Raw genomic sequence first — 57,671 nt, forward strand, 5'->3', positions numbered from 1 at the left:
TTGTTGGCACTAGAGCTAGGGTTTGTACAATTATTAATTGCCATAAAAATCTTTGCAAAATTGAGTATATACTGCCACCACAAATTAAGTGAATTGATATTTCCCTCATCTTTTTTGTGATTATAGTTGTTAGGTTCAGTGCCATACTAGTAGATGCGAATAACAGAACCATAATTGCGATAGAGATTTGATATATCATTTTCTTTCTAAAATATCCAAGAAATTCATCTATACGTTCCTGAATTGGTCTATAGTTCATAGAGAATAATCCTAATTCAACAGATTTCTGCTCAATAGCAGTTACTTCACTTTCGTTATTAGTGAAAACTACTGTTGAACTTATTGCCATATCTATACTTCCGAAATCATTTAAGATTTGCATGTTTAAGGGCTGGAAAAAAGTATAATTTAAATCTAATTCTTGTCCAATATCAACAAGTGAGGGGTAAGAAGAATTATGTTCTAACACACCAATAACTTCATAAGTAACTTTATTATTTGTAGCAGGATCAATCTCAAAATAAGTTTCTCCAAGTTTGTACACATCTTTTAAATCATACCCTACAACTATGGGAATTACCTTTAAATCGTTTGTAAAATCTGAATTATTAAACATACGCCCTTCAATGACTTTAATATCATAGATGTCAAAAAACATTTTATTAGCAGTTGATTGAATAATAGGATTATCATTAATGCTTTTCAAAGTAGTATATTCCCACTTCGAATATTTATCAAATTTACTATTATTTATAATATATTGATATAATTCTTTTAGTTTTGGGATGGAGTTATCTTGATCAGCAATCAATGCATCTACTTTACCATTAGATGTGGCATCCCTATTAATATAGGCTTTATTGTTTTTTAAGTTTTCAAGTCTAGTTATACCATTATTTACTCTGATAATGTCATTAATTGAAGAATTAATGAGTAAAAATACAATTATCATTTGAAGGAAGAAAATTATATTAATTCTCTTTGAAAGTTTTATATCTAACAATGCATATTTAAATTGTCTAAACATTTTAATCATCCCCTAATTTGTGATATGCTGTTCTTATGATAGGTTATCATCATTAATCCTGCTGAAATTAACCCTACTAGAAGGGTTGTTGTATAAGATATAAAAATAGTTTCTGGTGAAAATTTAAAGTTTAACAATATTACCAAGTCTATCTTGTGAATCATCATTGATATTAGTAAAACAATAATGTAACTCATAGAAATAACTATGAAAAAATCCCTTAAAAGCATTATAGATACTTTTCGGTCAGTAGCCCCCACTAGTCTTCTAACGAAAATTTCTTTTCTTCTATTTTCTATCCAATTTGAAGAAAGGTTAACTGAATTTAAAAGAATTAAAATGATAGTTAATATAATTGGAAATAATGTAAGCCCTTGGGATGATATTGTTTTTTGCAATCTCTCGAGAAAATTGTTATCTGTGCTGGATCTTGATACTTTCACAGTACAATAGTTATTTAATTGATTTATAATTTCTAATGTCTTATCACCTGCATCTATTTGATAGCGACCAAAAATATAATTATCATAAATGATATTTTTACTTTTGAGCTGTGAGGAAGATAAATTATAATATGCTATAGCATCCTTATTTATAAGATTATCACTGGGTTTAAAAATTCCGATTACTTCGAAGTAATTAGCGTCAAATTCATAAAACCTTTTACCATCTATTTCGATACATTTATCTTGCATACTTTCACTAACTATGATTGTATTAGTTTTTTTTTCAAAATCATCTTTTGTAAAAGTTCTACCAGATAAAATGTTTGGTGAAAAAGTATAGCCTAATGAATATACTCCGAAAACTTTCGAATCTGACTCCTTTAATAGTATAAGCTTAGACTTTTGAGTCTCTAAAAAGGTTAACATATCAGACAAAATTATTTTATCTTTAGTAATTTTATCTTTATATTCTCCAATAGAAAAAGTATAATAGCTATTTGTTAATCCGTTTGCTGGAATATTAGCCATTTTAAATGATTCGATAAAGTTTGATAGACATAATGTAATTAATAATCCGATAATTATCATTGATATAATAAGCTGAAGTGATCTAGATAATATATACCTCATACTTATAACCTCCTTAATATAATAAAAGTGGCTCTTGGAGCCACTTTTATTATAGAACCTTTAAAAATATATCCATCCATAATTGAATAGTGTCTTAGAAGCCCATGGATTTAAACTATCCCACGCATGTGCTGTAGCTGAATATTGAGTTGTTTGGCTGGTTGAACTTGCAGTTCCAGTATAAAGTCGTCCGCCATTTGTGGTTACACTTTCATTATCTCTAGTATAGTTTACATATGCCTGTTTTACATTCTTACCTTCGGTTAAATAATATCCTGCATCAGCTGGAACTACGAATGAGGGAACAAATTGAATTGTTCCAGTGTAATATAGCTGTACAGTTTCTGTAGACCAAGCTTTATTAGTGTCTTGAGCAAATGCAGTAGTTTCAAATAGAAGCCCCATGCATAGGCCAGCTATTAGAACTAATGAAGTTAATTTTCTTTTTTTCATTTTACATCCCCCTTGAGTTATAATTTATGGATTTATCCATTCATGTAAATTAGGTACCTAATATGGTATAATTATACAAGGTGGTAAAAAATATGTCAACTAAAATATTACATATATTGTTTACAAAATAAACTTAATAAATATAAAACTTGTAACTTAAACGTGAGATGTGATTACTCATATATATTTATAAGGTTATGAGAGTAACATAATAAAATAAAAAATATATTCCTATTTAAGATTTATGTAATTAATTTCAAGAATAAGTAAGTTTTGTTTGGTGAGATAAAAATAAGTAATAATGTTACATATTGATGAATAGATTGTGTAAATCATGTTACTTTCATAAAATAGTGCTAGTATAATTTTATAGACATAAAAAAACGTGTCCCAAATATTGATCTAGGTCTAACAATAAAACAATATAAGAAAATATAGTATTTATGCGGGGTTCAGCTTATTTATAAATTTTCTACATAGGATAGTGGTTAAGTTATAGCTTATTTGGTAAAATACTAAGGTATGACAATGAAGCAATGTATTTTAAAAGGAGAAATTATGAATAAGGAAATGAATAATCTAATTAATATAGAAAAAAATAGAGATTACATAGTAACAATAGAAAATTATGGACACGAAGGTGAAGGCGTAGCAAAGGTTGAAGGCTTCACTGTATTTATTGCAGGGGCACTGAAAGGTGAAGTAGTTAAAGTAAAGATAATTAAAGTAAATAAAAATTATGGGGTTGGAAAGCTTTTAGAAGTAATTGAGGCTTCAGAAAAAAGAGTTGAGCCTGTATGCGGTACTTATAAAAGATGTGGAGGCTGTAACCTTCAGCATTACTCCTATGAGGAGCAGTTAAACTTTAAAACAGAAAGAGTTAAGAATGTAATAAGCAGAATTGGTAAATTGGAAGATGTAATTATACATAACACCTTAGGTATGGAGACCCCCTATAATTATAGAAATAAGGTGCAACTTCCAGTAGGAGCTACAGGCGAAGAAATTTTAGTTGGGTTCTATGCTCAAAGATCTCATGACATTATTAATATGGATAAATGCTACATTCAAGATGAAGTTGGAGACCAGGTTATAGCACTTACAAAACAATGGATGAAAAAGTTTAAAATATCACCATATGATGAAAAATCTCATAGTGGAATAGTAAGACATATAATGGTGAGAAAAGGCTTTAAAACTGGTGAAATTATGGTGGTATTAGTAACTCGCAGCGAAGAGCTTCCTCATAAACAGGAGTTTATAGATTTAATAAAAGAAAATATTACCGGAGTAGTTTCTATAATTCAAAACATGAATAAGGAAAAAACTAATGTAATTTTAGGACTTAAATCTCTAACTTTATGGGGACAGGACCATATAAGTGATTACATCGGAGAGTTTAAGTTTAATATATCGCCACTTTCCTTCTTCCAAGTTAACCCCGTGCAAACTGAAATGTTGTATGGCAAAGCACTAGAATATGCAGGATTAACTGGAGAGGAAACGGTATTCGATGCTTACTGTGGAACTGGAACCATATCATTATTCTTATCTAAAAAAGCTAAGAAGGTATACGGGGTGGAAATAATTCCAGAGGCAATTGAAAACGCTAAAGAAAATGCAAGAGCTAATGGAGTTACAAATGCTAAATTCATAGTGGGAAAATCTGAAGAGGAAATTCCAAGATTAATTGCCCAAGGAATAAAAGCAGATGTGGTAGTGGTAGACCCTCCAAGAAAAGGCTGTGAAGAATCCTTATTAAAGGCTTTATCAGAAATAGAGCCAAGAAGAATAGTTTATGTATCCTGTGATCCAGCAACTTTAGCTAGGGATTTAGGAGTGCTAGATGTTCTTGGATATAAGACCCTAGAAATTCAACCAGTGGATATGTTTCCACAGACGGCACATGTGGAGTGTGTGGCTAAAATAGTTAGGAAAATCAATGGGTAGAAGATAATTAAAATATAATTTTTATAGTTTTACTACGAATTTGCTACCAATGAAATGAATTGGTAGCAAATTATTTTTTTGCTACTAGACTTTCAAATATATCTACAGTATCTAGTTTCATTTTCTTAGTTACATGAGAATATGTGTCCATAGTTGTAGCAAGTCTACTGTGTCCAAGTCGTTCTTGGATATCCTTTATATTGGCTCCTGCTTCTACAAGCATAGTAGCATGGGTATGCCTTAATGAGTGAAAATTAAAGCTGATGCCAAGCTCATAATTAATAACTCTGCTTAGATATTTCAATGTATCAGTAGTAATGTTTTCGCCATTTTCTTTAGTACAAACAAAAGTAGAATTTGTGTAATGTTTTCCGTACTTTAATTTGTTTTCAGATTGATAAATCTTATGTCTTTTTAGAATTGTGGCAAGAGTACTTCCGATAGTAATTGTTCTTATAGAGCTTTTGGTCTTAGGTGTACCAAATTCAAATATGCCTTTGCCTTTACTGATAAGTATTTTTTCTACCTTCAATGTTTTATTATCTAAATCAATACATTCCCAAGTAAGTCCGCATACCTCTGCAGCTCTTAAACCAGTATGAAAGGCAATTTGTAAAGGTATATAAAAGGAACTACCTTGAGGAAATCTATCAATAATTTTATTGAAATCCCCAATAGATATAACCTTAAGATCTTCTTCATTTTCTTTTAATGTATTTTCCTTAGGCAATTTAACATATTGCATAGGATTTTCCTTGATATATTGATATGGGTATACTGCTGATTTTAGGGCTCCAGAAAGAACACCATAGAAATTGCTTATGCTGGCTCTGGAAAAGCCATCCCTATATTTTTTATTAATAAAATCCTGTAGCATGAGTGGAGTTATATTTTTTAATTTATTTATACCAAAGCTAGGCTTGATATGATTTTCAATAACTACCTTATATGCTTGCTGCGTATTATACTTACAGTTTATTAGTACATAGTTATTGTACCAATAATCAAAGTAATCGCTAATACTAATATTGTTATCAGCTTTAGAGTTACCAGTATTCTCAAACTCTTCTAGAGCCTTTCTGAGAGCCTTTTCAGCTTCAACTTTAGTCTTACCTCCTTTACGGCATATCTTTTTATAAATACCATCTACCTTGCCTGCATTAAAGTAATAGTACCATTGGTCGCCACGTTTATATGTTCCAGGCATATTATCACTTCTCCTTTAGATTTTTAAAAGGGTTCAACATAAAGAAGAACCCTTATATTAACATTAAGCAACTTGTTTTATTTATCAATTTTATTAGTTATCATTAGGTTTAATTCTCTCCAATTTGTATAACTCATATTTAATAAGTTCTGATACCTTATTAATTATGTCATTAACTTGTTCTGGAGTTAAATATGATATAGTTTCATCTTCTGGGCTTTTAGGTAATTCATCAGAAGAAAGATTTACTAGTAATGAAGAATAGTAATTTTGGGTATTTTCAATATAGTTTAATATTGAATTTAATAAATATTCAGGTACATTTTCAATTCTAAATACTGCATCGCGCCAAGAATCACCATATTTTTTATAGTTTTCTAAAACATCTAGGGTTTCTTCAGTAACTTTTAAAGTTTTTTCAGTAAGATTATTGCTATTGCTATTTACTTCCCCAAAATTATGAAGATAGTAATTCTCATAATCAGAACCTAGAAGAGTTTCAGCTGAAATATTTAGTATGTTACAAATATCATATAAAGTTGAAGGGGGGATATTAAGCTTTCCACTTTCATACTTTCTTATTGATATTTCAGACTTGTATATTTTTTCTCCAAGTTCTTTTTGAGTCAATTTTGCCATTTTCCTAAACTCTCTTATATTTTTACCCAGTTCTTCGTACTTCAATATTATCACCTCAATAATTAATATACCACATCAGATAAAAAATATCTATAAAAACATAATTTATCTATTGACACAGATAAAAATTACCTATAATATTAAATAAACAGATAAAAATTATCTAAAATGAGGTGAATGTAATGAAAGTAAAAATAGCGAGAATAAAGAGAGGCTTAACACAAAAACAATTAAGACAGAAGTTGGTAGAAGAGTATTCTTTAGGAATTTCTCCTAACACTTTGGTTCAAATAGAAAAGGGTAACTATGATAACGTGACTTTTGGATTAATGAAAAAAATAGCTAATACGCTTAGTGAAGATGTCAAAGACTTATTCTTTGAAGATTAAAATTATTAAAAAATTAATTTAATTAATTCATGTCAAAAACATAAGGCAAGTAATATTATTTTCCTGATTAAATAGGAAAAACCTGCTTAAAATTCATATCTATAAACTTTCGCCATATCTTGCGAAAATAAAAATTGCTCAGAATAGGAAAAGCAACCATTAGACCATTACTGGTCAAAATAAAAAAGCTGTAGTTACTATAGTAATGAAAATAGTAACTACACAAAACTTTACTAAAAAGATAGATACAAAGAGTATTAATAGATGGGGTGGGATTATTAAATGAGTAAAGCAACTAAAGATCTAGTGCAGGTTCAATGTACTATTGAAGAAGTAGTTAAGTCTACACTACAAACATTATCTAGTGCAGAAACTATAAACTTTACCAAGAATAAAACGTCAAAGGATCTTCCAGATTTATTATTCACTGTAGAAGAAACGGCGAAAATATTAAAAAGTAATGCTAATACAACCTATAAGTTAATTAGAGAAGGTAAGTTGCAAGCCTTGAAGTTAGGAAGATTTAAAATACCTTACTTTGAGCTTGAAAGATTTTTAAGAGATAACTTAGGTCAAGACCTATCTGATTATATATGTTAAGCAGGTGATAGTGTGGCAAAGAGAAGAATGTTTAGCTTAGATGTAGTAGACACTGATAAGTTTTTAGAATTACCTGCTTCATCACAATCTCTATATTTTCATTTAGGGATGAGGGCTGATGATGATGGTTTTGTATCATCACCCAAGAAGATAACTAGCATGGTAAATTGCAGTAACGATGATTTGAAACTGTTATTAGCAAAAGGTTTTTTAATTCCATTTGAAAGTGGCATAGTTGTCATAACAGACTGGAAAGTAAATAATTATCTTCGAGGTGATAGGTATAACGAAACTCAATATAAAGACGAAAAGGAGTTTTTAAGTATTACAAATAGTGGTAAGTATATCATGAAAAATGATATGGATACCACTGGTGTACCAAATGACTGCCAAATGGTATCCAAATTGGATACACAGGTTAGGTTAGGTAAGGATAGGGTAGATAAGGATAGATTAGATAATACAACTAGTTGTGAAAAGAATACTAAGAGAGATGAACTTAATGAAATAATTAATTCATATACCATGAATGAACAGATTAAAGAAGCACTTAGAGATTTTATTAAGATGAGAGATGCTATTAAAAAGCCATTAACAGATAGATCACTAACTCTAATCGTAAATAAACTAGATAAACTATCAAAAAGTGATGCCGAGAAAGTAGAAATATTAAATCAAAGTATAGTAAACAACTGGAGAGGAGTGTTTGAACTAAAAGGCAGGAAGGAAGTTAGCGCTAATGATTGGTTAAAGAATTAAAGGGGGAAATTTTATGTTAAATGAAAATGTATTTAAAAGTGGACTTAAATCACTAGTAACAGAGTTTGAAAATAGAGGATTTGTAATAACTCAAGAGAGAGCTGCACAATGGTATGAACATATGAAAAATATGAGTGAAAAAGAATTTAATCAAAGAATAGAGTATGTTTTAATGAATTGTAGCTTTTCACCTTCAATGTCAGATATTTTAAAAATTGATATAGGTACAAGTAAAAATCTTACCTATGCTACAGAAAAAGAAGCCATGGAATTATATGAATAGGAGGTGTATTTATGAGTGATTATTTAAAATTAAATCTAAGTAGAGAAAGTACTGAGATAGAAACAGGTTTAATTGCTGCTCTAATTGCAGATACATCATTAATAAATGATTTAAAAGTTAATGAAAGTTACTTTGAAAATGAAAAATGTAGAGCTATTTTAAAGGCTATTAAGCAGCTTATAGCCAAGGAGCAGAAGGTAGACATAATATCACTTAATGATATCTTAAAGGGTCATATAAAAGTGTCAGAGCTATCTGAGCTCTATTCGAATGGTAACTTAACAAAGAATTCTTTTAATACACTGCAGAATAAGGTTATTAGCAATTCAAACAAAAGAAAATGTTTTGAAATATCAAGAGAAATTGATAAGAGGCTATCCAAAGGTGAGGATCCATCACAGATATATAGCTATATATCAAGCAGTATGGAAAGTAATGATATACTAAGCAATCCTATAAGTAATATTAGTGATGTGCTAATGTGTACACTTGATGGGATTGAACGTAATTATAAAAATGGTGGTCAGGTTACTGGCATGGCTACAGGATATAAAAAGCTTGATACATATCTAAATGGTATTGAGAAGAAAAAATATATAGTAATTGGTGCAAGGCCTGCAGTTGGTAAAACTGCCTTTTCGTTGGAATTAGCAAAGAGATTATCAATAAAAAATAGTGTTTTATACTTTTCTTTAGAAATGGCTAAAGAAGAATTGGGGCAAAGAGTAGTATCAAATAGTGGCTCTATAAAGAATTACAAAGTTAGAACTGGAAAATTGAACTCAAGTGAACTTACAACAATTATGGATCACATGGGGAAGTTAACTAATTTAAAGCTAGGAATCAATGATACTGAGAATTTAACTGTTGAGGAATTAACTAGACAAGCTACAAGTTATAAAAATAAATATGGGCTTGATGTTGTTATAGTAGATTACTTAACTCTATTAGATACAGAAGAAAAATGTAGAGATGAGAGGGTAAAAGTTAATACGATATCAAGCAAATTAAGGAAGTTGGCTAAAAAGTTAGATGTAGCAGTAATTTGCTTAGCACAGTTAAATAGAGCAGTTGAATCAAGACATGACAAAACACCAGTAATTGCAGATTTAAAGGAAACTGGAAATATAGAGCAGGATGCAAACATTATATTATTACTTAATGCACGAGAGAAAGAGGATGGGCAAGGCCCAGAGGAGTTGGATGTTATCATAGGTAAAAATAGAGCTGGCATATCAAACAAAGTAGTCACATTCAACTACTATAAAGAAACACAAGTTATTGATGAAAAATATGTGTAATTAGGGGGAGTAGGCATGGAAAGTACCAAGCTAAGTTTAACAATTAGCTCTATTAAGGAAAATTACCTAAAATGCAAGGAGATTGAACTTAAGAAACTTGTCGGGAAGGTACTGGCCGGAGATATAAAACAACTTTCAAAAATAAAATATTTAGGGAGGAAGTACAATGAATAAGACTTTAGAAAATATTATTAACAATACGATAGAGAGGGAATATAGACATATAAATGAACATTTTGGAGAGCCAATGAGAAAAAATCCGGAATTGCAAAGAGAGTTAGATGAAAGTGTAAAACTAAGAGAAGAGCTAAAACAAAAATTATTGCAATTGTTATCTAAGGAATATGAGTACTTATTGGAAGAGTTTGAAACTACTTGTGGCATTTCAGCATCAGTAGAAGCAAGAATTATGTTTAAAGAGGGTTTAATACTAGGGTTAACAGATTTAAGTTATTTAAGCGAAGTTGGTCAAGAAATAGTACTTATATAATGGGGAGTGGAAGTGATGAAAGCATATAAAAAAAGTACTCTAAAGTATAAAGGTCAAATATTTGTAATTATTGAGTCTGAAATGAAGGGTAAGCTTCCTGGTATAAGAGGTGTAAAAAATGGTGTAGTTAGAATATTACTTAACACAAATCTTCCAAAGAGAAAGAAGCAACTTGAATTTCATGGATTGCTTACTGGTAGAGGTTTAAGATATATCAAGAATGGAAGGAAGGTAGGAAAGTTTGCTTAAACTGAAAGTATCATATTCACATGAAGCTGACAAAGATAAGCTTATTGAAGAGCTTAATCAAAGCTTTCATATAATAAAAATATCTAAAGAATATAAAAAAGAAGGACTACATAGAAAAATCTATATAGACCTTAAAAATAGATAAAAAATAGACTTACCAAAGAAAGTAAGCCATAACATCGCAAGTATAGTTTACTTCTTCTGGTGATAGATTTCAAGGGTTAGGAGTGACTTTTCATGAATAAAGAATATACAAAAGCCTTGTCTATAGTAGAAAATACCTTAAAGGATATAAATAGAGTTTATAATAAGGCAGAATATAAAGAATTTGAAGATATAAAAGCATATTAAGCTATGGAAAACCTTATAGAGCACTTAGAAAGCTTTATAGGAGAAATAAAGCACTATTCAAAGGTTGTTATGGAAGGGTGTTTAAGCTTAAATATTAATAAGAGGTATAGTATTAATAACATTGAATTAACTTGTGGACAACCTATAGAAGCTTATAATCCACAATATGGCCAATGGGAAGCTGGAAGGGTAGAACATAGCAACAAGTACGACGGTTATTATTTCTATAACTATGATGATAGACACAAAGCTTTATTTAATGGTATGAAGGTTAGAATAAGAATTTAAGTTATCTAAATTTCTAAGAGTTTGGATAGTGTTAAAATTTAAGAGTTAAGGGTGAGAAAATGGCGATACCAATATTTTTAGCTTATATTGATTTTTGTAATCGTAGAAATAGAGTACCGGAGCTAAAAGAATTATTAATATGGAAGTTGATATATAACAATAGATAATTTCAAAGTGGTTACTAAGCAAGTATTTGTGATAACCACAAGGGAAGTGATGAAATGTATTGTGTTATACAGAAAATAAAAAATAAAAAGGTTAATTCCCATGGAGCTGCTAAAGGAATAAAGGTTACAGAAACTAAAATTAGCCTCAACAATGGTCCCGTAAAGATTCTTTATGGGTACTCATATACCGAAGAGAGGTTTGAAAGACCTTTAAAGTATTCATATAAGATAAGTATTCATAAGAGCTATAGGGAGAATGGAAAGGTCAAAAAGAAACAGTGGGTTATATGCACAATGGATTACTATAGCATAGCTGAGGACTGGACATGGGTAGGTGACCATGCCTTAGGATTAAGTGATAAACTTCAAGATATAGGCATAACAGAGGATGAATTATGTGATATGGTATATGTTAAGCTTCAACCTATAATAGATACAATTATGGCTGAGTTTGAAGCTACAGAAGAATTTAAAGTTAGTGAAGAGTATAGAGCTAAAATTAAAGAGTATTTTAGAGTTAAAGCTGACTTTGAGAAAAAGTATGGAGACAGCACTTATGACTATTGCTATGATGTTTTTGGAGTTCTAAGGAATGAGGAATACTTAAAGAAATTAAAGGCTAGTTATGAGAGTTATAGTAGTTATCATGACAAAAGTTACAGTAACTACAACTACGATAATAATTATAATTTTAGTGGTTACTCTAAATCAAGTGAAAGTACCTACACAGAAGAAGAAAAAGAGTATTTAAAAGCAATATATAAAGCTGCAGCTCTTAAACTTCATCCAGATATTAAAAAAGATAACGGAGAGGGCATGAAGTTTTTAAATAAGCTTAAAGAAGAATGGGGAGTGTAGTAGTTACTAAATAAAGTCACCTAGTAACTACAGTAAAGCATTGAAAACACTAGCTTTAAGAGTAGTTTTATAGTAAAATAAATATAAAGATAAATAATAAATTTAATATTTAAGTACTGCACTATAATAAGTGTAAGGCATTAGAGATAATAGCCACAGGAAATATAGCTTAACTCAAAGTAGAGTTAGTTATTTTCTTGTGGCTTTTTATTTTAAGAGAGGTGTAATTAATGGATCAGCAAATTAAAGATGCAAGAAATAAGTACATGAGAGAATGGAGGGCAAAGAACAAAGATAAGGTAAAAGCAGCACAAGAAAGATACTGGAAGAGAAAGGCAAAGCTAGAGTTAAATAATTAGAGATAAGGAAGGTAGTAAGATATGATAAATGCACAAAACTATAAAAATGGAGTAATTAAATTATGGGAAGTATATAAGGAGTTTGTCCTAAAAGCTAAAAAACAAATGAAAGATGTTAATGCTGATTTGAACTATACGGAAGAAGGTAAACGTAATAAGAAAAATGAGTTAATACAACAAATACAAGTTGCAAATGAAAGGCAAGGTAAAGAATTACTTAACTATATTCAAGAGGGTATTGAGTACTTAAATAGAAAATTAACACCAAGTACGGATCCAAAGAAACTGCTAGATACAATTAATCTTCTTAAAGAGATTGGGAGTACATTAAATGCTGAGGAAATACTTAAAATTACTGAGGAGTTCCATCAGAATCCAATAGCAATTAAATCAATTAATAATGTTATAGAGGATAGAGTGAAGCATATTCCATTTCCACCACTGTACCAAATAATAAAGATGCTTGAAGTTACAAGATTATATATAGAGCAGGCTATAGCAGCAGCTGGAAGTAACGAATTGTACCAAGATACATTTGAAGGATGGGAATTTAAGACTAAAATCGTTGAAATAAATATAAAAGATATTCCAGATAAACTATAGATTTAATTGGAGCTTAGGGCTGAATATTGCTCTTTAGCTCCTTAATTTATATGAAAATGATAACAATTGATAACATGTATTTTGTTAACAATTGTTAACGTGATAAGAAATGCTAAGGTCACAAGAGTGTTAGTAAATGTTAGTATTCGTGCGTATATAGAAAAATATAAAACTTGTCAAAACTTAGCTTTAATAATTATATATTGAACTTTTTGAACGCCCTAAAAAGGAGCTATCCGTCCTTTTCGACTACCTTAAAAAGAAGTATCTTGAGTTTTTTGAGTCCTTAAAAAGGATTTATTCGACACTTTTGGCACCCATAAAAAGGGCTATAGGGAGATTGTGGAGTCCATAAAAATAACTATCTGCAGTTTTTGCAGTCCATAAAAAGAAGCATTGCGAGGTTTGCGAGGCCTTAAAAAGAGGAAAAGAAGTAGTTCTTTGTACGAAATTCGTATGAAGCTGAAAATGTCTATACGGAGATTACGGAGTCCATAAAAAGGAGCAATTTAAAATGGTTAATAAAATAAAGTACTATTTTCAGTGCTTAGATAAAATGAAAGAGTTGCAAGGCAAGAGAGCAGTATCTACGAATAAGATTGAACAGATAAATTTGAATATAGAGATAAGAAGATTAGAAAATATTTTGGTGGATTATGACTTTATAATAGATAATATTCTTAATGATGAAGAGAGAAAGTATTTATTACTCAGATATAGAAAAAACATTTCTATAAAAAAGCTAGAAGCAATATTAAATAAGTCAGCTACTAGCTTACATAGGCTTGAAAATAGCATTATAACTAAGTTTAATTGAGGAAAGTAATAAAGCAAAATTAAGGAGAGATATTATGACTATTTTAATACATAGAAGCACTATGAGATTTAGAAAGAATATTATTAAAGAAGGATTAACATGGAGATATAGAAGTGGAATAGCTTCTCTTAATGATATAAAAAGTGAAAATGATGTATCTACAAATGAAATAAATTTTATCTTAAATCAATACAAGCCATACAATAAATATCCTTCAAATCAGATAGATAGGCATAAGTGCATCTTTATGACATTAAAAGATGATAATATTCCAACTGATAACTATAGAGATTTACTTATAAGTATTGACTCTAACTTTTTAGATTACAAGAAGTTATTTGTTGCCCCCTTTATATTAGTAAATCAAATAGTGTATGGATTAATTGAGAAATATTCAGTAGATAAGCTAGACTTAATAGCAAAGCATTATTGGAATAATTGTTTTTCTTTTTCCGATTATATAAATAACCAAAAAATAATAAATAATGTATTTGAAAGAGTATATAACATTAAATATATTCCAGAGGTATTGTATATGAGTGAAATAGATCCCAATTGTTTTGAGGTGATATAGTATGACCAATGAGGAATTAGTGCAATTATATCAAAATGGAGATAAACAAGCACTAGATAAGCTTATAGAACAAAATAGAGGTATTGTAAATAAACTAGTAAATAAGTTCTATACAGAGGGTACAAACTCAATAGATAGAGAGGACTTAGAGCAAGAAGGATATATAGGTCTTATTACTGCAGCTAGTAAGTATAAATCTGATATAGAGAATCCAGCTAAGTTTATAACCTATGCAATCTATTGGATATATCAGAGGATTAGTAGATTTGTTAAATATAGAAGCACTAATGAAGAAACAAGCCTTAATACTCCTGTTGGGGAAAATGGAGATACAGAGCTAATGGATTGCATAGAGGGTGTAGATTATAGCTTTGAGAATGTGGAAGAGCAGATATATAGGCAAGAGTTACGCATGGAGCTTGAGGAAGTCATGAGCAAATATAACACATTGCAAGCAAGAAATATATTAAAGCTTCACTATGGATGGGAGAATAATAGTTGCATGACATTAAATGAGATAGGGGAAATACTAGGGGTATCTGGAGAGAGAGCAAGACAATTAAAGAGTCAAGCCTTAAGAAAGATTAGGAGCTCTCCATGGGGAAGAGAATTAGCTAGGAAGTTTTATTGTGATGAAAAAGCAATTTATAGGGATAGTATTCCAGGTACTGTAGAAAGCATTAGTTTTGCACAAAGATATTTATATAATGAGGTGGTATAGTGAAACGTGAGGAAGTTATTAAATTAACTGATGAATGGCTTAAAAGTGTTCCTGATATTAAAGCTCGCATAAGGCTTATACACATAGCTATAGAGAAGGAGAACAATAGTATAGAGAACATAGACAAGCTTCAAAATGAACGCAACAGGCTTAATAAAAGGCTATCTAACATAATAGGTGCTATAGGTGGATTAAAGGAAGACAACCAAAGGATCTTATGCTATAAATACTTTGATAAGCTCACATATAAAGTTATAGGGTTAAGGACAGGACATACTTATGATACTATTAAAAGAAGGATTGATAAGAGCTTACTTGACATTGGAAGGGTATTGTTTGGATTTGAAGATGAGTTTTGGAATGAAATATGTATTGAATGAGACTAGGTAAAATTCCTAGTCTTTTTTCGGTTTAGAAGGATTTTTTTTAATTGTGAAGAATATGTATTAGAAGAAATAAAAAAATATGGTTCAGTGGAGGATTTATGTTAGATATACAGGTAAGGAGAATAGATAAATATTATTGTGATTTAACAGTTAATGGCATAACCGATTATAGGTGCTTTCAAAATGATAGATATTACAATGTAGATAATGATAAAGTGATACCAGAATTAATGAAAGCCAGTTTTTCAGAAATAAAAAGTTATTTTGATGATATCATATTTAAAATTGGATGTGATAACTATGATGAATTTTATGAAATAGAAGTTAGGCTTAAATTAAATGGTGGATACAAAAGTAAGAATAAGTGCCCATACATAAGCTTTTGTTTAAGGATGGACTGGGAGCTATGGAATAAACCATGGAGTATTGCTGATTTTGCTGAATCTTTCAAGAGATATACTAAGGATTTAAATTGTAAAGAGCTTGAATACTATCAAGATGATGAAGCAGTATGTAATGGATTTGGAGTGTTATTTTATTTAGAAGAACATGAAAATCTATTTAAAAATGAGTTTACCAAGTGTAATGAGACTTTCAAAAAAGTTTTAGATGAAGTATATTCTAAAGTTATATTAGAAGTAAATAAAAGCTCCCATACTGAAATTTTTCAATTTCCAAGTGAAATTGAGCCTATATGTAAGCAATATCTTGTATATTTTACTCAATTTCTAAAAGATATAGGAATCGAGGCTGATTCAGAATTAAAAAATGAAAGTGGAAAGCTATTATTTTCGGTTACACCAACTGATAAAAGTGAGGGTTTAGAAAGAATAAAAGAAGCATTGAATTGTTATTTAAACCTTCCAACTTCTAAGGAATTTGAGTTATATGGAAGTAATGAAATTGCTGTTCAGCAACTACAAGCTAATATTATGCATTTAAAATCTCAGTTAATGCTTGCAAGGAGTGCTATTCAATATAAGGATATGACTATAGAATCATTACAGTTATTAAACTATAAATATAATGCCTTAATTGAATGTGAAAATAATAGTGAGGATGAAACAAGAATTTTAAATGACATAATTACAGTTAAACCATATGAGTTTAATGGTGGAAGCATTAATTTGCCAAAATTACTTAAGATTTTAAAAAGAAATAGATAAGTACTAACATATAAATCAATCTTTCTAGTTTTCAACAATTACATTTTAACACAAAAAAGTATCTGTTAAATGCAGATACTTTTTTATTTAAAGGATTTTGAGACTTAATGCAGAAATATACGTTGGAGGGGGATGTGGAACATATGAAAATAAAAAATGGTAACAAATTTAAAATAAATATAAGTGAAATCCTTTTTTTTATATCATTTACTGTATTAGTAGGAGCAACAATTTACTTTATAAGTAAAGGGTTGAATTCAACAGATATTAAAATGGAGGTTACAAATACATATTCTGTAGATCAAGCAAATGCAATTAAAGCGATGGCGGATAGTACTGTGGGAAGAATTAATAATACTGTTGCTGTAAGTGCAATATTTTTTACAATAGTTGTGACTTCGATTTCTGTGTTTCAATATATGAAAACAAAAGATATAGATAAAATAAAAGAGGAACTAATAAAAGAAATGGATAAAAATCACAGGCTAATTAGATTAAAAACAAATAAAAGTAGTAAAAAGCTTGATGAAATTGAAACAGAGTATAGTGAAAAATTTAAGATACTACAAAAGGACTATACAAGGAAAAATAATGAAATTAACAATATGATGCGAGAACTAGAAGGGAAAATAAGGACGCTCGATTTGAAAAGTATTGAGTTAGATATAGATACAACTTATATAAAAATACGAGAGCTTAAAGGAAGAAACCAAATTCCTGTTACTGATGTAATTAATAGTTATGAAAAAATTAAAAGTTTGTGTGAGGAGCATACGAATATAAAATCTGAGGAGTTTCTATCAGAGATTTACAGGGGCTATGCTGAATATCGTTTACTTAGTATTGGTAATCTTTGCGATTACGATTATGTTAAAAATATGCTAGAAAAGTCCATAGAATTAACTGATAGTCCGATAAATGAAGATTTCTCGTATAGAATTTTGTTAATGTTAGAGAAAACTTTTCATAATAATTTAGAAAATGAGATTTATTATCTTAAGAAGATAGTAGAAGATAGTTACTATGATTTAGATATTTGTTTAGAACTGGCTGTAGCGTTAGATAGAAGAAACAACGAAGGCGACTTAGATGAATGTATTGAGTTATTAAAAACAAATATTAGAATCCATGGCATAAAAGCTAAGGTGGAAATAGTTAAAAAAGCAAATGATAATCAGTTTAGAAATTTAAAAAACTCAAATTTAGCAGAAGAAGCACATAAAATACTAAATATTGATAATGAATAGCTAATCAGTAGTAGTAATACTACTAATCTGCTACCAATGATTAAAGCTAGTATATACTTAATAATGGTTTAAGATAACTTGCTTTAATAAAAAAGTTTCTTCTAACCATTGAAAATAAAGAGTTACAATGCTTTGTTATGATAGGACAAGTCATAACATACCTTCTATCAGAAACAAACGGCACATGTTGAATGTGTGGCATTGATAGAGAAAAAATAGACTGATATTAATGTTTTCACGGTTTTAAGTGAATATTGAAGTGTATTTCCCTCAGACTAGGCGGTTTGAGGGAATTTTGATTTTGGACTATCCTTTGTACAGAACTAAGGATATTTACGTTAAAATTTGAGTTTTACAGGTTTGTTTAAATGAAAGTTGCTAAAACATTAATTGTAATGGTAATTATCTAATTCATTAAAAATAATGGAGAATTTGGTGAATTTAAGTGGGTGGTACGTAATCCAAAAGAATCACATCTATATTGGCCAAGCATATAATATATTAAACAATAACAATCAAATAATAATTCACATTCAATAAAAGCGAGGTTACAAGGTATGTTTGCACCATTTTTAATTTGCTTTAGGGAAGGTATAGAAATATTCTTAGTTATAATTCCCCTTGTGGTGTATTTTAATAAAAATAAACTATATAATATGACGAAAAGTGTGTTTGTAGGAGGGGCCTTGGGTGCATTCTTTGCAGCTGTAATTGCCAGTGTAATATTCTCACAGGTTGCTCTATTAAATGGTCCTGCAGGGGAGTTATTTGACGGTTTACTTGGAATTGTACTAGCTGCATTGGTATTGTACAGTGTGGTGCTTTTAAGAAAAAGTAAGACTTTTAATACCAATCCTGACGAAAAATTTATATCTTTAAGCCGCAAAGGAGTATCTATCATCGCAGGAATTACGATTTTTAGAGAGATGCTTGAAGCTACGTTATTCATTTTAACAAGCTCTAGCACTTCACCTATTATAGTAGCAGGTATGTCTATATTAGGTTTGATCACTGCAGCGTTATTTGTATATTTAGTATCGAAAGGAATATCTAATTTAAATATAGGAGTTGTATTTTATATTCTCAATTTATTTCTAGTTGGACTTGGCGCATACTATTTTGGTGATGGACTAGAGGTTTTGTTTAGTAGTTATATCCCTGGAATTTTCACAATCGGTATACTTGTATATGCTATACCTAGCTATATAATTATAGTGAAAAAAGATTTAAAAAAGCTTATGAATCGTATCAAGTAGAAATGTATCAGTTGTGTAAAATGAATATAAATCTATCATATTACTGGACAAGCAGTTTCTGACACTGTTTGTCTTTTTTTGTGTAACGAATACCACGGCCTAGGCCCGTGGTTCTAAAAAGCTTTTAGTTATGAGCAGAAAAAATAAACCTCCTTTGCTAAAATAGATACAGGTTCGCCAACCGCATCAATAACGAAGGAGCTTATCCAGTATGGATAGTCAAAGTTTAGTCCATTACTTTTTTGGAATTATATAATAACACTATTTGTGTTTAATAATGTTGACAAAAATAATAAACAAATATAGAATATGTTTATGTTAAATATAAACAAAAGGAGTCATGAGTATGGAGATTGATAACCTTTCAGTAGAAGAACTTAAGAAGGGGTATAGATTTGATATAGAAGATAATTCCTATATTTGCAACACTTGTGGAGAGGTATTTGAAGTAGGAGAAATTTTTTCTTTTAATGGTAGATTTTTTGAAGCATCTCGCGCTGTTAAAATACATATTGATATGGAACATGGAGATAATTTAAGGAATTTGCTTTATACAGAGTCAAAATACAATACCCTTACAAGTAATCAGAAAGAACTATTAGCTTTGATGTATTCGGAAGTATCAGATAAAGAAATTGCAAAACTGTTAGGCAACTCTCCTTCAACAGTAAGACATCAAAGGTTTATGTTTCGTGAAAAGGCGAAACAGGCAAAGCTATATTTAGCTATCTATGAAAAAGTAATGGAAAAAGGAGCATGGACCGATGAGGTAATCATACCTATTCATAGTAATGCAACTATGGTTGATCATCGTTATGTTATTACTGAAAAAGAAAAACAGGAAATATTAAAAACTTCATTTGAAAATTTATCCCCTTTAAGATTAAAAATATTTCCTAAAAAAGAAAAGAAAAAGGTTGTTGTTTTGACAAAAATATCTCAGCAGTTGGAGCGTGGAAAACGCTATACTGAAAAAGAGTTAAATGAAATATTAAATGAGATTTATGACGATTATGCGGTGATTAGACGGTACTTGGTTGATTATGGATATGTACAAAGAACTAAGGATTGCAAAGAATACTGGTTGAGATAAAAAAGTATATTAAAAGTTGAAGGAAAAGAGGTATCATTTATGGAGAGAAAAAAAGAACTTAAGGAATTGTACAAAAACATGAAGGCAGATATGGGATTATTTATTATTAAATCTAACTTCAATAATAAGTGCTACATAGAAGGAACTGAAGACTTGAAAGGTACCATAAACAGTACAAAATTTAAATTAAACTTCGGTAATCACCCTAACAAGGAGCTCCAACAACAATGGAAGGACAAGGGTGAATCAGATTTTACAATTGAGATATTGGATAAGCTTGAATATGATAAAGATGAATTAAAAGTTGATTATACTGAGGAACTAAATATATTAACGATGATATGGGAAGAAAAATTATCTAAAAAAGGCATGGAATTTTACAGAAAATAAGATAAATATGAGTTATTTTCATTGAGGTTAGGTAAGTATCGTTATTAGGATTAAGCTATAATATTATTGCATTTGGAGGAAAAATAAAAAAATCACATAATAAAATAAAATCTAAATGGGGTTATAATGGTGAATCATTTATTTAATTTTGAGATTAAAGATTGGGAAACCTGGGGAAAGGTGTATTGCTCTAAAGAAGAGTTTACACCACTGATAAAAAAGATATTTCATAATGAGGGTTTGAATTTCAAGCCACTTGAGAATTGTAAGCCAGGTGCCAATGGTGTTTTTAGAGTAGGAAAATATATTGCAAAGGTATTTGTTCCATTAGAATCTGGTTATAACAGTTTACCTGACTATAAAGCTGAAGTCTTTGCCCTGGAAAGGGCAAATGCAATTGGAGTTTCTGTACCGAAATTAGTTGCAAAAGGACAGATACAGGACAAATATCTTTTCCGATATCTTATTATGGATTTTGTAGAAGGGGAAACCTTAGGGGATATAAAAAGTACCCTGAGCAGATTAGAAAAAATTCATATTGCTAAGAATCTACGTAGTATTGTACAGCGATGGGCAACAAGGTGTGATAATTTCAATGGAATTAATGTTATGGAGCGAACCATGAACAGTAAGTGGTGGCAGGATGCGCCTGAAGAAATAAAGGAAAAGCAGAAAAAATACCTGGAAAACTTGAAAGTTGAGCCATTGGTATATGTACATGGGGATTTGACTGAAGATAATCTGATTATTGGTAGTAATGGAAAAATTACAGTTATTGATTTTGCAGATTCCTTATGTGCTCCGGCAATCTATGAGGAAATGACAGTGATTTGTGATGCTTTTAGCTTTGATAAGGATTTTTTAGAAGGATATTATGGGAATAGTAGTTCCGAAGAACTATTAGAAATTTGTATAAATTCTATACTATGTCATGAATATGGTTATCATGTTGTTAAAAAAGTTTTTGGTTCAGTGAACAGTTTTAATGAGTTAAGGGATAAAATAAAAGGAAAATTAGCAACTTAAAATTAATATATTTATCCTGTTACTACGCCTGTGAATTTATCACATGATTTTTGGATACTCAGGGCATGTGAAAGTTGGCAGGAAGCTTTTCAAAATGGAAGATGATACGAAGTTATGTTTACTCTATTAATATGGAGAAAGTTACTTTAATGTTAAGAAAGCAGGGAATGCGATAATGATAGGAACGAAGAGGGAAAATATAAAGCCAGGTACAAGAGTGAGAGTCGTACAAAAACAAGACCAGCCCACAGGGAGATTAACGGAAGGTGTTGTTCTTAAAATCCTTACAAATTCACAGACTCACCCACATGGCATTAAGGTTATGCTTGAAGGTGGTATTGTAGGGAGAGTTAAGTATATTATAGATTAAAAAAAATGGTAGCCATATAAGTTATAATTTATTTAAAAGGGACACTTCTAACTTGATGTTTTTACAATGTTGAGAAGTGTCCCTTTTGTGTTGCAAATAAGTATGATGATGGAATCATAATTTATAGATTTATTTCCGCCAGTGTCCAAACCTACGAAACTGTGATTGACCTATTTCTACGATGGAGCATATGTAAAAAGGTTAAGTGCTTAACGATTGGCAGTGAATATACTGAAACTCTCCACTATAGCACCAGAGTTTTAGTTCTATGCTATAATGAAAAATGCAATTTGGATAACTAAAGGATAAGAAGCATATGACTTGGCTTAGGGGCTATTATATTCCTTCATTTAGGTGAAAGTGATAGAAAGAAATAATTAGTTATGTATGAGATTTCATAAGTAAATAATAGAAAATTAAAAATGAAAGGGTGAATGTTATGAATAGAGAAAAACAAAACTGGAAGAAAGTATTTGCGTTGATTTATACAGGACAAGCATTTTCAATTATTGGTTCAGCTGCAGTACAGTTTGCTATTATCTGGTGGCTAACTGTAAAGACGGGCTCTGCAATAACCTTGACCAGTGCATCAATTGTTGGCTTCTTGCCACAGGCACTTATAGGGCCCTTTGCAGGGGTATGGGTAGACAGATACAACAGAAAAACGGTAATGATTCTGGCAGATTCTCTGGTTGCCCTATCCAGTGTAGTACTTGGAGTAGCCTTCCTTCTTAAAGAGCCGTCAGTTTCATTCATATACGGAATATTATTTATAAGAGCCCTAGGAAGTACCTTCCACGCACCAGCCCTCCAAGCTTCTATTCCAATGCTAGTGCCACCTGAAGATTTAGTAAAGGCTGGAGGTTTTGGGCAGATGATTAATTCAGGAACAAGCATGGCTGGACCAGTGATTGGAGCAGCATTAATGTCAGTAGCCAGTATTCAAAGTATCATGCTAGTAGATATTATTGGAGCAGCACTGGCAATAATAACACTTTTATTTGTTAAAATACCTGATATCAAAGGGATTAAAAGAGAATTAAACTTTATTGAAGATATGAAACAGGGGATAAAGGCAATAGGGAGTAATAGACCACTAAGGGCACTTACCTTGCCGATAATTTTGACCACAATAGCGTATGTACCACTTAGTTCTCTCTTTCCGCTTTTAATACGTGTTCATTTCAATGGAACTGCATGGCACAATGGAGTAACTCAGTTCTTTTTTGCAACAGGCTTATTGGTATCCTCACTGGTCATTGGTGTTTGGGGAGGCCTTAAAAAACAATTTCTTATGATCTCACTTTCACTTATGTTCCTTGGAATTGTTGCTAGTATTGGTGGTGTTCTACCCTCAAACCTTTTCATTGGTTTCGTAGGTATTTCATTTCTTATAGGCTTTATAGGAACCTTCTTTTCAATTCCATATATGGCCTATATGCAAAGATCTGTTGAGCAAGAAAAGCTTGGAAAGGTAATGTCCCTAATGATGAGCATAATGAGCTTGGCAACTCCTGTTGGTCTTGCCATATCTGGTCCTATCTCAGAACTCATTGGGGTTAATATATGGTTTGAAGTATCAGGAGTTGCAATATTTTTCTCAGGTGTTCTATGTTATTTTATGACTAGAAAATATGAGTAAATTCCATAGTAGAAGGAGGAAGAAACATGGAGGAACAATTTATTGTACTAAAGGGATGTAGGGAGAATAACTTGAAAAATGTATCCTTAAGGATACCTAAAAGAAAGATAACTATTTTCACAGGGGTTTCCGGTTCAGGAAAATCATCTATTGTTTTTGAGACCATTGGCAGGGAAGCACAGCGACAATTAAATGAAAATTTTAGTGCCTTCGTTAGAACTTTTTTACCAAAATGTGGAGAGGTGAAGGCAGACCGCATAGAAAATCTTTCTACTCCAATAATTATTGATCAAAAGAGAATAGGTTCTAACTCAAGATCAACCTTGGGAACAATCACAGACATTAATTCCTTTATCAGAGTATTGTTCTCAAGAATAGGAGAGCCATATATTGGACTTGCAAACAAATTTTCCTTTAATGATATAAGCGGTATGTGCCCTGAGTGCGAAGGCCTTGGGAAGAAATTAACTGTGGATTTGGATAGGATACTTGATAGGGGCAAGTCCTTAAATGAAGGTGCTATTTTGCTATCAGGTTTTGGAGTTGGCTCCTGGCATTGGAAAATCTTCACTGATTCGGAGTTCTTTGATAACGATAAAAAGATATGTGACTATACAAAGGAAGAGTTAGATAAATTTCTACATGGCGCCCCTGAAAAAATAAAGTTGGTAGAGGGTGGAAATATGAATATAACTTATGAAGGGCTCATTGTAAAGTTTAATAGGTTGTATTTAAAGAAGGATGGAGATATGTCCGAGGCTTCCATGAAAAAGTTAAGTAGCTTATTATTTGAAGGAAAGTGCCCACTTTGTGGTGGTAAAAGGCTCAATAAGGAAGCCTTAAAGCCTTTAATTAAAGGGTATAATATATGGGATTTTTTATCCATGCAAATCGATGAACTCGTAAAAGTAATTAATGATATTGACGTTAAGAAAGCTCAGCCAGTAATTGAAAGTATAAAGGAAAAGCTCAATAATATCATAGATATAGGCCTTGGGTATTTAACTTTAGACAGGGAGACATCCACGCTTTCAGGTGGCGAGTCTCAACGTATAAAAATGGTTAAGCATTTAAATAGCAGTCTATCAGATTTGATGTATATCTTTGATGAACCTAGCATTGGGCTCCATCCTAGGGATGTCCACAGGTTAAATGAACTTTTAGTTAAACTCAGGGATAAGGGAAACACAGTGCTTGTAGTTGAGCATGACCCCGATGTTATTCAGATTGCAGATTATATTGTCGATGTTGGACCCTTAGCAGGTACAAAAGGAGGGAGTATAGTTTATGAGGGCAACTATGATGAACTATTGACCTCAGGCACACTAACAGGAAATGCTTTACGTAAGAGTCTTCAAATAAAGAAGGAACCAAGAAAGCATAAGGGATATTTAGAAGTTAATAATTGTTGCTTGAATAATTTGAGAAATGTGTCAACTAAAATTCCAAAAGGTGTTTTAACTGTTGTTACTGGGGTTGCAGGCTCTGGCAAGAGTACACTTATGAAACATGAATTTTTAAGACAAAACAAAGATGCAGTTCTAATTGACCAGAGTGCTGTTTCAGCAAATTCTAGATCCAATATAGCTACTTACAGCGGCATAATGGATAACATAAGAAAAGCTTTTGCCAAGGAGAATGGGGTAAGCGCATCTTTCTTTAGCTCTAACTCGGAAGGGGCTTGCGAAAATTGCAATGGCCTTGGAGTTATTGAAACAGAACTTGCCTTTATGGAAAGTTCTAAAAATACATGCGAAGTTTGTGAAGGAAAGAGATTTAAAAAGGAAGTATTAGAATACACTTTTAAAAAGAAAAACATTGTTGAGGTTCTCGAAATGTCAGTTTCACAAGCTTTAGTATTTTTCAATGAAAAACAAATAAAAACAAAGCTTAAGTCCATAGAAGAAATGGGAATAGGCTACTTAACTCTCGGACAGTCCCTGGATACACTATCAGGTGGGGAATGTCAAAGGCTAAAACTTGCTAATGAAATGCATAAAGATAGTTTAGTGTATGTTATGGATGAACCGTCTACGGGACTTCATATGGCAGATATAGAAAACTTTATAGGTATTGTTGAAAGGATTGTGGATAACGGAAATACAGTTATTATAATAGAGCATAACATTGAAATTATAAGAAGTGCAGATTGGATCATTGACCTTGGACCAGAGGGCGGATCCAAGGGTGGAGAGATAATATTTGAAGGGACTCCAAAGCAATTAGCTAACTGTAAAACATCATTAACAGCCCAATATATTTAGTTTATTAGTGTGAAAGTATTTAATTTATAAGATTTTAATTAATGTACATCATTAATGGAATATTTATCTTCAAATTAGTATTGTATGGATATAGATTTTGTGATAAAAGTATTTTTATTTAGTAAAAGTGTAAAGTTTGAAAACTTTACACTTTTATACTTTATCATAACTCATTCTTAAAGAAGAATTAGTTTGACAAAAACATTTATTGGTTTTAGAGTGAGTATATATTCACTTAAAAAAGAAGGGGGAATATATTTTTATTATGCCATCTCCAGCCGTTATAACTGGTTTTTTATTTAAGGAAGGAGAATAATCTATGATATCTGAAAGTTGTGAGTTTATGGTAGTTTCGGCGAACAAATAAGGGGAATAAAGATAGGATATCAATAATTATTAAAGTGAAATTTGAATTCCCTTTGAAGAAGTAACAATTAAGCACAATCTTATAAAGATTTGCCATACTTATAAATAACATATTTAATGATTATTTCCCAAAGGCATAAATCATGAGAATTGCACAACCCCCCCCTTAGTTTTAGGGGGGGTATTTTATGTGCAAAATACTCATGCTTTTTTCTCATCTTTAAGTCTGGCCAGCTTTCTTACCATCACTTAATATTTTGCTGCTGTAATTAATTTATCTTTTCAATGGTCACAGGTGTGGCCTTTCAAACCAATCCTTGGATAGTTGATTTTCAGATGTGATAGACGCTTACCCGAGTTGTAAAGCTCTAATATTGTATGTTATAAGTCATTGGTATATGTTGTAAACTTCTTTATACAGAAAATCTTCCTAAAAGGAGTAAAGTACATTTAAAGATATTACATAAAACTATTGGTTTACATAAAATTGAAACAAATGTATAATATTACTGTAAATTGTAAAAAATTACTGAAAATTGTAGAATGTTGAGGTGTCCGAGATGCTCTTAAAGAGAAAAAGTGCTTTCTTCTCTTATTATTTAAAGCCTTATAAATACGAATTTGATGAGACAATAACAAATATAAATCTTAAAAGATCTCAAGTATTAACCATTGTATTATTTATAGTTAATGCTTTACTATTAGTTTTGGATTTGCTTATATACAAATCAATGAGGAGTGTAGTTCCTGCATATTCCTATTTATATTATGCACATTTAATTGTCATGCCTTTTCTCATGGTTTTCTTAGGGTTAGGCATCTTTATAAAAAAACAAAATAATTCTGTTTGTAAAAAAGTTTTTATATACTCTTTAATCTTCATAACTATGATATGGTGTAGCTTCATAGGAATAAACTCCATATATATTACTGGAGGAATATCTGCGTATATTATCTGTATGTTTTCTTTTGCTACATGCTTTCTTATCCGCCCACTGAAAACATTTTTTATCTACTCAATTTCATTAGTTTTTTTCATATATGGACTAATATTGAGTGTTGATACAGTGCAAGTTTTATACAGCACTATGGTGAATGTATTAATTACAGTTGTTTTAGCGCAAATAATCTCATCCTTAAACTATGCTTCCTATTGTAAGGATTTCTTAAACAAAAAACGTATTGTGGAAAGCAAACAGATGCTAGAAGCTGTAAATGCAAAATTACAGGAGTACGAGAAAACTAGAACTGACTTCTTTGCAAATATTTCTCATGAACTGAGAACACCTCTAAATGTTATATACACTGCTGAACAAATGCTTGATAATAGCATGAAAGGTAGTAGCTTAGATAGAAATCAAATCAATAAATATTTTAAAATGATAAAGCAAAATACTTACAGGCTGCTGAGGCTAATTAATAACCTAATAGATATTACAAAAATTGATGGGGCTAGTTTTAAAATAAAATTGATAAATTTTGATATAGTAAAAACAGTGGAGGATATTAGTATTTCTGTTGCAGAGTTTATTGAACATAATGGAATAACATTAACTTTTGATACAGAAATAGAAGAAAAAATTATAGCTTGTGATCCTGATAGTATCGAAAGAATTATCTTAAATCTTTTAGCTAATGCCGTAAAGTATGGGAAAGAAAGCGGCTCTATATTTGTTGATATATTTTTAGAGAAAAATTATGTTTGTATTTCAGTTAAAGACACTGGTATAGGAATACCCGAGGATATGTGTAATTTGATTTTTGATAGGTTTACGCAGGTGGATACTTCATTAAAAAGAAGTAATGAAGGAAGTGGTATTGGACTAGCATTAGTAAAGTCCTTGGTGGAAATGCATGGAGGTAATATCTCAGTAAAAAGTAAACTTGGAGAGGGGAGCGAGTTCATAATTAGGCTTCCTGATATAATGATTCCTGAGAGTAATGAACAGATTTGCTCATCTCTATTAGATGAAAAAAATATAAATAGGATAAATATCGAGTTCTCAGATATCTATCTATAGAAATCATGGCTTTTTTATATTTCGTTTTCTTCTTCAAGCATTGACATCTTTTTTATTATGGTGTGGTATTTTGCTGTTGCAACTACTTTGTCTTTTCCAATGGTCACAGGCATTGCCCTTAAAATCCATTCAGGTTAAAAATAATTTTAAAAAATAAAGTATGCCCCATAAGGGGCATACTTTATCTATATAATAACCCATGGAAAAGAAAAAGTCTATTATTTTATTTGTTTTTACCTTATAATTTCTATTGTCGCGACAATAGAAGATTTAGTGAGGAGAATAATTATGAATAAGAAGAAGATAGCAAATATTCCATTTGGTCCATACATTACGGTTTTAGCAGGATCAACTGTTAATGGAAAACCTAACTACACAACTATTGGCGCATACGGAGTTGTAAGTCAAAAACCTGTACTATATATTTCGTTGAAAAACTCTCATTGTACAACTACTGGAGTATTAGAAAATGGATTTTTCACTGTAAATATTCCATCATCTGAGACAGTTGAAAAAACTGATTATTGCGGCACTGTTTCTGGTAATAAAGTAGATAAATCAGAGATTTTTGAATCCTTTTATGATGAAGCAGGAAATGCACCAATGATAAAAGAGTGTCCTGTAAATTATCTGTGTAAGGTAATACAAACCATACCAGTATTTGATTTCACAATGTTTCTAGGTGAAATTGTTGCTGCATACGGAGATGAAGAGTGTCTAGAAAATGGAAGACCTAATGCACTGAAAGTTAAACCAACAGTATTAATGGACTCAGGATATTTTGATTTGAATAATAGGGTAGGGTCCATATTCAAGGCATGTAAGGGTAGTAGATAAAAGATGATTTGATAAGAATACAGTACTTACTTATTGAATAATTTTTATACCTGAATAAATATATTTTTATAAAGTAAGTATAATAAAGATACGTTTTTTTGTTCTAAGCTTCTGTTATAGTAGAAGTAATAATTAATGGAGGTAACGCAATGGATATAGTAAAAAATAATATACCAAAATACATTGTAGAAAGTAATGGAATATTTATTACAACTGGGATAATGGCATCTGGAAAATCCACAGTAGCTATGATTTTGAAAGACATAAGCTAATAAGAAAAATATAAAAAGCTAAAAGGAGTGAGTACTTTATGATAGGACCAGATAGGAAAAAGCTATACCCAAACGAAAATATTAAAACAGTTTGCTACATAAGTAATTTACCTAAAAGAACAAATGTAGAAATCGGAGAATATACTTATTATAGTGATAATAAAAAGTCTCCAGAGAAATTCTATGACAATATAGAACATCATTATGAATTTCTAGGAGATAAGTTAATAATAGGTAAATTTTGCGCAATAGCAGAGGGTGTTAAGTTTATTATGAACGGAGCAAATCATAGAATGGATGGTATAACAACTTACCCATTTAATATATTTGGTGGAGGCTGGGAGAAGGTTACTCCTACAATAGAACAGTTACCCCTTAAGGGTGATACGGTAATTGGAAATGATGTTTGGATAGGTGAAAATGTAACCATTATGCCTGGTGTTAAAGTTGGTGATGGTGCCATTATTGCTACTAACTCAACTGTAGTAAAAAATATTGAACCATATTCAATATATGGTGGCAATCCAGCTAAACTTATTAAGAAACGTTTTAGTGAAGAAAAAATAGAATTATTACTAAAGCTTAAATGGTGGAATTGGGACGAAAAGAAGATATTCAATAATCTTGAAAAGCTTACATCTGAAGCTGGTTTAGAAGAGTTAATGGAGTAATATTTTATTATATTTATATTCTAAGGCCTCCTTGAATTCAAGGAGGCTTTTTTCATGAAATGAATTACGTGCACATTTTAATATAATATATGAAAAACTATGTTGAGTGTGTTGATAAGATAAGAAAGAAATGAGCTGATGTTAAAGTTTTTGCTTTTTTAGAGCAAATAACATATTTGGAAGCTCTCATAAAAATCAAACAAACATATTAACAATCTAAAAAGTGTGCTTTTCTTTTATATGGAAATAAAGAATATTAAAACTCTCCACTATACTACCAGAGTTTTTGGGGTATGCTATAATGATAAATACAATTTGGTGATACAAGGATGGAGGTATCAAATGAGAAACTATAGTACTTCTGAAGTTGCTAAATTAATGGGGGTACATCCTAATACTATTATGTTATATGAAAAATGGGGCTATATTATTTCTGTGGAAAGAAAAGAGAATGGTTATAGGATTTATACCGAAGCACATCTAGATCAGATTAAACTTATAAGAATTGCTTTAAAAGGCGAATTAATTAAATGCTACATGAAGTTTGAAGTTCAAAATATTATAAGAAGTGCAGCTCAAGGAGAGTTAGTAAAGGCATTAGAGTTAAGTAAGGAGTATTTAGCACATATAAAAAAGGAAAAGAATAGTGAACTTAAGGTTATGAAAGTAATCGAGGAAATATTAAAGAGTGACTTGCCGGAGGAAAGGAATACTTCATTAAAAAGAAATGAAGTAGCAAAGCTACTTGGGGTGTCAATAAATGTAATTATAAACTGGGAGAGAAATGGATTTATTGAAGTGCCAAGAACCAAAAATGGTTATCGAACTTATGGACAGGATGAAATAAAATTACTTAGAGTTATTAAAGCTTTGAGGAAGGAAAACTACTGCACTCAGTGCATATCCAGGATGGTAAAAAAGCTCAAGGCTAAAAATGAGGAAAAGGATATATTTTTATATGAAGAAAAAAATGGCGCGGGTCACTGGCTGTTGTCTTCACTTCCTGAAGCTGAGAGCAATGCAAAGGAATTGATTAGTTATATAAGAGAATTAATAATTAAGCGAAAAGGTTAAAGTGAAGGTATGAAAAGGGAACAAGCTTTTTCCAGCGTGTTTTGTCGGCATAAGTTGTAGTGTTGGTAGCTATGCCAATGTGAGCCTAACATGTGATGGCGTAGGTATTGCATATAAAATTAATCTTGTATTATAAAAGTATAATGTTTCATTTTATCTTCCCTCAAACCTCATAAGCAAAAGGGCCCATAGTGAAGAGATTTTACCTATGAGGTTTTGGAGAATTCTTGATAGTGGACTGAATACTAGTAGAATATTTAAGTACCCTTTTAGCTATATAAGTAATCCAGCAATAATTAAAAGCTGTGCTGCAATATAAGTTTCCATTACAGTTGCGCCATTATTCTTTCTTTCCATTGAAAACATATCAAAAGCTAATATGGAATCAGAAATTAAAAAACATAATGATCCTAAGAAGGTTAAAATGAAGGATAAGAGGGAAGCAGACCAAATACGTGAAAAACTCATAAAGCTCATGATACAGAGAATACACATATAAAATACTGTTGGTAATTTCATGGATTCCATTGTAGATATAAGTTTTTTAAACATTAGAAAAGATATACTAGCATAGGGAAGTAAAAATAATAGAAACCATAGGGGAATAGATTTTACCATATATGAATCTGATATAAACACATAAATATAAAATATATGACCGATTAGAAAGGATATAATGCCAGCAAGAACATAGTGCTTCTTATGATTGTTTAATAAAAATACATCCCCAAGAAATCCAAAGCTTAAGCCTAGTACAATGTAGTAATTTATATGAGATGCATTTGATAAATATATGATAGTAAGAAGTGGCATTAGAAATGGTTTAGTAAAAGCAATTCCTTTTTTTTTATTGTTTTTTTCATAAAGAATATTTAGAACACATAAGGATGAAAATAGTATAAGTAAGGTTATTTTCATTATCATAATTTTATTACACTCCTATCTAAGCAGTAAAATTAATTTATAAAACCACTGCTATTAAATTTTATGATAGGATATTATGAAATATTAATTTATTGTCCCATATATATTAGTATAATGTATTATCAAATAAAATTTTAAAAAGAATATTTTAGTTTCTAATAGCAGTGCAAGCTGTAGTAGCTAATCCTTAAAGGTCTGCTTTCAAAAGGGGAAAGGGTGTAGATTTACATAAAAATTACATAAAGCTACAAGCAGTTATGTAGAAAATAGAATGAATGGGGGAAAATAAAGTTTATGAAATCTCTAATTATATATTGTTCTAGCTACAAAGGTAATACTGAAAAAATAGCAGAGGTATTTGCAAAAATAACTAAAGCTGAGTTAATAAATCTAAAAAATTGTAAAGATATTAAAATTGAAGAGTATGATTTAATTGGATTTGGAGCTGGAGTATATAAAGAAAGTATGTCACCACAGTTATTAAGTTATGTAGATAAATTAAACTTAAAAAATAAAAAGGTTTTTGTATTTTCAACAAGTGGAGTTGGCTTAACCTTTTACAATAAAAAACTAATTAAGCTTTTAACATCAAAAGGAGCAATATGTAAGGGCAGCTTTGCTTGTAAAGGAAGTTTTGTTAGCAAAGATTTTAGCAATAATAAAATCTTTGAAATTATGAGCAAGTTTGCAAAGGGGCATCCAAATTATAAAGATTTTGAAAGAGCAGAAAACTTCATAAAAACAGTAATGCTATAGACAATATTGTAGTTCACTGCGAAAAGGAATAATATTTTTTTCAAAAACATGATTTTAGTATACTCTCTTTGTGGGAGACAGTTAAAATAAAATTATTTTCATAAGTAGGAGTATATATTTACAAATATAAAAGAAAAAAATATAAAGAATAAAGAAAAGGATAATGAAATAGTTATCACATTATCCTTTTTATATATTTTAATATTATTGAATTTAATTTAAATTCTCCGTTAGGAGATAGTCCTGAACTTTATCTCATTACAAAGTTTTCAATAAATTTATCTACTCCTCTGTTTCTATCCTTGTTCTTCTCATACATGCTTTTCTATCCATAACTTTACTACCTAAAAATAAGTAGAATTATTTTTAAGAATGTTTATAAACAACACGATTTTTACCACTTCTTTTGGCTTCATAAAGTAGCTGGTCCACTGAAATAAACAGCTTGTCAGTGCTCATGTTACATTTTTTCATCATCCCAATGCTTACTGTGGTTTTTAAGCCAGCATAAGGCCACTCTATGGCTTCCACATCTTGTCGTACTCTTTCAATCACCTTCAGAGCATCATTATCATCTACCTGTTTCAGGATTAAAACAAACTCTTCTCCTCCATATCGGCCTATGACATCTGTTGCTCTAAGAGATTTTTTTATTGCGTTTACAATACCAACAATTACTTCATCTCCAACAGCATGTCCATAAGTGTCATTGATTTGCTTAAAATCATCTATATCTATAATAGCAATTTTGTTTTCAGCCATAAGCTCGGTTTCCATTATTTCAACAATTCTGCCTCTGTTATAAACTTGTGTCAGGCTATCGGTAATAGACTGAAGGTAGATACGTTTTTTTAGAGTTACAATTCGTCTGTATTCCATAGCAATGAAAAATAAGCCAACAGCTAATAATGCAATGAAAAATAGAGAGGTATTTAATGCTTTTTTCTGCATTATAATTTTTTCTTCACTCATAATTTTAAGCTTATTTAACATGTCTATCTTTTCTTTTAGTTGCTCTTCACCAAGACTCTTTACTTCTGTAATATTATTTTCATTTTTCTTTAGAAACTCTTTTTTTTCCCATTGTCTAGCTTGGTTAACATAAAGCTGTGAAGATTTTTCATATTCTCCTATTTCATGATAGGCTAATGCTAGCTTTAGTTTGTAACTCTGGTAGGGGTCAATTTGTGTATCTATATGTTTTATTTTCTTAGCTATTTCTAGACCTTTTTCATAGTTTATTATCGTTTCTGGTAGCATTTTATAATTTTTATATATTTCCGCATTCCATGCATAAAGGTTTATCAGAAGTTCCTTGTTAAATGCAATGTACTTCTGAGAAGATTCAAGCAATTCTGTGGATTTTTGGAGGGTGAGATCTCTTGGCTTACCTTCTATACTGTCTATTATAAGAGGCATTGCTTTACTAATGAAGTTCATTGACCTTACCATTCGATTATTGGAATCAAGCGTTGCTAATTGTTCTTGAACATTTTTAAAATATCCTCTAGATGCTTCATAATTCTTCTGGGAGTAGGTAAGCTCTCCCATCATGTTATAAAACTGGGCAATGGCTATTTTATTGTTTGTGTTAAATGCTTTAGTAGCCCCCATATCAAGATATTCTATAACTTTTGAATCATCAAAAATATAGTAATGTCCATAGGCTATGCTGTAAGCACCTTCAATGATCATATCCGGTTGATTATTTTTCTGTCCTAACTGCAACAGTCTACTACCATAGTCAATTAACATAGCAATATCGCCATAACAGTTATTTAGGTCAATGAGGCCTCTAATTGCAAGACCTTCTTCTTGTGGATTACCACTATTTTCAGCCTGTTCTAGGGACAGTCTAAATTGCTCCTCTGCCATTTTATAGTCAGAGTCCACAACATAAGATTTTACAGCGCTTATGTAATAATAGTAGAAGGGTTTATTTTCTTTCATGTATTTCTTATTTTTTTCCAATAAAGATACTAAACTTTCTATGCCAGTATCTGTCTCTATTAAGCTCTTTACAACATCTACAGATAAAGTGGTGTTTTCGTCAGCTGCAAATACATCTAAATTTAAAAATAGAGAAATCAGCATAAGAACAATGAGAATCTTCTTCATTGGTTTAGTTAGCAAACTCCTATGACTTTCACCCATATGTATTGTCCCCTTCCAATAAAAATAAATTTTATGATTATACTGTTTAGTGCAGATATCCATTTGAATACCTTAAGACGGAGTAAGTTATCAAAGGTGGTATTGATAATTTCTATTTTGTAGTTCTTATCTATTAAATAAAACATCTAATACTATAATTATACAATAAAATTACTTTTTTATATAAGAAAACACTAAATTTATTTATAAATTCAAGTTAAATTAAACAAAGGTTTTAGAGGTTTTGATTTTATGTCATTTTATGTAGTATGGAGTGATTCATTGAGAAGTAAAGGAGTAAAAGTTTAGGTGGTAACTTTCAGATAGACTTATAGGAGACAAATTAGCTGCATTTTAAAAAGATAATCTTTTCTTTCCGCTAGTAATTTTGATTCAGCAGATTCTACAAATTCTCTACCAACAAATACATTAATAATTTTGCAAAATTATATTTCTTAAAATCGTATTGCATACAATTAAAAGTATGTTATAATTAGTTATAGTAAATAAACTAAAAGCTTTAATGACAGCATGTAAAATATAAAATTATAAATAAGAAGGAGACTGTACAATGTCAATCTATGATATTCAATTAAAAACAATTGATGAAGAAATTATCAGCTTAAGAAAATATGAAGGAAAAGTATTGCTAATTGTTAATGTTGCCAGTAAGTGAGGCTTTACACCGCAATATAATGAGCTGGAAGCTCTGTACAAAAAATTTGGCAATGAAAAGTTTGAAATTTTAGGATTTCCTTGTAATCAATTTGGAAGTCAAGAACCAGGAGGAAATCAGGAAATAAAAAGTTTCTGTAAATCTAGCTTTGGAGTTGAGTTTCCAATGTTTGAAAAAGTGGATGTGAAAGGCCCTAATGCACATCCTTTATTCAAGCATCTATGTGAGGAAAAAAAAGGATTATTTGGTGATACAATAAAGTGGAACTTTACAAAGTTTCTTGTTGATGGATCAGGTAAGGTTGTAGATAGATTTGCACCAGCTACAGCACCTTTAAAGCTTGAGAAAAAGATTGAAGAGCTTATTAAGAGTATTTAGACTTAAAAAAGAAAGTCTAGTCCAAGGGTTATTATAAGCATGGACTAGACTTATATTTATTTTTAAATTTAGTGCTTGCTAAAGTTTTGTAATAAAATAATCTTTTTTATTCACACTCTAAATGACTTAAGAGAACCAAGGTAGCTTTATATAAGATGAATGTAAACTTTTATTCCCTCTAAATTAAATTGTAACGTTTTAGCAACTCAGGAATAACTGTTTTAGATGCCATTTGCATAACTCTTCCATCAAGTAAGCTAGGTGGTATTGGAAGGTGTAGGTCAGTAAGTTTTTTACCATCTAACATTTTTGAAGTAGAGTCTAATAGTACTCTAATATCGTAACAAGAACCAAATACTTCTGGTACTCCACGGTCTACATCAAGTAGGGTATAGACAGCTTCCATTGCTGTCCTTACAGAATACTCTGTTGTAAATACTGTATCACGTACTGTATCAGCAAATTGACCTATAAAGGCAAAGTTTACACTTCCCTCAGGAACAACCTTAGGTCTGTCACCTTTAGCTCTTGGCATGAAGAATGCAGTTATATATGGCATCATACATGGAATGCAATGAGCTGATTTTGTTGCTAGTTCATGGATTTCAGCTTCAGGTACTCCTAAATGATATAACCATTCTTCTGTAATTTCTATTCCTGTACATTCTCTCATTGGTTTCTTAATATAGTTACCAGGAACATCTACAAATAATCCATATACCCAAACTACAAGTTGATCCTTAGGTTGGCTTTTAAAGTGTGGTTGACGATTTAAAGTATAACTCATTAACCAATTTGAATCTTTAACAGTTATTATACCACCAGTAACAACTTTTCCACTGAAAGGATCTCTCTTACAGATTTTTTCTATATATGGTGGGATTTTTTCATCTAAGGTAGTAACTGTTGCTGATTCCCAAGTGGTTGCTTGTTTATTTCCACAGAATTTATCAGGTTGACCAAAGGCTGGATCTTGATTAGAAATATTTTTCCAAAGTTCCCAGCAGCCGCCAACAGAATCATTAAATATTGGAGCATTATTGTCATCACCTAGTGTAGAATTTTCTGTACAGCTTCCATTTGTAATAAATACTAAATCATCCTCTAAAAGATCAATATAGTCTTCTTTTCCACCATGCTCACAAATTATTTTAGTTGCAACCTTTTTACTATTATTTATATCAAAAATAACATTGGTTACTTTAGTATCATATTGGAAATGAACACCGTGTTCTTCAAGGTATTTTATCATTGGAAGAATTAAGGATTCATATTGATTGTATTTAGTAAACTTCAGTGCTGAAAAGTCAGGAAGTCCTCCAATATGATGAATAAATCTTTGGATATAAAGCTTCATTTCTAAAGCACTATGCCAATCCTCGAAAGCAAACATTGTTCTCCAATATAACCAGAAGTTAGAAGCGAAAAACTCCTCTGTAAATACATCAGTAATCTTTTTATCATATAAGTCCTCATCACGACTCATGAATAAGCTTACTATCTCCATCGAAGCTTTTGGAGTTAAAGTGAATTTGCCATCAGTATGAGCATCTTCACCTCTATTTACAGTAGCTCTCATAAGTGAGTAGTTTGGATCTTTCTTATTTAGCCAGTAAAATTCATCAAGGACTGAAGCATCTTCAGTTTCAAGAGAAGGGATGGAGCGGAATAAATCCCATAAACATTCAAAATGGTTCTCCATTTCACGTCCCCCTCTGATTATAAACCCTTTTGAAGGGTCATTGATACCATCACAGGCACCCCCAGCAATGTTAAGCTCTTCTAGGATGTGAATATGTTCACCTTTCATTTGACCATCACGGACTAAAAAACAAGCTGCAGCTAGTGATGCAAGTCCTGAACCAACAAGATATGCTGATTTTTTATCTACATTAGCTGGTTTTTGTGGACGAGCAAATGCCTCATAATTTCCATTACTATAATACATTATAAATACCCCCTAAGTTTTATATTTACTTCATGTATATATAATAGAAATTTTTAGAGGCAGGAGCAATAGACAATACCAGGGCCTTGTTCAGAGTTTTGGCATAAAGTCGATATTGTAAAAACTTTATACACAAGACACTGTTTGTCTAAATATTAGTATGAGCTTTGAAGTTTTCAAGAGATTTCATAATATCCCCATGAGTTACAATGCTTACTCGTTCAATGATAGTAGAAGGATTTTCCTTCATCCCCCTACCAATCCATTCAAGCATGAGCCCTACAAAAGCATACTTATAAAAATCAGCAATAAATGCTTTATCTTCTTCTCTTACATTCATCCCGACTGCTTTTTCTTCAATAACTCCAATTAAAAGATTATAAGTCTCATTATAAAGATAATTTTCTAGGTGCTCTCTGCTAAGGGAATGATAAGTATTTTTTACAAAAGATTTGTTCTCAAGTACATATTTAAAAATATTCATGAACCCCTGTTGCCAGGTGTCGTAAGTTTTCTTATCACCAAGGGCTTTTGATGCTTCCACGGTGTAAATCCATTCAACAAGGTCATATATATCCTTAAAATGATAATAGAAGGTTTGTCTATTAACTTCACAGTCCTCAACAATATCAATGACAGTAATTTTATCCATAGATTTCTGGGATAACAATTTTTTTAGCGAGGCAGCCAGCGCCTTTTTAGTTGTTTGTGCCATAAGCATTCCTCCATTTTAGGTTGAATAAGTTAAAATTCATTATATTATACGTAAAAGTTATTTCTACCTTTAAGGATTTTGTAGAAGTTATTTTTCATAAAGAAACGGATAAGCTTAAATATAGTACCCAATATTTATATATTTATCATAGAAATAGTCCTTGAGTAATCAACAATAGATTATATAGTTTGAGTTTGTTTATATATATTATATAGTTTTTGCAAATTTCTAGCCACATAATTGAAGACTGGCCCTTTTAATATCATTTATTTTCAATAGTAATATCCATATAGAATAATAAAACACTAGACACATTTTGTGCGGATAAATCTAAGGTTTTGCATGTGTAATCTCTTTATATTTAATAATATACTTTTAAAAAATTCCCCTGATTAATTAACAGAATTTAGATTAAACTTAATAGCGTTTTAAGGTTATTTAAAAATGTTACTTATAAACATTATACTCTACTATAGGTATATTCAATTGATAAAATTTATCTATCCTAAATCATTATTAGACTGCCTTAAGTTCAGGGGATACAATAGGAGTAATTATGTTTTAATTTATATATTTAGCATGGTTATGAAATCTTCTTAAGTATATGCTATGAAGTAAATTTAGTAGGGAGGGGTTTGATGAGTATAAATATAAATATTATTTCAGGGTTTTTAGGCTGTGGAAAGACAACATTTTTAAATAAGGTAATTCCAATTATGCAAGGAAAAAATGCTTTAATTGAAAATGAGTTTGGTAATATTGGCATTGATGGAGATTTAATAAATCACAGCCTTCCAATAAAAGAGATTTATTCTGGATGTATCTGTTGTACAGTGGCAGGAAATTTTAAAAGGGCCTTTGAAGAGTTAGCCTTAGAATATAAACCAGATAACATATTTATCGAACCTTCTGGTGTAGGCAGTTTATCAGAGATACTAAAGGTTTGCAATAAAGTTTCTTTAAACTCAGCTTTAAATGTAAAGGTTAAGAATGTAATTACTATTGTAGATGTGAGTGCCTTTAAGGATTACTGCGAGATTTTTGGAAGTTTTTACTTAGACCAAATCGAAAATGCACACATGATTTTTTTAAGTCATTTAGACAATCTAGTGAATAATGAAATTGAAGATATTATTAAGAGAATAAGTTTAGTAAATCCTAAAGCTACTATTTTTAAAGAACCATGGATTTCCCTATCAGGGGAAGAAATTATTGAAACAATAAATAGTATGGAATCCTATGAAAATCAGCTAAAGGATAAACCTGCCTTTCTGGCGGCAAATAAGAGGTTCGAAACTTTTTCTATAGATAAGCTAAGAAACTTTTCAAAAGAAGAAATAGATAAAATATTAATTTCTTTAAATCAAGAGGAATATGGTTTTATTGTTAGAGCCAAAGGAATTATTCAGCTCACTACAAAAGAGTTAGTTTACTTTGACTATACTCCACACCATTATCATTGGGAGTACTTAAATACTATGAAAACAACAAAAGTAACTGTAATTGGAACTAACCTACAGAAAAATAAAATATTGAGAAAGTTTGTTAATAAGTTGGAGGGAGTACCATGGGCAAAATAATTGACTATAAATGTACATATGGTAATGAACAGGGAATTAGTAAAGAAGTTATTGAAAAAACAAGTTTGAAATTTCCTGATGCTTATAAAAACTGGGATAGTATGGTGTTACTTGCCAAAGAGTTTAAAAATTACTATAAGGCAAACCTTTGTGAATTACCCTTTTGTCATACTGTAGAAGGTGAGGCACTTGGTGGGAAGGTTAATCTTGGAGATGAGAACATAGGACCAAGAGCAAAGGAGTATATTTGTACAACTACAGAAGAACTGTTGGCTTTGCCAAAAATTGATTTTTCAACAGGAAGAATTTCAGAAGTATTAAAGGCCTGTAAATCATTAAGAGAACAAGGAGAAAATGTAGTTTTAAATGTTTCAGGCCCTTTTACAATTATGAATGTTTTAATTGAACCAACAGTTGTTTTTAAAACCTTCAGGAAGAATCCAGAGTTAATTAGGGAAGTTTTTGATAAATTTCAACATGAAATAATTGGATTTATACAAGAAGCGCAAAAATCAGGTGTAAACATCATCAGCTATGCTGATTCTTCAGGAGGGTTAAATATCCTTGGACCTAAATTTGCAGAACAAGTAGTAGAAATGTTTACTTATCCTTTATTAAAAAGAATAGATAAAATTATAGATAAAGAAATGGTAGTAGTACTTTGTCCAAAAACTACTTTTGCCTTACTAGGGACAGATAAAGCTATATGGAAGGATGTTTCCATAGGAGCACCTACAAATTATGAGGAAGGATGCATAAAGGCTATTGGCTTAGCAAAATTTATTGGTCAAACATGCATGAAGAATAAGGAGTTTCAGTTAAAAGAGGGAATTATTAAAGCTATCCAATTGCTTTAAATAAAATAATAGGTCTAAAAAAGAAAAAGGAGATGGTTGTATGCATAAGGATGATAAAATGACTCCAATTGAAAGGTTAACTGCCTTTATGACAGGAAAACCTATGGACAGAATAATGGCAATGCCTGTAGCTTGCTCTATGTCAGGACTAGCGTTAGGTATGACCCATAAAGAAAAAAGAAGCAGTGCTTTAAATGAAGCTAAAGCACAAATGGCTTGTTATGAAAGGTTTGGAAATGATTTATTAGTAGTTGAGTATGGATTACATGGTGTTGGTATGGCACTAGGAAGTAATATGAATGATCCAGAGAATGATGTGCCAGCCATTATAAAATATGTTTTAGAAGACCTGAATGATGTAGATAAGCTTGATATATCAAAGTTAGAACTGAAAAATGATAAAGCCTTTCAATTACATATTGAGGCTGCAGAAATATTAATTGAAAAATTAGGAAAAGAAGTTCCAACAGGAGTTTTGATATCGGGACCTTTTACTGCAGCGGCAAGTATTTATAAAACTGAAAATCTTTTAAGAGCAACTAGAAAAAATCCAGAGAAGGTGCATGAGTTAGTTAAGTTCTGTACAGAAGCATTAAAGATGATATATAGAGAATTTATAAAACGTGGAGCCCTTATATTACTTTGTGATCCAATTGCATCTGGAACAATTTTAAATAGAAAACAATATTTAGAATTTGTACTACCTTACACTATAGATTTAATGAAGGATATTCATGAGGCAAAAGGCATGGTTTGTTACCATATTTGTGGAGATACCACATCAATAGTAGGGGATATGGTAAAATCAGGCTGCGATATGTTGAGTATAGATAATAGAGTTGATTTAGAGTATACAAAACAAGTGGTTGGTGATAAGGTTCCTATTCTTGGAAATGTAGACCCAGTGGAGGTTTTAATTTTAGGAAGCACTGAAGAGGTAGATTTAGCAGTAAAAACTTGTTTGCAAAAGGCTTATGACAGTCCTTGTGGCTATATTTTAGCATCAGGCTGTGACCTTTCAGGAAGTGTTCCTTTAGAGAATATTGATCAATTTATGGCCTCAGCTAGAAAATATGGAAAGTGGCCAGTAGATCCCAAAAATTTCATGTAAAAGTGTAAAATATAAGCTTTAAAATTATTTATTTAAATGGAGGGTAAGTAATGACAACATCAAAAGAACAGTTACTAAAAAGATTATCAGATGGTGTAGTAGAAATGGAAGAAGAGGAGGTAATAGAAGCTTGCGGGGAATACCTAGAGGCAAAATATCCAGCCTTTGATGGTATTATGGAAGGACTTGTAGATGGCATGAACCGTGCAAGCCAATTATATGAAGATGAGGAGTATTTTGTAACGGATGTATTACTATGCTCAGATGCAATGTATGAAGGGCTATCTATATTAAGACCACATCTTCCCAAGGAAGAAGAAGGAAACAGCAAGCCCAAGGCAGTAATTGGAGTTGTAGAAGGAGATACTCATGACATTGGAAAGAACCTAGTAAAAATCATGTTAGAAACTGCTGGTTTTGACATGATTGATTTAGGAAGGGATGTTTCACTTCAAAGTTTTGTAGATAAAGCTAAAGAAGTTAATGCCTCTCTTGTGTGTATGTCAACCTTAATGACAACAACTATGGCAGGTATGGGTAAGGTTATTGAATTATTAAAGGAAGCAGGAATTAGAGAAGAAGTTAAAGTGATTATAGGTGGGGGACCAATTTCACAAAAATTTGCAGATACTATAGGTGCAGATGGGTATTCGTCCAATGCAGTGGAGGCAGTAAAGCTTGCAAAAAAATTACTGAATATAGCTTAAAGGGTTGTAGATTGAACCTATAATGCTAAACTATGATGAAGGAAAAGCACAGCTTAATATAACTTAGAAAGAAGGATGTATTATGATATCGCCAAGAGAACGATTAAATAAGGTTTTCAACAAAGAACAAGTTGATAGGCTGCCTTGTATTTGTCCTGGAGGCATGATGAATATGGTTACAACTGAAGTAATCGAGGAACTTGGAATAGATTTTTCAAAGGCTCACAGTAATCCGCAAATCATGGCTGATTTAGCTACTGCAGTATACGAAAAGGGTTGTTTTGAAAATTATGGAGTTCCTTTTTGCATGACCATAGAGGCAGAGGAGTTTGGAGCAGCAGTGAATATGGGAACAAACATATATGAACCTCATGTAGTGGAGTATGCAATAGCTTCAGTAAAGGAATACAACAAACTTCCGGAAATTAATTTTGAAGAAGGAAGAGCTAAAGTAGTTATTGATGCAATTAAATTATTAAAGTCAAAGGATAGCAATGTTCCTATTATAGGAAACTTAACAGGACCAATAAGTACTGCTAGTTCAGTTATGGAGCCAGTAGTATTCTATAAAGAGCTTAGAAAAAGCAATGCAGAAGCTCATAAATATCTTGATTTTGTTACAGAACAATTAATTTCCTTTGCAAAAAAGCAAATAGAAGCGGGCGCAGATATAATTGCTATTTCTGATCCAAGTGGAACTGGTGAAATTTTAGGACCAAAGTTTTTTGATGAATTTGCAGTGAAATACCTTAATAAGCTTGTTGATAGTATACAAGAGGAAAAGGTGAAAACTATTGTGCACATATGTGGACAAATGAAGAGTGTTTATAAAGAAGTGGATAAAATTAAAAGTGATGTGCTAAGCTTCGACTCTATTGTTAGCATAAGTGAAGCAAGAAAAAATCTAGGGGATAGGTTGCTAATGGGTAATGTAAGCACCTATGCAATCGAATTTGGAGAGCCAAATAAGGTTTCTGAGTTAACCCAAAAATGTGTTAGAGATGGAGTAAATATAATATCACCTGCCTGTGGTCTTGGAATGAAATCTCCCTTAACAAATGTTAAAGCAATGCTTGAGAGTTTAAAAAAGGAGATGCTATAATCAATGGCTAAGATTTTTATTAAACAGCTAGGTAAAACCTTTGAATACACGCAAAAGAAAAACTTGCTACAGCTTTTATTAGAAAATGAAATTTTTGTGGATAATCCTTGTAATGGAAAAGGTTCCTGTGGAAAATGTAAAGTTAGACTAGTGGAAGGAAACCTTTCAGAACTTTCATCAACAGAAAGAAAGTTATTAAAAAAAGATGAAATAGAAGCAGGCATAAGGCTGTCTTGTTTAGTAGTACCAGAAGGAGATATTACAATAGAACTTCTGCAAAAGGAAAGAAAGCATAAAATACTTACCACTGGTTACATGCCTAAATTTCAGTTTAAACCAGGAATTTGCAAAAAAAGCTTTCATATAGAAAATCCTACTTTGGAAAACCAAAGTCCTTTTGAAGATTCTTTATGTCAGGTTCTTGGGACTAAAAAGGTTAATTGGCAGTTACTTAGAGACTATGAAAGTAGCTACGGAACTGTAACTGGAGTATTTAATCACTGTGAATTAATTGCTCTTGAACCAGGGGATACTACTGAACTTGTATATGGGATTGCCATTGACATTGGAACCACAACAGTGGTAGCAGCTTTAATAGATATGAACAATGGTGAGGAGCTAGCTACTGCTTCAACAATTAATCCACAAAAGAAGTTTGGGTTAGATGTATTAACTAGAATAACCTATGAATTGGAACATGCAGAAGGGGCTAAAGAAGATTTACAGAAAACTATAGTAGAGGCTATAAATGAATTGATAGAAGAGGTATGCAGTGAAGCAAAAGTAAGAAAAGAAAATATTTATGAAATTTCAGTAGCTGCAAACTGTACTATGATGCATTTTCTATTAGGTATTGATGCAACCTCAATTGGAAAGTCTCCCTATGCTCCAGTATTTGTAAAGGCAAAAAATATACAGGCAAAGGATCTTGGCATTAAAGCTGCAAAGGGGGCATGGGTATATTGCCTTCCTTCTGTATCTTCCTATATTGGAGCAGATATAGTAGCAGGTGCCTATGTTTGTGAATTGCATAAAGCTAAGGAAAACATACTATTTATAGATATAGGAACTAATGGAGAGATAGTTTTATCTAAGGGAGGAAGTTTGCTTTCCTGTTCCTGTGCAGCTGGACCAGCCTTAGAAGGAATGAATATAAGTTCAGGAATGAGAGCAGCAGAGGGAGCCATTGAAGATGTAGTAATTACAGAAAAGGGCATAGAACTTAAGGTTATAGGAGAAGAAGAACCTGTGGGAATATGTGGAAGTGGTATATTAGCTGCAATTAAAGAACTACTTAAAACAGGAATTGTAAAAAAAGATGGGGCATTTATAAAAAAGGAAAACTTAGAAGAAACTGATTATCGATACCCTATGATCCAATTAAACGGGAAGAAAAGAGAGTTTGTTTTAAAAAGCAATCCAGAACAACTGTTAATAACCCAAGGGGATATTAGGCAAGTACAATTAGCTAAAGGAGCTATTTTATCCGGTTTTCATGCCTTATTAAAACAAGCGGACATTGAAATGAAGGAACTACATAAGGTGATGATAGCTGGACAGTTTGGAGCTCACCTGCCAGCAGAAAGTCTTGTAGGTACTGGAATTTTACCAGAAGAGGTAAAGGATAAACTAGTATATGTGGGGAATTCCTCAAAGACTGGAGCATATATGGCACTTATGTCCGTTGATGTTAAGAAAGAGATAGAGGACTTAGCAGGTAAAATGGATTATATGGAGCTTGGAGCCTCAGAGGGCTATGAAAAATTATTTTCACAGTGTCTTATATTTGGAGATAAATAAAAAAAGCATTGCTTGTCATTATAATTGAAACCAATTAGGTTTATAAATATACGATGAATTAAAGTGTTTTTATCTATTAATTACAAGAGAAGGTTTGGAGAAATCCAAACCTTTTTCGTACACATTGAAAATAACTCTCATAAAGTGGAAGTTCACCCTATAATCTTAATTGAATCTTTGACTATAGGGTAAGTTTTAATTCATTATAATATATTAACATACTATAGATTTACTTACTTCATTAACTAAGTTAGAGTTCTAATTTTAGTGAAGAAACTATTTACCTATTTTTATAATAAAATACTGCAAGTTGTGTTCTATCTCTTAAACTTAATTTTTCTAAAATTATAGAAATATTATTTCTAACAGTGCCTTCACTTAAATATAATCTAGTAGCTATTTCTTTGTTACTAAGTCCCTCAGCTACAAGGGTAATTATATCTAATTCCTTTTCAGTAATTCCAGAAGCTGAAAAATCAGTTTTGTTGTTAGTGGAAATTAGGGATGGGATTTTTGAAACAATATCATCACCAAAGACACTTTGCCCCATAAATACAGCTCTAAGAGAAGGTACAATGGATTCAAAGTTCTGCTTTATAATATAGCCCTTAGCACCAATCCTCAATGCTTTAACTATATATTCATTATCTGAAAAAGTGGTGAGAAATAATATTTTTCCCTGTTTATCCTTGGTTAAAATAGATTCTGCGGCCTCAAGCCCCGTCATGGTTTCCATTCTTATATCAATTAACAAAATATCAGGCTTCAAATTATTATAAAGTTCTATAGCTTCTTTACCATTGTGACCAGTGCCTACAACGGAAATATCTTTTTCAGCTTCTAATATGGTTTTAAGAGCTACACATACTAACTTATCATCGTCTACAACAACTACTCTCATATTTTTATTTAATCCTTTCTAAATAATTATTTTTTCGGTATTGAGATGAAAATTCTAAAACCTTTATCTATGCTCACATTAACGTTGCCACCTACTGCATTAACTCTGTCTGTAATATTCTTTAGCCCTATACCATTTTCACTATTACAACTGCAGTTAGAGCCATTATCTTGTATAACCAATTGGTAGAGTGCTGGATGCTCACGAATTGTTAATGATACAGTAGTAGCATTGGAATGTTTTATAATGTTTGATAAAGCTTCTTTGGTAACAGCAATAAAGCAATACTTAATATTATTTTCAAGATTTGCATTCATATCGTATTGGAACTTAATAGGGCAAAATTTAAAATTATCAACTAGTTTTTGTATCTCAGTACCTAGTGTAATTGATTCCTCGTGCAAATTATGAACACTGTTGCGTATGCTATCCATAGCTTCGGACAGTGTGTTTTTCACAAGTGTTAAACTTTCCTTTGTTTCCTCATTTTTATTGATGGCAAGGAGTGCTCCCACTTGTAAAATAGATCTTGAAAGTAAGTGCCCCACGTTATCATGAATATCTCTTGCTATTCTATTTCGTTCTGTTACCGTGGCAAGGTTTATTTCATAATCTTGTTTTTCCATAAGTTCTTTATTTTGCTTTTCAAGCTTTATTCTCATTTCTTTAGTATCATCTTGAAGGTTATGAAAATGTTTTTCAAATTTTTCAAGAGAAACGCTACGATGTTTTAAAGTATAGGTAGCAACAATAACTGGTGCTATTAACCACTTTGAAGTAAATAGGATTTCAGTGGAGTTTATAAAAAGTGGAAGAAAGGAGAATACCCATATCAGTTTTAGCTTTAAAAATATTACATCATAACATATCAGAGGAATAAAGAATAAGAAAGCTGGTTTAAAAAAACAAGCAACCAAATAAGCAGTAAACACTGACAAGGTTATACTGTCATTTTCTAAGTAGCTTAAGAGAGCACTTAAGGCTATAGCAATTAAAATTGGCGCTATCATATATAGGTTATTAGCATTTGGCATATATAGAGTAAAACAAATAATAAAAATAACAAGTTTATCAATTAACCTCTTCATTTTATTTACCAACCTTTTTCAGTAATAGTTATTCCATAGTCTTTAACAGTTAATTTTAAAAATATAGGAAGTTATTCATTTATATATAAATTTTAACACCACATGGCTAGGTCCTCAAGCTGATTATTACATTTGTCATGGGTAACTAGGAGTTTAATCACTAACAAATTACAAATAAATGTATTATGATTAATATATAGACAAGGAAATAATTGCTTTTAGCAAATGATTTCAAAGAATTTTATTGTATTAATAATTGGAGGTATTTATATGGTAATAAAGGTTAAAAACCTAGTAAAAAGATATAATGAGTTAATAGCACTAGATCATTTAAATTTAGAAGTAAATGAAGGGGAGATTTTTGGACTCTTAGGACCAAATGGTTCTGGTAAAACCACTGCAATAAATTGTATTTTATCTTTACTTAAATATGATAAAGGCACTATAGAAATTTATAATAAACCTATGTCACCAGATGCTTACGATATTAAGAGTGACATCGGTATTATCATGCAAAATGTAGCAGTCTTTGAAGAGTTAACAGTTTTTGAAAACATTGATTATTTTTGTGGAATGTATGTTAAAGATAAAAAGAAGCGCCGCCAGTTGGTGGAAGAGGCTATAGATTTTGTTGGGTTAAAAGAATTTAGAAAGTTTTATCCTAAAAAGTTAAGTGGAGGGTTACTACGTAGATTGAATATTGCTTGTGGCATTGCTCATAAGCCAAAGCTAATTATATTAGATGAACCAACAGTTGCTGTTGACCCACAAAGTAGAAATAATATATTAGAAGGAATACAACGCCTTAATAAGGAAGGGGCAACAATTGTGTATACTTCTCACTATATGGAAGAGGTTGAGGAAATCTGCACTCGTATTGCAATTATGGACAAAGGAAAGATAATTGCTACGGGAACTAATGATGAACTTAAAGGTATGATAAACTCTGGGGAAAAGTTAACTATAGAAGTATTCAAAATGGATAATAGCATATTAGAGGGAGTCAAAAATCTTCCTAATATAGTTTCTGCTGAATATAATGAAAACTTACTTGTTGCTAAGTCAAGTAGGGGTAAAAATAATTTAGTTGCTTTACTTGATTATCTAAAATCAAAAAATATTGTAGTTGGAAAGATTTATTCAGAACCACCAACCTTAAATGATGTATTCTTAGAGATAACTGGTAAAGAGCTCAGAGATTAAAGGAGTGATATAATGGTTTTTCATAATTATATATATAGACTTAAATGTATTTTAAGGGACAAGCAAAACATGTTTTGGACTTTATTATTCCCAATACTTTTAGCTACATTGTTTAATATGGCTTTTTCAAATCTTTCAAGTGCTGAAAATTTTTCGGAAATTCAAATTGGCATAATTGAAAATGAGGAATATAAAAGAAATGCGGATTTTATTAAAACTATTGAGTCACTTTCAACGGCAAATACGACCACAGAGAATAGTAAGCTCTTTCATGTGAGTTACACAGCAAAGGAAGAGGCAGATAGACTTCTAGAGGACAATAAAATTGAAGGGTATATATTGTTTGATAATGGGATAAACCTTGTTGTAAAAAATTCAGGTATAAAACAAACTATAATAAAATCCTTCCTAGAAGATTTTAAGCAAACATCCTCTACAGTGGTAACAATTATCAATAAAAATCCTTCTGCTATGGAGAAAGGGCTTTTAAATAGTGTTTCAAATAGAAATGACTATCTTAAGGAAGTTGTAGCAGGCAAAGCTGAACCAAATAATGTTGTAATCTATTTTTACAGTTTAATTGCCATGACTTGCTTATATGGTAGCTTTTGTGGGCTTAAAGAAGTTACTGCCCTACAGGCTAATTTATCCCCACAAGGGGCAAGGGTTAACATGGCACCAACCCATAAATTAAAGGTATTTGTAGCTTCAATGCTTGCAGCAACTACAGTACAGTTAGGAATAATGCTTATTTTGATAGGCTATTTAAATTTTATTCTAAAAGTAAAATTTGGTAGTCAATTAGGATATATAGCATTAACTTGTTTAATTGGAACAATTACAGGGGTTACCTTTGGTACCTGTATTGCTTCAATAATTAAAAAAGGTGAAGGAATTAAAATTGCAATTCTAATCGGTGGTACCATGACAATGTCTTTTTTATCAGGTATGATGAATGACAAAATGAAATATATAATTAGCACTAAGGCGCCAATTATATCTTATCTTAATCCAGTAAATCTAATAACAGATTCATTCTATTCCTTATATTATTATAGTACCTATAAGCAGTTTTTTATAAATATAGCTTTACTTTGTGGCTTCTCTGTAATTTTCAGTACAATTACCTACCTGGTATTAAGGAGGCAGAAATATGCAAGTTTATAAGGCTTTTTTCAAAATAATTTTTAAAAATTTATCTCAAATAATGATTTATGTTGTAGTATTTATATCCTTAGCTATAGCTTTGGCTAATACAAGTAATCAAACTGTAAATACTGATTTCACTGAAACAAAAGTTAATATAGCATTTATAAATTATGATGGAGACTCAAAACTAGTAGAGGGGCTAAAAAATTATCTTGGAAAAAATGGCAAACTCATAGATATTCCAGATGATAATCAAAAGCTTCAAGATGCATTATTTTTCAGGCAAGTAGAATATATAGTTAAAGTACCAGAAGGGTTTACTGAAGAATTGCTAAGTGGTAAAACACCACAAATTGAAAAGACATCTCTACCAGGTTCAACAAGTGGAATATATGTTGATAGTATAATTAATAAATATTTAAATACCGCAAAAATCTACAGTTCCAATATGGAGAATTTATCAGAGGAACAGCTTATAAGTTATGTTGATAATGACTTGTTACAAAGGATTGAAGTGAAGGTAAATAATTCAGAAGAAGAAATTAGTAAAAATGAAAAGCGTGCTTTTTATTTTAATTATATGGCCTATGCATTATTTGCAGTATTAATTTTAGGTGTATGTTCAGTTATGCTTGTGTTTAACAATACAGACTTAAAAAAGAGAAATAATTGCTCACCTATAAAGCTTAGAAATATGAATTATCAAATGATACTAGCAAACTTTAGTTTTGCAATCCTTGCATGGGTAGCTATGATTTCAACAAGCTTTATTATGTATGGTAGCTATATGTTTACCGCAAAAGGCGCACTGTTTTTATTGAACTCCTTTGTGTTTACCCTTGCAGCTTTGAGTGTTAGCTATTTTATTGGTAATATTGTAAAAAGCAAGGGTGCCATGTCAGCAGCGGCAAATGTTTTTTCTTTAGGATCATGTTTTATCAGCGGAGTATTTGTTCCTCAGGAATTGTTAGGTAAAACAGTATTAAAAATAGCATCTTTTACACCAAACTATTGGTATGTTAAATCCAATAATATTATAGCTAACACCGTGAATTTTAATATGGAAAATCTTACACCAGTATTTTTAAATATGCTTATAGTAGTTGGCTTTGCTGTGGCTATACTTTCCGTAACTCTTGTAATAATCAAGCAACAAAGAGTTAGTAGTTAAACTGTAGTAATATTATTCATTTAAAATCAACACCCATCTAAGTAATATTTAAAGCATCTATCTGTAAACAAAAATAGACCTCCTTTGGTTTCTATGTAGTTTGCTAACCGCATCAGAATCAAAGGAGGTCATTAAGTTTTGATAAATCTAGATTATAAAAATAGTTTTAAAGCTATTGCATATTTGATGGTGGGTCTATAGAATCTGATTTAGCTCCAAAGCCAAAAATTTCTTGCTTTTGCATAATAAATACGGCCATTAAACCAGGAATTATTAGGTTTAAAAGCACTGATAGGCTGAATCCACTCATAACAATTGAATAAATAATGCTGATAACTATACAAGTAAAATAAGTATATACACCTAAAGATTTTCTACACAATATTAATATTATTCCTACTACAACTAAAATAGATAGTGCTAAACTTATTACTAATTGACTTGTGGTAAGGGTTGAAGCATCAATACCAGCAGTTTGTAGTTGGGCTTGAACTGTGTCCTTGGTTAACATAAGAATTACAAATCCAAAGATAGCTAAGCTTCTAAAAATAAGTTCAATAATTGATATTGTCATTATTCCTCCGCCGAGTTTGGGTTTTTGGTTATTTTCCATCATAAACATCTCCTTATAATTGTTTGTTAATTTTTTCCCATGATAATATTATAAGGTTTTTATTATATTGATACAACTCTGGTGAATTTGTTCAAATTTCAGTTTACTTTTTATATTTAAAGCAATTCAATATAGCTTAAAAGAAAAAGTGAAGTTTGACAGTTAAATGTTTTCAAGATGTCGAAAAAGAAAGAACGCTACATAAACCCACTAAAATAGGAATTTTACGTGTTAGAATTTGCGATAAATATTTATTGGCAATTAAAAATCCACATCTGTATAATGAAAATAAGGAACAAAGCATATAAACGTAAGCTAAAGTGAAAAGTAAGTAAGAGGATTTGAAGTTACATCAATTTTGTAAATAAGTGTAGTAAATTTCACAAAGGTAATCTGCAATGTTTCTAGATACCCTAAAACTCATGGCAATATAATATTAGGTAATAAATCCATATAAATAATATTAGAAGTAACAGGGTGTCTCATTTAAGTGGGGCACCCTGTTTAAAAAGTTATTTTTTATTACCTTGAAATACTAGAACACTTATCTTAGACCATGAAGGATTAAAGAGAGGAGTTAAAATTAAAAAGTTTTTACTAATTATGTATAACACCTTTGAAAGGTGCTAACTAATTTAATTTATTGAGGAGGATACTTTATGAAAAAGAAGTATATTATAATTTCTGTTATTTCCATGATTATAATCTTATCGACCTTAGGTTTTTATTTTTTGAAGAAAAGCACAAATAATACTGCTAAGGCTAAGAAGGTGGAACTATTGACTATTGCACCAAAAGAAAAAATATTTATAAATGGAGTAATTTCTCCAGAGAAAAGTGAAGATATCTTTTTAGACCCTACTAAAGGAACTGTAGATAAAACTTCAGTGAAAGATGGACAAGCTATTAAAAAGGATGAGGTATTATTTACTTATAAAAGTGAGGTAGTAAGTGAACAAATTAAGCAAGTGAATAGACAACTTTCTTCAAGTAATGCCCAAAAAAAGCAGCTAGTTGCAAAACAGGGGGAAGCAAAGAAACAGCTACTTGCTCAACAAGAACAAGCAAAGAAAAATCAAAACTTATTAGCTGGTGGTAATGATAACTTGGCTTTAAATTCTAGCTTAGCTCCAAGTGTGGATAGTCAACTAAGTGCTTATAAGGATCAAATAGATTCAGTTCAACTTCAAATTGAAACCTTTGAAAGTGAACTAAAGGGATTAAAGGAAAAAGAATTTACTACAGTTAAAGCACCTATGGATGGAAGGGTAATCTTACATGATACAAAGAGCAATCCAACATCACCATATATAACAATTGAAACCGTAACTTTTTATGTGAAGGGAAGCATTAATGAAAAGCAACAACCAAAGATAAAAGAAAATCAACCAGCGGAAATACTTATACTATCTACTAATAAAGCTGTAAGTGGAAAAATAACTTCCATAGGAAATAGACCTACAGCGCCTCAGATTTCTGCACAAGCTATAACTGGTGGTGGAGGAGACTCCAATATATCTTACTACACTGTAAATATAGCTTTTGATTCACAAGAGGGATTAACAAATGGGTTCCATGTGCAAGCTAGCATTAAATTAGATGAGGAAGCAATAAAGATACCTAAAACCGCTATTTTAAAGGAAAACGATAAGAGTTATGTTTTTAAGGCAGTGGATAATAAACTAACTAAGCAAGAAATCACATATACTGAAAGTGATTCAAAGGAAGTAGTTATAAATTCAGGCTTGCAGGAAAATGATGTAGTAGTAACTAACCCAAGGGAAGATATGAAAGAAGGTAATCCTGTTGAGTAAAGTTATAGAGCTAAAGAGTATTAATAAGTATTATAAACTGAGAGAGGGTAGACTACATGCCCTTAAAAATATTGATTTAACCATAGAACAAGGAGACTTTTTAATGATTATGGGGAAGTCTGGGAGTGGAAAAACTACTCTTTTAAATCTTCTTGGATTTCTTGATAGCTTTGAAGAGGGTAACTATATATTTAATGGGGAAGATGTTACTCACTTAAATGAAAACCAAAGGTCTGAGCTAAGAAATAACTATATGGGATTTATTTTCCAACAGTTTCACTTAATAGAATCTCTAACTATTGGTCAAAATGTGGAGCTTCCTTTAGTTTATAAGGGAAATGTATCGCATAAGGAAAGGACAAGACTTACTGAAAAGTATTTAGATATTGTAGGATTATTGAACAAGAAACAACAAAGGCCTACAGAACTTTCAGGGGGACAGCAGCAACGTATTGCCATTGCTAGGGCCTTAATAAATGACCCTTATGTTATTTTTGCAGATGAGCCTACAGGAGCTTTGGATAGTGAAACAGGAGAAGATATTATGAACATACTAAAAAAGCTCAATGAGGAAAAGAAAACTATTATAATGGTTACCCATGATGAGGACTTAACGAAATATGCTAATAAAGTAATTCGTATAAAGGATGGGGTAATGGCAAAGGTGGAGTTAAAATGTCAATAATAGATTTATTAAAAACTTCTGTCTATAGCATGAAATCACACAAACTAAGAGTTTTCCTCACTATGATAGGTATAATTATTGGAATAAGCTCTGTAGTAACAATACTATCCATAGGTAATGGACTAAAGGCAGAGGTTAATAAATCAGTGGAGGATACTAGTTCAAATAAAGTGAATGTACTATTTCAACCAGAAAATATGGGAGCAGATATGACCCTGATGGAACCCTTCGAGGAATCGGATATTTACTCTCTTCAAAAGATTGATGGGGTTCAAAAGGTAGAAAAAAGTAAAAGCGCCTTTGCAGGGTTTAGCTTTTCTACAGCACAAGGTACTTACTTTGACAAAACTGTAATGCTTGTGCTAAGTGAGTATAAGGATCAAAAGCTAAATATTGAACATGGACGTACTATTAAGCCGGAAGAGAAGTCTAGAAAGTTAATAGTTTTAGACAAGAGAAACGCAAAAGAGGTTTTTGGTAATCCTGAAAATGCAATTGGTAGAGGAATAACTCTTAATGGTATAACCCATGAGGTGGTAGGAGTATTAGGGGAAGAAAGTGCGTTTTCACTAACGGGTGGAACTAGCTATGTATCTAAGGAGTCCATGGAAGATATGAGTGCTGATACTACAATTTCAAGCATTGATGTTTATGTTAAGCCTGATGCAGATAGGGAAAAAGTCCTTACAGAGGTAAAAAAGGAACTTGCTTTAAGTCATCCTACTCTAAAAGGAAAATATGAAACTCAAGATCCTCAGGCAATAACCAAGGCTTTTGAAAAGATTATTGGAGGATTAACCACCTTCGTAGCTTTAGTAACAGGTATTTCTTTATTCGTTGGGGGAATTGGGGTTATGAACATCATGTATGTATCTGTTTCTGAGAGAAAGAGGGAAATTGGTATAAGAAGAGCCATTGGAGGAAAACCAATAAGCATACTACTTCAATTCTTATTTGAAGCTATTATGGTTACAGGAACAGGGGGACTAATTGGTATCTTATGCGGATATTTATTTGGAAAGCTAGCAGGGGTTTTTATGCCTTTCAAACCAGTACTCACTGTAGGAAGCTTTGCAGGAGCAACACTTACTTCTGTTATAGTAGGGATTGTATTCGGTATAATACCAGCCTATAATGCTTCAAAACTAGACCCAATCAAGGCAATTTATAAGTAAAACTAAAATTTTTACTAGGGCTATAATCCCTAAGAGGACTGTAGTAAAATAAATATTAATTAACTTAATACTAATCAAGCCATGCATAATAGAAGAATTTGCCTTCTATTTACGCATGGCTTTCGTACTATTTAGGGCTCTATGTGCTATGCAACACCCTTTTTTTATATCAAACTTTAAAATTATAAAAACTTAACAAAAATTATAGGTTTGTTTTTTCCGCTTTATGGATTTCATAAGCCTTGTCTTTAGGAAGCTTAGTTGAAACTATAAAAGCAATAAGAATAAAAGATATAATTAATCCTACAACTCCAATCCATCCATAATTAGTCCAGAAAGTACCTGCAGAAGTACCACCTACACTTGATCCTATATAGTAAAAGAAAAGATAAAGAGAAGAAGCTTGTGCTTTATCGTGACTTGCAAGATGACCTACCCAGCTGCTAGCAATAGAATGGCCACCAAAGAAGCCAAAGGTTAGCAGAGCTATACCTAGAATTTTTAAGGCTATATTTATGCTTAAAGTTATTCCTATTCCAGTAAGCATTATTAAAAAAGCTATTCTTAATACCTTTTGCTTTCCATAGTTATCTGCAAGATGTCCCATCCAAGTTGAGCTAAAGGTTCCACAAAGATAAAGTACAAAAATAAAGCTTACTAAGGTAGGGCTTAGAGAGTAGGGGGGAGCAATTAACTGAAACCCTATGTAATTATATAAAGATACTAAGCAGCCTAGTAATAAGAAGCCAGTGATAAAAAGGCAGAGCAAGTTAGAATTCTTTAAATGATTCACCATGGATTTAGTCAATTTCTTCATGTTCAAAGTTCTTGGAGTAAAGTGTTTTGAAGGTGGAAGTTGAACATAGAACAATACACTAGAGATTAGACTTAATGCACCTATACTACAAAGGGCGATACGCCAATTGAATAAATCAGTAAAAATCCCTATGGTTATACGTCCAAACATACCTCCTAGAGAATTACCACTAATGAACATTCCCATGGCAATGCCAAGACTTTTCTCTTCAATTTCTTCTCCTAAATAAGCCATGGCAATTGCAGATAATCCAGATAAAACAAAGCCTTGGAGTATACGCAAGACAATAAGGTAATGAAAACTTGGAACAAAAGCCGTAAGCATGGCAAGGATCGAAGCTGAAAACATGGAAAAGGTCATTACTGATTTTCTTCCCAAGGCTTCAGACAAAGAACCTACTATAAGTAGACTTATTGCCAATGAAATTGTGGTAACAGAGAGTGACAGGCTAGCTGTTGTGGGGGAAATATTAAATTCTTTAGAAAGGTATGGAAGTATGGGTTGGGTACTATATAAAACTGCAAAGGTACAGAAACCACCAGCAAATAATGCTGCATTTGCCTTTCTAAATTCTTTTGAGCCTTTTTCAATATAATTCATATTTTTTTCACCTCTAGTTTTAAGTATAGGGATAAAAAGTGAAAACTTAATTTGTGTAAAAAGTTATCTTTACATTACTAAGGCTTTTAAGATAAATAAAACTAATTTTCACCTTTATAAACTCATAATAAATTCATTTATAGCTATTATAATTTATAGGGAATGAAAACTGAGACTTAACTAAAACATGGTTTTCACCGTGTTTTAACAAATTCTTGGTAAAATCCATCTTTATACTAAACTTATATATTCTTTAAGTCAAATGGCATATAGATGTAACTATCAGTATATTTAGTGATAATTTACCATGTAGTTTAATCTAGTGACTTTCACACAAAAAGCTGAAAGATTACTATTTATTATGTCTATGGGAAGTGAGGTAAGTATTTGAATTTATTATACATAGCTAATTTTATACTATGTAAATTTATAGTGCTATATAATGGACATGATGATTTTAATATGGAGGTTGCTATGAATAAGCAGGAAATATTTATTACTATAA

At 31.2% G+C, this 57,671-nt stretch carries 60 protein-coding genes (2 of these 60 running past the window's edge); 47 read left to right on the top strand and 13 right to left on the bottom strand.

Annotated features, from left to right (window positions below; translation table 11 throughout):
• The 3 genes in view from C661_RS0104590 to C661_RS0104600 are tightly spaced (at most 60 nt apart) and all read right to left on the bottom strand, a layout consistent with a single transcriptional unit that may run on beyond the window.
• Positions 1 to 1,027, bottom strand: the 5' portion of a protein-coding gene (locus C661_RS0104590; RefSeq protein WP_017414129.1) for an ABC transporter permease family protein. The gene continues 137 nt to the left of window position 1, outside the view; the window shows 1,027 of its 1,164 coding nt (coding positions 1–1,027); the start codon lies at positions 1,025 to 1,027; its stop codon lies off the left edge, out of view.
• A gap of 5 nt (positions 1,028 to 1,032) precedes the next feature.
• The gene (locus C661_RS0104595; protein ID WP_017414130.1) at positions 1,033 to 2,103 is read right to left on the bottom strand and encodes an ABC transporter permease; all 1,071 of its coding nucleotides are present in this window, start codon (positions 2,101 to 2,103) and stop codon (positions 1,033 to 1,035) included.
• 60 nt (positions 2,104 to 2,163) lie between these two features.
• Entirely contained in the window at positions 2,164 to 2,556 is a 393-nt protein-coding gene (locus C661_RS0104600) for a hypothetical protein (protein ID WP_017414131.1), read from the bottom strand.
• Between the two features lie 558 nt (positions 2,557 to 3,114).
• Here C661_RS0104600 and rlmD point away from each other — a divergent pair.
• Positions 3,115 to 4,506, top strand: a complete 1,392-nt coding sequence (gene rlmD, locus C661_RS0104605) for a 23S rRNA (uracil(1939)-C(5))-methyltransferase RlmD (protein WP_017414132.1) — start codon at positions 3,115 to 3,117, stop codon at positions 4,504 to 4,506.
• Between the two features lie 70 nt (positions 4,507 to 4,576).
• Here rlmD and C661_RS0104610 read toward each other — a convergent pair whose 3' ends face one another.
• On the bottom strand, positions 4,577 to 5,713 hold the full coding sequence (locus C661_RS0104610) for a tyrosine-type recombinase/integrase (RefSeq protein ID WP_017414133.1): 1,137 nt from the start codon (positions 5,711 to 5,713) through the stop codon (positions 4,577 to 4,579).
• Positions 5,714 to 5,806: 93 nt separating this feature from the next.
• Entirely contained in the window at positions 5,807 to 6,397 is a 591-nt protein-coding gene (locus C661_RS22635) for a helix-turn-helix domain-containing protein (RefSeq protein ID WP_017414134.1), read from the bottom strand.
• Between the two features lie 137 nt (positions 6,398 to 6,534).
• Between C661_RS22635 and C661_RS0104620 the strand changes: the two genes are divergently transcribed.
• From C661_RS0104620 to C661_RS0104780, 31 genes are all read left to right on the top strand, one after another.
• Entirely contained in the window at positions 6,535 to 6,741 is a 207-nt protein-coding gene (locus tag C661_RS0104620) for a helix-turn-helix transcriptional regulator (protein ID WP_017414135.1), read from the top strand.
• A 282-nt stretch (positions 6,742 to 7,023) separates the two neighbouring features.
• Positions 7,024 to 7,341: a helix-turn-helix domain-containing protein gene (locus C661_RS0104625; protein ID WP_017414136.1), complete on the top strand. Its 318-nt coding sequence runs from the start codon at positions 7,024 to 7,026 to the stop codon at positions 7,339 to 7,341.
• Between the two features lie 12 nt (positions 7,342 to 7,353).
• Positions 7,354 to 8,100, top strand: coding sequence for a phage replication initiator YdaU family protein (locus C661_RS23890; protein WP_017414137.1), 747 nt, complete (start codon positions 7,354 to 7,356; stop codon positions 8,098 to 8,100).
• Between the two features lie 13 nt (positions 8,101 to 8,113).
• Positions 8,114 to 8,383 (top strand): hypothetical protein, encoded by a 270-nt coding sequence (locus C661_RS0104635; protein WP_017414138.1) that lies wholly within the window; start codon positions 8,114 to 8,116, stop codon positions 8,381 to 8,383.
• An 11-nt stretch (positions 8,384 to 8,394) separates the two neighbouring features.
• Positions 8,395 to 9,684, top strand: coding sequence for a replicative DNA helicase (locus C661_RS0104640; RefSeq protein WP_017414139.1), 1,290 nt, complete (start codon positions 8,395 to 8,397; stop codon positions 9,682 to 9,684).
• 15 nt (positions 9,685 to 9,699) lie between these two features.
• Positions 9,700 to 9,858, top strand: a complete 159-nt coding sequence (locus tag C661_RS23575) for a hypothetical protein (RefSeq protein ID WP_017414140.1) — start codon at positions 9,700 to 9,702, stop codon at positions 9,856 to 9,858.
• Positions 9,851 to 10,174: a hypothetical protein gene (locus C661_RS0104650; protein WP_017414141.1), complete on the top strand. Its 324-nt coding sequence runs from the start codon at positions 9,851 to 9,853 to the stop codon at positions 10,172 to 10,174. Before C661_RS23575 ends, C661_RS0104650 begins: the two co-directional genes overlap by 8 nt.
• Positions 10,175 to 10,189: 15 nt before the next feature.
• Complete coding sequence (locus C661_RS0104655) at positions 10,190 to 10,423, top strand: hypothetical protein (RefSeq protein WP_017414142.1); 234 nt, start codon at positions 10,190 to 10,192, stop codon at positions 10,421 to 10,423.
• Positions 10,416 to 10,568, top strand: a complete 153-nt coding sequence (locus C661_RS23895) for a hypothetical protein (RefSeq protein ID WP_017414143.1) — start codon at positions 10,416 to 10,418, stop codon at positions 10,566 to 10,568. The genes C661_RS0104655 and C661_RS23895 overlap by 8 nt, the downstream gene beginning before the upstream one ends.
• A gap of 209 nt (positions 10,569 to 10,777) precedes the next feature.
• Complete coding sequence (locus C661_RS0104670) at positions 10,778 to 11,062, top strand: DUF5348 domain-containing protein (RefSeq protein ID WP_017414145.1); 285 nt, start codon at positions 10,778 to 10,780, stop codon at positions 11,060 to 11,062.
• Positions 11,063 to 11,283: 221 nt separating this feature from the next.
• Positions 11,284 to 12,087 carry a hypothetical protein gene (locus C661_RS0104675; RefSeq protein WP_017414146.1) on the top strand — a complete coding sequence of 268 codons (804 nt, stop codon included), beginning with the start codon at positions 11,284 to 11,286 and terminating at the stop codon, positions 12,085 to 12,087.
• A 230-nt stretch (positions 12,088 to 12,317) separates the two neighbouring features.
• Positions 12,318 to 12,446 carry a hypothetical protein gene (locus C661_RS24385; RefSeq protein WP_017414147.1) on the top strand — a complete coding sequence of 43 codons (129 nt, stop codon included), beginning with the start codon at positions 12,318 to 12,320 and terminating at the stop codon, positions 12,444 to 12,446.
• 21 nt (positions 12,447 to 12,467) lie between these two features.
• Complete coding sequence (locus C661_RS0104685) at positions 12,468 to 13,049, top strand: hypothetical protein (RefSeq protein WP_017414148.1); 582 nt, start codon at positions 12,468 to 12,470, stop codon at positions 13,047 to 13,049.
• Between the two features lie 514 nt (positions 13,050 to 13,563).
• A complete protein-coding gene (locus tag C661_RS0104690) occupies positions 13,564 to 13,866 on the top strand; it encodes a hypothetical protein (protein ID WP_017414149.1) in 303 nt (100 codons plus the stop codon).
• Between the two features lie 34 nt (positions 13,867 to 13,900).
• Positions 13,901 to 14,440, top strand: coding sequence for a hypothetical protein (locus C661_RS0104695; RefSeq protein ID WP_017414150.1), 540 nt, complete (start codon positions 13,901 to 13,903; stop codon positions 14,438 to 14,440).
• 1 nt (position 14,441) lies between these two features.
• A complete protein-coding gene (locus tag C661_RS0104700) occupies positions 14,442 to 15,161 on the top strand; it encodes a sigma-70 family RNA polymerase sigma factor (RefSeq protein WP_017414151.1) in 720 nt (239 codons plus the stop codon).
• A complete protein-coding gene (locus tag C661_RS0104705) occupies positions 15,161 to 15,541 on the top strand; it encodes a hypothetical protein (protein WP_017414152.1) in 381 nt (126 codons plus the stop codon). Before C661_RS0104700 ends, C661_RS0104705 begins: the two co-directional genes overlap by 1 nt.
• 104 nt (positions 15,542 to 15,645) lie before the next feature.
• A complete protein-coding gene (locus C661_RS0104710) occupies positions 15,646 to 16,713 on the top strand; it encodes a hypothetical protein (RefSeq protein WP_017414153.1) in 1,068 nt (355 codons plus the stop codon).
• Positions 16,714 to 16,856: 143 nt separating this feature from the next.
• Entirely contained in the window at positions 16,857 to 17,960 is a 1,104-nt protein-coding gene (locus C661_RS0104715; RefSeq protein ID WP_017414154.1) for a hypothetical protein, read from the top strand.
• A 557-nt stretch (positions 17,961 to 18,517) separates the two neighbouring features.
• Positions 18,518 to 19,216 carry an FTR1 family protein gene (locus C661_RS0104720; RefSeq protein ID WP_017414155.1) on the top strand — a complete coding sequence of 233 codons (699 nt, stop codon included), beginning with the start codon at positions 18,518 to 18,520 and terminating at the stop codon, positions 19,214 to 19,216.
• A gap of 346 nt (positions 19,217 to 19,562) precedes the next feature.
• Positions 19,563 to 20,309 carry a DUF2087 domain-containing protein gene (locus tag C661_RS0104725; RefSeq protein ID WP_017414156.1) on the top strand — a complete coding sequence of 249 codons (747 nt, stop codon included), beginning with the start codon at positions 19,563 to 19,565 and terminating at the stop codon, positions 20,307 to 20,309.
• 39 nt (positions 20,310 to 20,348) lie between these two features.
• Positions 20,349 to 20,699, top strand: a complete 351-nt coding sequence (locus tag C661_RS0104730) for a GIY-YIG nuclease family protein (RefSeq protein ID WP_017414157.1) — start codon at positions 20,349 to 20,351, stop codon at positions 20,697 to 20,699.
• Positions 20,700 to 20,825: 126 nt separating this feature from the next.
• The gene (locus C661_RS0104735; RefSeq protein ID WP_017414158.1) at positions 20,826 to 21,725 is read left to right on the top strand and encodes an aminoglycoside phosphotransferase family protein; all 900 of its coding nucleotides are present in this window, start codon (positions 20,826 to 20,828) and stop codon (positions 21,723 to 21,725) included.
• A gap of 175 nt (positions 21,726 to 21,900) precedes the next feature.
• Positions 21,901 to 22,095 (top strand): YwbE family protein, encoded by a 195-nt coding sequence (locus tag C661_RS0104740; protein ID WP_017414159.1) that lies wholly within the window; start codon positions 21,901 to 21,903, stop codon positions 22,093 to 22,095.
• A 439-nt stretch (positions 22,096 to 22,534) separates the two neighbouring features.
• Positions 22,535 to 23,737, top strand: coding sequence for an MFS transporter (locus C661_RS21345; protein WP_017414160.1), 1,203 nt, complete (start codon positions 22,535 to 22,537; stop codon positions 23,735 to 23,737).
• Between the two features lie 26 nt (positions 23,738 to 23,763).
• Positions 23,764 to 26,001 (top strand): ATP-binding cassette domain-containing protein, encoded by a 2,238-nt coding sequence (locus C661_RS0104750; protein WP_017414161.1) that lies wholly within the window; start codon positions 23,764 to 23,766, stop codon positions 25,999 to 26,001.
• A gap of 1,454 nt (positions 26,002 to 27,455) precedes the next feature.
• Positions 27,456 to 28,388, top strand: a complete 933-nt coding sequence (locus tag C661_RS23900; protein ID WP_192812646.1) for a sensor histidine kinase — start codon at positions 27,456 to 27,458, stop codon at positions 28,386 to 28,388.
• 288 nt (positions 28,389 to 28,676) lie between these two features.
• Positions 28,677 to 29,225, top strand: coding sequence for a flavin reductase family protein (locus C661_RS0104765; RefSeq protein WP_017414164.1), 549 nt, complete (start codon positions 28,677 to 28,679; stop codon positions 29,223 to 29,225).
• Between the two features lie 149 nt (positions 29,226 to 29,374).
• Positions 29,375 to 29,497: a hypothetical protein gene (locus tag C661_RS24390; RefSeq protein ID WP_017414165.1), complete on the top strand. Its 123-nt coding sequence runs from the start codon at positions 29,375 to 29,377 to the stop codon at positions 29,495 to 29,497.
• 38 nt (positions 29,498 to 29,535) lie between these two features.
• Positions 29,536 to 30,168 (top strand): Vat family streptogramin A O-acetyltransferase, encoded by a 633-nt coding sequence (locus tag C661_RS0104775; protein ID WP_017414166.1) that lies wholly within the window; start codon positions 29,536 to 29,538, stop codon positions 30,166 to 30,168.
• A 342-nt stretch (positions 30,169 to 30,510) separates the two neighbouring features.
• Positions 30,511 to 31,242: a MerR family transcriptional regulator gene (locus tag C661_RS0104780; RefSeq protein ID WP_017414167.1), complete on the top strand. Its 732-nt coding sequence runs from the start codon at positions 30,511 to 30,513 to the stop codon at positions 31,240 to 31,242.
• A gap of 273 nt (positions 31,243 to 31,515) precedes the next feature.
• On the opposite strand, the gene C661_RS0104785 is transcribed toward C661_RS0104780, so the two are convergent.
• Positions 31,516 to 32,166 (bottom strand): lysoplasmalogenase, encoded by a 651-nt coding sequence (locus C661_RS0104785; RefSeq protein WP_017414168.1) that lies wholly within the window; start codon positions 32,164 to 32,166, stop codon positions 31,516 to 31,518.
• Positions 32,167 to 32,460: 294 nt separating this feature from the next.
• On the opposite strand from C661_RS0104785, the gene C661_RS0104790 reads away from it, so the two are divergent.
• Positions 32,461 to 32,922 carry a flavodoxin domain-containing protein gene (locus C661_RS0104790; protein WP_017414169.1) on the top strand — a complete coding sequence of 154 codons (462 nt, stop codon included), beginning with the start codon at positions 32,461 to 32,463 and terminating at the stop codon, positions 32,920 to 32,922.
• A 366-nt stretch (positions 32,923 to 33,288) separates the two neighbouring features.
• Here C661_RS0104790 and C661_RS22640 read toward each other — a convergent pair whose 3' ends face one another.
• A complete protein-coding gene (locus C661_RS22640) occupies positions 33,289 to 35,076 on the bottom strand; it encodes a GGDEF domain-containing protein (RefSeq protein WP_017414170.1) in 1,788 nt (595 codons plus the stop codon).
• Between the two features lie 571 nt (positions 35,077 to 35,647).
• Between C661_RS22640 and C661_RS21355 the strand changes: the two genes are divergently transcribed.
• Positions 35,648 to 36,130, top strand: a complete 483-nt coding sequence (locus C661_RS21355; RefSeq protein ID WP_083861622.1) for a glutathione peroxidase — start codon at positions 35,648 to 35,650, stop codon at positions 36,128 to 36,130.
• Between the two features lie 178 nt (positions 36,131 to 36,308).
• Here C661_RS21355 and C661_RS0104805 read toward each other — a convergent pair whose 3' ends face one another.
• Positions 36,309 to 38,078, bottom strand: a complete 1,770-nt coding sequence (locus C661_RS0104805) for an oleate hydratase (protein WP_017414173.1) — start codon at positions 38,076 to 38,078, stop codon at positions 36,309 to 36,311.
• A 148-nt stretch (positions 38,079 to 38,226) separates the two neighbouring features.
• Entirely contained in the window at positions 38,227 to 38,793 is a 567-nt protein-coding gene (locus C661_RS0104810; RefSeq protein ID WP_017414174.1) for a TetR/AcrR family transcriptional regulator, read from the bottom strand.
• Between the two features lie 638 nt (positions 38,794 to 39,431).
• On the opposite strand from C661_RS0104810, the gene C661_RS0104815 reads away from it, so the two are divergent.
• The 6 genes from C661_RS0104815 (at position 39,432) to C661_RS0104840 (ending at position 45,950) form a co-directional block, all read left to right on the top strand.
• On the top strand, positions 39,432 to 40,373 hold the full coding sequence (locus C661_RS0104815) for a CobW family GTP-binding protein (RefSeq protein ID WP_017414175.1): 942 nt from the start codon (positions 39,432 to 39,434) through the stop codon (positions 40,371 to 40,373).
• The gene (locus C661_RS0104820) at positions 40,361 to 41,230 is read left to right on the top strand and encodes a uroporphyrinogen decarboxylase family protein (RefSeq protein ID WP_017414176.1); all 870 of its coding nucleotides are present in this window, start codon (positions 40,361 to 40,363) and stop codon (positions 41,228 to 41,230) included. The genes C661_RS0104815 and C661_RS0104820 overlap by 13 nt, the downstream gene beginning before the upstream one ends.
• A 40-nt stretch (positions 41,231 to 41,270) precedes the next feature.
• A complete protein-coding gene (locus C661_RS0104825; RefSeq protein WP_017414177.1) occupies positions 41,271 to 42,341 on the top strand; it encodes a uroporphyrinogen decarboxylase family protein in 1,071 nt (356 codons plus the stop codon).
• 50 nt (positions 42,342 to 42,391) lie between these two features.
• The gene (locus C661_RS0104830; protein WP_017414178.1) at positions 42,392 to 43,048 is read left to right on the top strand and encodes a corrinoid protein; all 657 of its coding nucleotides are present in this window, start codon (positions 42,392 to 42,394) and stop codon (positions 43,046 to 43,048) included.
• Between the two features lie 82 nt (positions 43,049 to 43,130).
• Entirely contained in the window at positions 43,131 to 44,150 is a 1,020-nt protein-coding gene (locus C661_RS0104835) for a methylcobamide:CoM methyltransferase MtbA (protein ID WP_017414179.1), read from the top strand.
• 3 nt (positions 44,151 to 44,153) lie between these two features.
• A complete protein-coding gene (locus C661_RS0104840) occupies positions 44,154 to 45,950 on the top strand; it encodes an ASKHA domain-containing protein (RefSeq protein WP_017414180.1) in 1,797 nt (598 codons plus the stop codon).
• A 280-nt stretch (positions 45,951 to 46,230) separates the two neighbouring features.
• On the opposite strand, the gene C661_RS0104845 is transcribed toward C661_RS0104840, so the two are convergent.
• Both C661_RS0104845 and C661_RS23905 read right to left on the bottom strand, forming a co-directional pair.
• Positions 46,231 to 46,851, bottom strand: coding sequence for a response regulator (locus C661_RS0104845; RefSeq protein ID WP_017414181.1), 621 nt, complete (start codon positions 46,849 to 46,851; stop codon positions 46,231 to 46,233).
• A gap of 26 nt (positions 46,852 to 46,877) precedes the next feature.
• Positions 46,878 to 47,939 carry a sensor histidine kinase gene (locus tag C661_RS23905; protein WP_017414182.1) on the bottom strand — a complete coding sequence of 354 codons (1,062 nt, stop codon included), beginning with the start codon at positions 47,937 to 47,939 and terminating at the stop codon, positions 46,878 to 46,880.
• Positions 47,940 to 48,209: 270 nt separating this feature from the next.
• Between C661_RS23905 and C661_RS0104855 the strand changes: the two genes are divergently transcribed.
• Genes C661_RS0104855 through C661_RS0104865 form a run of 3 tightly spaced genes read left to right on the top strand, consistent with a single transcriptional unit; the run spans position 48,210 to position 51,462 of the window.
• Positions 48,210 to 49,142, top strand: coding sequence for an ABC transporter ATP-binding protein (locus C661_RS0104855; protein WP_017414183.1), 933 nt, complete (start codon positions 48,210 to 48,212; stop codon positions 49,140 to 49,142).
• A gap of 12 nt (positions 49,143 to 49,154) precedes the next feature.
• Entirely contained in the window at positions 49,155 to 50,309 is a 1,155-nt protein-coding gene (locus C661_RS0104860) for an ABC transporter permease (protein WP_017414184.1), read from the top strand.
• Entirely contained in the window at positions 50,296 to 51,462 is a 1,167-nt protein-coding gene (locus C661_RS0104865) for an ABC transporter permease (protein WP_017414185.1), read from the top strand. The genes C661_RS0104860 and C661_RS0104865 overlap by 14 nt, the downstream gene beginning before the upstream one ends.
• A 172-nt stretch (positions 51,463 to 51,634) precedes the next feature.
• On the opposite strand, the gene C661_RS0104870 is transcribed toward C661_RS0104865, so the two are convergent.
• Complete coding sequence (locus tag C661_RS0104870; protein WP_242825976.1) at positions 51,635 to 52,078, bottom strand: hypothetical protein; 444 nt, start codon at positions 52,076 to 52,078, stop codon at positions 51,635 to 51,637.
• Positions 52,079 to 52,734: 656 nt separating this feature from the next.
• Between C661_RS0104870 and C661_RS0104875 the strand changes: the two genes are divergently transcribed.
• The 3 genes from C661_RS0104875 to C661_RS0104885 are packed head-to-tail and all read left to right on the top strand — an operon-like array spanning position 52,735 to position 55,749.
• Positions 52,735 to 53,889, top strand: a complete 1,155-nt coding sequence (locus C661_RS0104875; protein WP_017414187.1) for an efflux RND transporter periplasmic adaptor subunit — start codon at positions 52,735 to 52,737, stop codon at positions 53,887 to 53,889.
• On the top strand, positions 53,882 to 54,574 hold the full coding sequence (locus C661_RS0104880) for an ABC transporter ATP-binding protein (RefSeq protein ID WP_017414188.1): 693 nt from the start codon (positions 53,882 to 53,884) through the stop codon (positions 54,572 to 54,574). The genes C661_RS0104875 and C661_RS0104880 overlap by 8 nt, the downstream gene beginning before the upstream one ends.
• Positions 54,565 to 55,749, top strand: coding sequence for an ABC transporter permease (locus C661_RS0104885; protein WP_017414189.1), 1,185 nt, complete (start codon positions 54,565 to 54,567; stop codon positions 55,747 to 55,749). The genes C661_RS0104880 and C661_RS0104885 overlap by 10 nt, the downstream gene beginning before the upstream one ends.
• A gap of 202 nt (positions 55,750 to 55,951) precedes the next feature.
• Here C661_RS0104885 and C661_RS21360 read toward each other — a convergent pair whose 3' ends face one another.
• On the bottom strand, positions 55,952 to 57,166 hold the full coding sequence (locus C661_RS21360) for an MFS transporter (RefSeq protein WP_050551816.1): 1,215 nt from the start codon (positions 57,164 to 57,166) through the stop codon (positions 55,952 to 55,954).
• Between the two features lie 474 nt (positions 57,167 to 57,640).
• Here C661_RS21360 and C661_RS0104895 point away from each other — a divergent pair, with 474 nt between their 5' ends.
• Positions 57,641 to 57,671 carry the 5' portion of a corrinoid protein gene (locus C661_RS0104895; protein ID WP_026050938.1) on the top strand. It continues 614 nt past the right edge of the window, so the window shows 31 of its 645 coding nt (coding positions 1–31); it begins with the start codon at positions 57,641 to 57,643; its stop codon lies off the right edge, out of view.

The sequence above is a fragment of the Clostridium tunisiense TJ genome, from assembly GCF_000300195.1.
GTDB classification, from domain to species: domain Bacteria; phylum Bacillota; class Clostridia; order Clostridiales; family Clostridiaceae; genus Clostridium_J; species Clostridium_J tunisiense.

What these genes read in the sequence shown, in the direction of transcription:
- C661_RS0104595 (WP_017414130.1), bottom strand. Translation starts at nt 2,103, where the DNA reads ATGAGGTATATATTATCTAGATCACTTCAGCTTATTATATCAATGATA.
- C661_RS0104600 (WP_017414131.1), bottom strand. Translation starts at nt 2,556, where the DNA reads ATGAAAAAAAGAAAATTAACTTCATTAGTTCTAATAGCTGGCCTATGC.
- rlmD (WP_017414132.1), top strand. Translation starts at nt 3,115, where the DNA reads ATGAATAAGGAAATGAATAATCTAATTAATATAGAAAAAAATAGAGAT.
- C661_RS0104610 (WP_017414133.1), bottom strand. Translation starts at nt 5,713, where the DNA reads ATGCCTGGAACATATAAACGTGGCGACCAATGGTACTATTACTTTAAT.
- C661_RS0104620 (WP_017414135.1), top strand. Translation starts at nt 6,535, where the DNA reads ATGAAAGTAAAAATAGCGAGAATAAAGAGAGGCTTAACACAAAAACAA.
- C661_RS0104625 (WP_017414136.1), top strand. Translation starts at nt 7,024, where the DNA reads ATGAGTAAAGCAACTAAAGATCTAGTGCAGGTTCAATGTACTATTGAA.
- C661_RS0104635 (WP_017414138.1), top strand. Translation starts at nt 8,114, where the DNA reads ATGTTAAATGAAAATGTATTTAAAAGTGGACTTAAATCACTAGTAACA.
- C661_RS0104640 (WP_017414139.1), top strand. Translation starts at nt 8,395, where the DNA reads ATGAGTGATTATTTAAAATTAAATCTAAGTAGAGAAAGTACTGAGATA.
- C661_RS23575 (WP_017414140.1), top strand. Translation starts at nt 9,700, where the DNA reads ATGGAAAGTACCAAGCTAAGTTTAACAATTAGCTCTATTAAGGAAAAT.
- C661_RS0104650 (WP_017414141.1), top strand. Translation starts at nt 9,851, where the DNA reads ATGAATAAGACTTTAGAAAATATTATTAACAATACGATAGAGAGGGAA.
- C661_RS0104655 (WP_017414142.1), top strand. Translation starts at nt 10,190, where the DNA reads ATGAAAGCATATAAAAAAAGTACTCTAAAGTATAAAGGTCAAATATTT.
- C661_RS0104670 (WP_017414145.1), top strand. Translation starts at nt 10,778, where the DNA reads ATGGAAAACCTTATAGAGCACTTAGAAAGCTTTATAGGAGAAATAAAG.
- C661_RS0104675 (WP_017414146.1), top strand. Translation starts at nt 11,284, where the DNA reads ATGTATTGTGTTATACAGAAAATAAAAAATAAAAAGGTTAATTCCCAT.
- C661_RS24385 (WP_017414147.1), top strand. Translation starts at nt 12,318, where the DNA reads ATGGATCAGCAAATTAAAGATGCAAGAAATAAGTACATGAGAGAATGG.
- C661_RS0104685 (WP_017414148.1), top strand. Translation starts at nt 12,468, where the DNA reads ATGATAAATGCACAAAACTATAAAAATGGAGTAATTAAATTATGGGAA.
- C661_RS0104690 (WP_017414149.1), top strand. Translation starts at nt 13,564, where the DNA reads ATGGTTAATAAAATAAAGTACTATTTTCAGTGCTTAGATAAAATGAAA.
- C661_RS0104695 (WP_017414150.1), top strand. Translation starts at nt 13,901, where the DNA reads ATGACTATTTTAATACATAGAAGCACTATGAGATTTAGAAAGAATATT.
- C661_RS0104700 (WP_017414151.1), top strand. Translation starts at nt 14,442, where the DNA reads ATGACCAATGAGGAATTAGTGCAATTATATCAAAATGGAGATAAACAA.
- C661_RS0104710 (WP_017414153.1), top strand. Translation starts at nt 15,646, where the DNA reads ATGTTAGATATACAGGTAAGGAGAATAGATAAATATTATTGTGATTTA.
- C661_RS0104715 (WP_017414154.1), top strand. Translation starts at nt 16,857, where the DNA reads ATGAAAATAAAAAATGGTAACAAATTTAAAATAAATATAAGTGAAATC.
- C661_RS0104720 (WP_017414155.1), top strand. Translation starts at nt 18,518, where the DNA reads ATGTTTGCACCATTTTTAATTTGCTTTAGGGAAGGTATAGAAATATTC.
- C661_RS0104725 (WP_017414156.1), top strand. Translation starts at nt 19,563, where the DNA reads ATGGAGATTGATAACCTTTCAGTAGAAGAACTTAAGAAGGGGTATAGA.
- C661_RS0104730 (WP_017414157.1), top strand. Translation starts at nt 20,349, where the DNA reads ATGGAGAGAAAAAAAGAACTTAAGGAATTGTACAAAAACATGAAGGCA.
- C661_RS0104735 (WP_017414158.1), top strand. Translation starts at nt 20,826, where the DNA reads ATGGTGAATCATTTATTTAATTTTGAGATTAAAGATTGGGAAACCTGG.
- C661_RS0104740 (WP_017414159.1), top strand. Translation starts at nt 21,901, where the DNA reads ATGATAGGAACGAAGAGGGAAAATATAAAGCCAGGTACAAGAGTGAGA.
- C661_RS21345 (WP_017414160.1), top strand. Translation starts at nt 22,535, where the DNA reads ATGAATAGAGAAAAACAAAACTGGAAGAAAGTATTTGCGTTGATTTAT.
- C661_RS0104750 (WP_017414161.1), top strand. Translation starts at nt 23,764, where the DNA reads ATGGAGGAACAATTTATTGTACTAAAGGGATGTAGGGAGAATAACTTG.
- C661_RS23900 (WP_192812646.1), top strand. Translation starts at nt 27,456, where the DNA reads ATGGTGAATGTATTAATTACAGTTGTTTTAGCGCAAATAATCTCATCC.
- C661_RS0104765 (WP_017414164.1), top strand. Translation starts at nt 28,677, where the DNA reads ATGAATAAGAAGAAGATAGCAAATATTCCATTTGGTCCATACATTACG.
- C661_RS24390 (WP_017414165.1), top strand. Translation starts at nt 29,375, where the DNA reads ATGGATATAGTAAAAAATAATATACCAAAATACATTGTAGAAAGTAAT.
- C661_RS0104775 (WP_017414166.1), top strand. Translation starts at nt 29,536, where the DNA reads ATGATAGGACCAGATAGGAAAAAGCTATACCCAAACGAAAATATTAAA.
- C661_RS0104780 (WP_017414167.1), top strand. Translation starts at nt 30,511, where the DNA reads ATGAGAAACTATAGTACTTCTGAAGTTGCTAAATTAATGGGGGTACAT.
- C661_RS0104785 (WP_017414168.1), bottom strand. Translation starts at nt 32,166, where the DNA reads ATGATAATGAAAATAACCTTACTTATACTATTTTCATCCTTATGTGTT.
- C661_RS0104790 (WP_017414169.1), top strand. Translation starts at nt 32,461, where the DNA reads ATGAAATCTCTAATTATATATTGTTCTAGCTACAAAGGTAATACTGAA.
- C661_RS22640 (WP_017414170.1), bottom strand. Translation starts at nt 35,076, where the DNA reads ATGGGTGAAAGTCATAGGAGTTTGCTAACTAAACCAATGAAGAAGATT.
- C661_RS0104805 (WP_017414173.1), bottom strand. Translation starts at nt 38,078, where the DNA reads ATGTATTATAGTAATGGAAATTATGAGGCATTTGCTCGTCCACAAAAA.
- C661_RS0104810 (WP_017414174.1), bottom strand. Translation starts at nt 38,793, where the DNA reads ATGGCACAAACAACTAAAAAGGCGCTGGCTGCCTCGCTAAAAAAATTG.
- C661_RS0104815 (WP_017414175.1), top strand. Translation starts at nt 39,432, where the DNA reads ATGAGTATAAATATAAATATTATTTCAGGGTTTTTAGGCTGTGGAAAG.
- C661_RS0104820 (WP_017414176.1), top strand. Translation starts at nt 40,361, where the DNA reads ATGGGCAAAATAATTGACTATAAATGTACATATGGTAATGAACAGGGA.
- C661_RS0104825 (WP_017414177.1), top strand. Translation starts at nt 41,271, where the DNA reads ATGCATAAGGATGATAAAATGACTCCAATTGAAAGGTTAACTGCCTTT.
- C661_RS0104830 (WP_017414178.1), top strand. Translation starts at nt 42,392, where the DNA reads ATGACAACATCAAAAGAACAGTTACTAAAAAGATTATCAGATGGTGTA.
- C661_RS0104835 (WP_017414179.1), top strand. Translation starts at nt 43,131, where the DNA reads ATGATATCGCCAAGAGAACGATTAAATAAGGTTTTCAACAAAGAACAA.
- C661_RS0104840 (WP_017414180.1), top strand. Translation starts at nt 44,154, where the DNA reads ATGGCTAAGATTTTTATTAAACAGCTAGGTAAAACCTTTGAATACACG.
- C661_RS0104845 (WP_017414181.1), bottom strand. Translation starts at nt 46,851, where the DNA reads ATGAGAGTAGTTGTTGTAGACGATGATAAGTTAGTATGTGTAGCTCTT.
- C661_RS23905 (WP_017414182.1), bottom strand. Translation starts at nt 47,939, where the DNA reads ATGAAGAGGTTAATTGATAAACTTGTTATTTTTATTATTTGTTTTACT.
- C661_RS0104855 (WP_017414183.1), top strand. Translation starts at nt 48,210, where the DNA reads ATGGTAATAAAGGTTAAAAACCTAGTAAAAAGATATAATGAGTTAATA.
- C661_RS0104860 (WP_017414184.1), top strand. Translation starts at nt 49,155, where the DNA reads ATGGTTTTTCATAATTATATATATAGACTTAAATGTATTTTAAGGGAC.
- C661_RS0104865 (WP_017414185.1), top strand. Translation starts at nt 50,296, where the DNA reads ATGCAAGTTTATAAGGCTTTTTTCAAAATAATTTTTAAAAATTTATCT.
- C661_RS0104870 (WP_242825976.1), bottom strand. Translation starts at nt 52,078, where the DNA reads ATGATGGAAAATAACCAAAAACCCAAACTCGGCGGAGGAATAATGACA.
- C661_RS0104875 (WP_017414187.1), top strand. Translation starts at nt 52,735, where the DNA reads ATGAAAAAGAAGTATATTATAATTTCTGTTATTTCCATGATTATAATC.
- C661_RS0104885 (WP_017414189.1), top strand. Translation starts at nt 54,565, where the DNA reads ATGTCAATAATAGATTTATTAAAAACTTCTGTCTATAGCATGAAATCA.
- C661_RS21360 (WP_050551816.1), bottom strand. Translation starts at nt 57,166, where the DNA reads ATGAATTATATTGAAAAAGGCTCAAAAGAATTTAGAAAGGCAAATGCA.